Below are 41,829 nucleotides of genomic sequence, written 5' to 3'. Positions count from 1 at the left end.
CAGTAGTGAAATTTTAAAATTAATTTTATAGCTCTGATAATGTAAGTTTTATATGACGAAAAATTCAAAACATAAAACAAATAATCACTTAAAGACTTGAAAGAATTTAACGGGCCATTGTGAATATTAAGATAGAAAAAATAAGAATGAAAATCAAATCCAGCCAAAGAGCACGGAGCAAATAGTATGAAGATGAGAGCTCTTAACCCGGTTCTGGGAAACATTATCCGCTGGTCGGGGCTCCTCGAAGTGATAAAAGAACAAATGGCAAAAGGCGGGATATCAGGATATGCCAAATACCTGCACCCCGCGCACCATCCATTCTCACACAGCATCGAAGCGGGAAACATTAAACACTCCTTTAATATTCCTGATTTTTTTCATTAGTGTGTTAAGCGATTGTTTATTATCAACAAACACCGAGAGTGTTCCTTCAAATACACCATCATGAGAATCAACATTGATTGAACGAATTTTCAACCCCATATCCTTTGAAACCACCTGTGAAATGTTAGTAACAATTCCTATATCGTCTTCACCCGTTACTTTAAGCGATGCCAGGTAGGAACCTCCGGCCTCACCCGTCCAGCGGGCAGGAACAATCCGATACCCGTATTTCTTACGCAAGTCGGGTGCATTCGGGCAATTGGTGCGATGAATTTTAATACCTCCGTTTACAGAGACGAAACCAAAAATATCATCGCCAAATATGGGGTTACAACATTTGGCCAAATGAAAATTAACATTGCTCAGATTTTTATCTATCAATAAAACATCATGTCCATAATGTTCCTCAGTTTCGACCGGTGTGACAAAATTTTCCGCACTGCGACCAGCTTGCTGACTTTCCAACAGCTCTTTCTCTTTTTCCCGTTCTTTCAGAATAAATTCCTTTATTTCAACAGCATCAAGCTTGTCTTCAGCTATGTCACAGAAAAAATCGTGTACAGATTTATACTTAAAATGTTTAACCAGCTGGCCTATGCGTTGATCGGTTAATTCGAGTTTCCAGTTCTTAAGCCTGCGAACCAGCATCTCACGACCTATCTCAGCTTCCTTGTATTCAATATCGCGTAAAGCCTGTTTTAGTTTGGTACGTGCTCTTGAAGTAGATACAATATTCAGCCAGTCCTGCTTTGGTTCCTGGTTCGACGAGGTCTGGATTTCCACCTGGTCACCATTACGCAGTTCGTATCTGATAGAAACATTCTTTTGGTTAACCCTCGCTCCCACGCATTTTTTCCCAATCTCGGAATGGATATCAAAAGCAAAATCGAGGATAGTAGCTCCTTTGGGAAGACGTCGAAGATCACCTTTAGGCGTAAAAACAAAGACCTCCTCATCATACAGGTTCAACTTAAAGTCATCGATAAAATCGGCTGCATTAACCTCAGGATTTTCAAGAATTTCACGAACATTGGTCAACCATTGATCCAATCCTTTTTCACTCTTAATCCCTTTATATCGCCAATGGGCTGCCAGTCCCTTCTCGGCAATTTCATCCATACGGCGAGTGCGAATTTGTACTTCCACCCATTTATGATTGGGGCCCAGAACTGTGGTATGTAACGACTCATAACCATTGCTTTTGGGCACCGACAGCCAGTCACGCAACCTGCTGGGGTTTGGTTGATACTTATCGGTTACTATGGAATAGACTTTCCAACATTCGGCCTTTTCCTTCTTCAGCTCGGTATCGATAATAATTCGAATGGCGAATAGATCGTAGACCTGCTCAAAATCCACGTTTTGTTTTCGCATTTTATTGTAGATGGAATTGATGGTTTTGGTACGTCCTTTTATGTCGAATTTTAGTCCCTGCTCGGAGAGTCTTTTTTTAAGGGCGCAATAAATTCCCGGATATACTTATCCCTGGCGCGCTTGGTTTCATTGAGTTTTTTGGCAATGAATTTATACATCTCCCGATTTGTGTACTTCATTACCAGGTCTTCCATCTCCGATTTAATGTTGTATAGTCCGAGGCGATGTGCCATTGGAGCATAAAGATAAGATACCTCTGAGGAGATATTAATCTGGCTTTCCCTGTCATACCTGTCGAGTGTCCGCATTGTGCGCAACCTGTCGGCAATAATAATAAGAATCACTCTCACATCCTGCGCAAATGTCAAAAGCAGTTTCCGGAAGTTTTCTGAACGGATGGAAGGATTTCGATTGTAGAGATCGGCTACCTTGGCAAGACCTTCCATTATCATAACAACATGATCGTCAAACTGCTGCCTGATTTCTTCGAGGGTAATCTCTCCATTGCGAAGTACATCGTAGAGCAAAGAGCAGATTAATGAGGTTCGTCCCAATCCAATTTCCTCCACAACAATTCTGGCAATCTCCAAAGAGTGTAGAAGAGCTGGTGTACCGGATATCCTGCGCAGGTTTTTACCCTGTCGCAACGAAACCGCAATGGCTTCACGTATCATCGGAACATCACCTGGTTTAATTATTCCATCAGATGCCTCAAGTAAAGACCTGTAACTCTTTAATATATCTTTTCTCTCCTGTGTAGAAATGGGTTTATTCAAATCAGGCATGATACATTTAATCTTTATAATGGTAAATATGAGTTCATTCCTGAAAGGCTCTTTAGCCAATCACAATGGTTAATTGATTGTTTATTATTCACTAACAACATCTATACTTAGTATCTGTCCAGAAAGTACCAGTTACAATGCCTGCCCCGGTATCATCGGGGGCTTGCGAAGCTGCCAGAAACGGAGTCCCGGATGTGCTTTTTGTTGGTTTTTTCATTAAGAAAAACCTTACAAAAGCTTGTTTGGGGTGAATAATTTTATGGCGAGCGTAACACAGTAAACGGTAATTTATAGACAGCCCCTTAGCTTTTAAAAATTTCTGAATCCTGTCCATTACAAAGGTAACGTAAATGATTGCAGACTCAAATATAAAACAATCCGGCGATGCAATAGATACGAGATTTTCAGATGAAATATTTAACCTGCTTTATAGACAGGCACTAATTAATTGTTTATGCAATTAACCGCACAAGCCACAACTCTCTCTTAATAAAAACTTTGTGTCATTGAGTCTCTGCATTTAGCCTTTTTATTAACTGACTATTGTGATGAAGACGCTCAATAATGTTAACGCACTCTGTTCTGGCCCTTTTCACTACACAAAAACGAACGAACAACAAGTTGTCCGTTCGTTTATAAAGTTTACTAAGAAAAACCAAAATATTCAAAAAACCAGGGGCGAAAGATGAGGCTGGTTTGACATTCCGAAAAATTTTATTTATATTTAAATAATTGAATGTTAAATTGTAAAACTCAATAGTATATGAAAAATACAGGATTATTTTTAGGTGGATTAATTTTAGGAGCTGCCGCCGGTGCAGCACTTGCTTTGTTGTATGCACCTCAAACAGGGGAAGACACCCGGCGTCAGATAAAGGTCAAGATTGATGAACTGGAAGAAGAACTGGACCAGATGAGAGCAAAACTTAAAGAAAAGGGTGCCGAAATGAAAGATGAAGCCCGGAAAAGAGTTCAGGAACTGGAAGCTCGCATCGAAAAACTAATGGATGAGTATAGAAAAGCTCCGGAAAGAGCGAAATAGTGTCTGTCCATTCAGGCCCATTTGGGTGGGTTAAGTGACTTAGTTTATTCATGGGGACACTTCTAAGAGTCGCTTTAATGTGATATACTCATATATCAAGTAAAAAAGTTGTTCTTTGCGGAACAACTTTTTTATTTTGAGAAAAAATTTGCACATTGCACTAAAACACTAAATCACGACAGATTTAACGAGCATGGAGCTTTGATTTCTCCCTCGGCTCTGCCGCTTTGTTTACAAAGAAATCCACAACAAAGGGACATGTATAAAAGTCGCGAGATCCATTAGGCCAATAATTTAAGTAAATTATATACTAATGAAACGAGCATGACAAGGTTTGTCACAAGAGAACATGTATTAACCCAATCATGCGAGTTTCATCAGACCAATAACTTAGAGTAATTTTATACTGATGAAAGAAAATATTACCAGTGAACTGGAAGAACTCAGGAAAGAATTTGAAGAATACGTAAAGGTGCGTGTTGACCTCACCAAATTGCATATTGCAGGAGAACTGTCAAGGTTTTTTTCAAATTTGATGACCAAGACTGTTTTGCTGTATCTGTTCTTTTTTGTATTCATGTTTTTTTCATTGGCTGCAGCATTTCTCCTCGGTAAATGGATGGGGTCTTATGCCCTTGGTTTTGCCTTAATGGGGGGCCTTTTTCTTTTGGCAGCATTGGTCTTTTGGCTTTTGCGCAAGAGAATTATTGAGCGGCCTGTTGTTCAACATTTCATTGAATTAATGTTCCCAAAATTCGACCATGATGAAGAAGAATAAGAAAAAAAGAAAAACGATTACCGCCATATAAAAAGTTACAGAGATTTGCGCTCGGAAAAAATGCACCTGGCATATCGTGCCCGTTACAACGAGAAGCAGCTCGAAATAAGACTTCTCGAACTGGGTTATTATCTTCATCCCGTCAGGTTGGTACCCTCACTGGTAACCGAATGGGCACAACCTATGCTTATTGAACTGAAAAACAGAATTAAGGAGTACTTTTTTGGAAGAAACAGAAGAAGCCGGAGAAAAGAAGCTTAACAGTTTTTGTAGCCCATAAGAAAACGGGACAGCAATAACAGACATACCGATGATCAAAATAAAACAGATATACTTCATAGTAATATAATTTTAGGGCTTATTCAAGTTCATTTAATACCTCGTCGACCTCTTCAACTTTTTCATCAATTTCAGCACTGGTTTTTTCAATCCGTACCGAAACCGAATCGACTACTTCTTCTGTTATCTCCTGAACATCTGATTGAGAATTATCATTATCACTGTTTTTAGATCCGGAAGTTCCACAACCGGTAACAAAAACAAAAATTAACACCAGAATAAATAAAGTTTGTGATTTCATAATAATGTGAATTAGTTTGTTTCCAGGTACAAGTTAATAAAACCAACAAGAAATACACTTTTTTGAAGTAAATAAATTACTATATTCGAGCTGTTTTCCACTTATAGAAAAAATAAATTTATTGCCTGGTTTCATCCGTATAAAATTTATTTATTAAGGTCGGATGGAACTCGTCCCGAATAATCGCGGCTCGTTTCATACATTGAACAGTAACTGAACCTTCAACACTCATTATGATAAAAATTCAATGATTATTGCTAAGACGTTGAAATAGAAGAAAAGTTGTAACATAACAGGATCCATGACAAAAAATAATAAATATGCCCTGGTAACAGGTAGTAGTAAGGGGTTCGGAAAATTATTGGCACTTGAGCTCAGCCGAAGAAAAATAAATGTTATACTGGTTGCATTACCCGGCGAAAACATTGAAGAAACCGCTGCGGAATGCAAACAATATGGTGTAGACACTCAAACGTATGAGGCCGATCTTACCAATCGCGATGAACTCCTTAAAATGACGACCTGGGTTAATGATAATTTCAACATAAACATTCTAATCAATAACGCTGGCACCGGCGGCACTCAAACCTTTCATAAAAGCGACCTTCAGTACATTGAAAACCTCATTCAGATCAATGTTACGGCCACCTCCATCATCACCCACCAATTATTGCCAAATCTTCTTAAGCAGGAACAGTCATACATCCTGAATGTTTCCAGCATGGCATCGTTCAGTCCCATTGGCTATAAAACGGTTTACTCGGCAACCAAACGTTACATTCAACACTTTTCGAGGGCACTGTGTCATGAGCTGAAAGATACTTCGGTTTTTGTCAGCGTAGTACTTCCCGGCCCCATGAAAACCAATTCGGAGATTACCAAAAGAATCAACAAACAGGGAATTCTGGGAAAATTAGGACTGATAACTCCTGAAAGGGCTGCAAGAGTCAGTATCAGGCGATTATTCAAAAAAAGACCATACATTTTGGTCGGACGCCGCAATTATATCAACAAATTTTTATTGGCCCTGTTGCCTCCGAAAATCCGAATGCATTTGATGACAAAGGCTGCTAAAAGGGAAGTCAGCTGAGAGAGAAGGGAAACAGGCAGAAGGGAGAAAACTCAAAACGGAAACGCTTTTTTATAAAGTCGCAAAAAGAATAAGTTTAACATTACAATATTCCGTTAAACTTTTGCAGATGTCTGGTAAGGTAAAGACGCCCAATTTGTGCATCTCTACCTCTCATAATAAAAACTTTGCGTCATTGCGTCTCTGCCGTTCAGGCTTTTTTTAACTGACTATTGACATTACTGACCGACTAAAATGAAATGGATTTAATGAAATCCAGTATTTATGTGCGTTCTGAATACTTTTACACAGTTCAGAGGTACGGTCGCCTCAAAGAAATTCCGTTAAGAAAAACAATCTGATTTTTAGAATTTCTTTGCGCGACGGCATTTTTTAGCATAGCTGAATTTTGCTGCGTTCGGCATTGACACAAACAAGTTTGGTCACTGCTCTCATTTAACGCAAAATCTTTTTACTTTTTTTGTCTGTAGAAACGAGTCCCGATTGCTCGGGACGAGTTCCATCAGGCCTTAAAAATAAATTTTATACTAATGAAAATCAAATACTTTTGACAATATGCCTAAAGTATTAGTAACAGGAGCAAACGGACTTTTAGCGACTAATGTCATACTCGCCCTGCTGGAAAAGGGATACAAAGTTCGTGGATTATTGAGGAATTCGCGGAAATTTAATGCCCCCATTCCAGACGAACTTGAATTAACCGAAGGTGATATTACTTCTAACGATGCTTTAGATAAGGCGGTAACAGGGTGTGATTACGTTATTCATGCGGCAGCCTTAACAGCACAAAATTTTTTAAGCTACCAACCCTATAAACTTGTCAACGTTGATGCATCCGAAAAACTGGTTAAAATATGCATCGACCGGGGTGTAAAAAAGTTTGTATACATTTCTACTGCAAATGCATTTGGCTTTGGTTCAGCAACAACCCCGGGACACGAAGGTCTCAGTATAAGTCCGCCATTTACAAAATCCTTTTATGCACGAAGCAAACTTGAAGGACAACAAAAGGTACTGCAATACAAAGACAAAATTGAAGTTACAGTGGTTAACCCTACTTTTATGATCGGCCCCTATGATGGTAAACCAAGCTCGGGACGAATCATCATGATGGGCTATAACAAAAAAATCATCTTTTGCCCGCCCGGTGGCAAAAACTTCGTCAACGTTATCGACGCAGCCAAAGGTGTTGTGGCCGCTCTTGAAAAAGGGAAAAACGGGCAGGCATATTTGCTGGCAGGCGAAAATCTATCGTATAAAGAATTCTTCACGAAATTATCTGAATTCTCTTCGAAAAGCCCGTTAATCATAACTATTCCACGATTTTTGCTTTATTTAGCCGGTTATCTCGGCACAGTTTTCCGGCTGACCGGTATTAAAACACAACTTTCATTAACCAACATGAAAATATTGTGTGTTAGCAATTTTTATACAAATCGGAAGGTATCGGACAAGCTTGGTGTCCACTTTGATGCAACTAAAAAGGGAATTGAACAGGCTGTTCAGTGGTTTAAAGAAAACGGAATGATCAGTTAACATCACTTTATGACGAATGAGCGGGGCAAGTTATCACAATCTTTGTCATGCTCGTTTCCATCAAAAAAGCTAAATTTGCTAACCGGCAATCCAGTGTAATTTAAATTAAAACCAGTCATAAATGACCAAAGCGGCTGTCCGACAACGAATTGACGAACTCAGAGAGGAACTCAATCGCCACAATTTCAAATATTATGTTGAGAATCAACCCGAAATATCGGACCAGGAGTTTGACCGTAAAATGCGTGAACTGGCCGATTTAGAGGCAAAATATCCCGAATTTGCCGATCCTGACAGTCCGACCATGCGTGTAGGTAGTGACCTGACAGAGGAATTCGAGCAGGTACAGCACAAGTATCCGATGCTCTCGCTCAGTAATACCTATTCCGAACAGGAACTCAGAGATTTCCACAACAGAATTGTCAGGCAAGTGGGTGAAAATTTCCGGTATGTTTGTGAGCTAAAGTATGACGGGACTTCCATTAGTCTTACCTATGTAAACGGTAAGCTACAACGTGCTGTTACCCGCGGCGACGGGGCTGTAGGTGATGATGTAACGCGCAATGTGAGAACCATTCGTTCTGTTCCCCTGAAATTAAGGGGCCATTTCCTTCGTGAATTTGAAATGCGGGGCGAAATATTTCTGCCCATCGAAGGTTTTAAATGGCTCAACCGGGAAAAAGAAAAGGCTGGAGAACCACCATTTGCCAATCCTCGCAATGCAGCTGCCGGCTCACTAAAACTGCAAAACAGTTCTCTCGTGGCTAAAAGGCCTCTCGACTGTTTTCTTTATTATCTGCTGGCTGAAGAGTTACCAACGGACAGTCACTACGAAAATCTGATGTTGGCAAAATCATGGGGTCTTAAAATTTCACCTCACATGGAAATCTGCCACTCCATTGAGGATGTATTAAAGTTTGTCCGCAAATGGGATACAGACCGAAAAGATTTACCATTCGAGATCGACGGCGCCGTTATCAAGGTGGACAGTATTTCATTACAGCGTCAGCTTGGCTTTACCGCCAAATCGCCACGATGGGCCATTGCCTATAAATTTAAAGCCGAAGAAGCCCGCACCAGACTTTTATCGGTCGATTTTCAGGTCGGCCGGACCGGCGCGGTGACACCGGTGGCCAATCTTGAGCCCGTCCGGCTGGCAGGAACAACTGTAAAACGGGCATCCCTGCACAATGCAGACATCATCTCGGAATTAGGGCTGCACATCAACGATCTTGTTACTGTTGAAAAAGGCGGAGAGATTATTCCCAAAATTACCGGTGTAGTATTGGAAGAACGCCCATCCAATAGTCGTCCGATAGAATTCATAAAAAATTGTCCGGAATGCGGAGCCCCACTTATGCGTCTCGAAGGAGAAGCCGCCCATTATTGTCCCAACTCAGCAAGTTGTCCGCCGCAAATCAAAGGTAAATTAGAGCATTTCATTTCGCGCCGCGCTATGAACATAGACGGACTGGGAAGCGAAACCATCAACCTGCTTTTCAACCAGGGTCTGGTAAAAGCCATTCCCGATCTTTATCGTCTGAAAGCTTCTCAGCTTGTCAACCTGGAGCGCCTGGGAGAAAAATCAGCCCGTAACATTATCAATAGTATTAGAAAATCGCTGGAAGTCCCCTGGCCCCGCGTTCTTTACGCTCTTGGCATCCGTTTTGTCGGCGAAACGGTGGCCAAAAAGCTGGCCGTTGCTTTTCCTTCGATAGATAAGCTGGCTAAAGCCTCCAAAGAAGAGTTAACAGCCGTTGATGAAATAGGTGAAAAAATTGCCCAAAGCATTATCGCTTTCTTTAAGTCGGAAGCCAACCGCAAAATGATTGAAGAACTAAAACAGTTTGGCCTTAAACTTGAAGGAAAAGAAGAAAACAACCTTGAATCACGCAGACTGGAAGGAAAATCCATTGTCATCAGCGGTACTTTTACGAAATTTTCGCGCGACGAACTAAAACAAATAATAGAAAACCACGGCGGGAAAAATACGGGATCGGTCACAGGCAAAACTGATTACCTTGTAGCCGGTGAAAACATGGGCCCTGCCAAACTTGAGAAAGCTAAAAAACAAGGTGTTACAATATTAAGCGAGGACCAGTTTTTAAGCCTGATTAGTTCCTGATGCTGCTTATTGGGATTGTTAGATTGTTAGGGGTGTTAATTTGTTGAGTTGTTGAGTTGTTGAGTTGTTGAGTTGTTGAGTTGTTAGATTGTTGGAGTTGCTATTTCGGAATTTCTTGTTTCTTGAGTACTGCGAACCACGAACCGGGTTTCTCCTTTCAGAGAATCTCGGGGACGGAGTGAAGATGCTGTATTTAGGGATGCTGGTTACCAATTGCTCAACCTTTTTAGAGCCTAAGCGCAGACGCCATAATGCGACGCAAAATTTTTATTATGAGAGGCAGAGCCGCCCAAATTGAGTGACTCCACCTTGCCAGACAACTGAAAAAGTTTTACAGAGGTTTACATTGAATCAAATAATTTTTGACAGTAAATTTATTCATGAATGTGGTATAATAAGACATATTTTTGTCAAAATCCAGGCGTTTTAATTTTTTGTACCAGAGTTAACTCGTTGTTAATGAATATGCAAAAATTTAAAACAACACAGAGTTTGGCAATAAAGATGCTTTTTAGACTGCACTCATTCATAGAAAAAATTAACACTCGTGATACCATTCAGAAAACAAAGAGAAACAATCGGGAATTTGTTGTTGCGACGTCAACTAAAAAAGCAGCATCGCCATGTGCAGATGAAGAAGATTAGTGATTTAAAGAATGTCGGCATATTTTTTGATGCCGGTTCAGAACGGTGTCGAAAAACTGTAAAGGCCTTTATTAAAAAGTTGCAGGCACAAGGTACAGAGGTGCGGGCACTGGGTTACTTCAATACAATAAAACCGGAAGAAAATTTCATCAGCGACAAAACAGTCTATTTTTCGACGTTGAAAGATTTTTCATATTTCTTTTTGCCAAAGAGCGAAGAAGTTATTGAATTTACATCGGCTAACCCGGATGCGCTGTTTGTGTTTTCAACCTGCAAAGATTTTGCACCGGCTGCAGTTCTCAAACTTTCTAAGGCCGGGTTGAAAATTGGTTTTGCCGGGGTTCATGACGATGCATTGGATTTGACATTTGAATTGCCCGGTTATGAACCGGAAAAACTTATTGAACAAATAGAGCGATACCTGGAGAATTAACAGTTTTTAGTTAATAGTTTTTAGTTGGTAGTTAGTAGTTGTTTGGATATTAGATATTTTCTTTTCAACAGGCGAATGTCTAAAATATTTGACCATTCATTTTTCAGAACTTAAACAAAATAAATATGAAAACGCCAATTTATTTTCTCTCTTTGCTTGCCCTGGTGGCTATATTGCAAAGTTGTGCAACCAGAAAGGTTGAACGTATCGGTACCGAAGAAGTAATAGACCTCAGCGGACGATGGAATGATACTGATTCCCGAATGGTGGCGGAGGCCATGGTTGAGCAGATTTTAGACGCACAATGGCTCCTGAATTTCCAGGAAAAGCATGACGGTAAAAGACCGGTTGTAATCGTCGGCCTGGTTTACAACAAATCACATGAACACATTGAAGCTGAGACTTTCATCAAAGATGTGGAGAGAGCCTTTATCAACTCCGGGAAAGTTCGCCTGGTTCAGGCCGGTGACAAGCGTGAAGAGCTTCGTCGCGAACGAGCAGCCCAACAGGAATTTGCTTCGCCCGAAACCGTTAAAGCCTGGGGCAAAGAACTGGGGGCAGACTTTATCCTCAACGGAGACATCTCTTCCATTGTTGATACTTATAAAAATGAAAGGGTCAACTACTATCAGGTCAATCTGGAGCTTACCGATATAGAAACCAGCGAAATTGTCTGGATCGGGGAAAAGAAAATCAGAAAGTATATAAAGAATTAAGTGCCGGACGCTTTTCCGGGCATAGGTCGGTAGATCGGTAGGCAATTGGAAAGATTCTGGTTGCTGGTTGCTGGTTACTGGTTGCTGGTTGCTGGTTGCTGGTTGCTGGTTTTGGGTTTCGGGTTTTGTCCAGCTATGCCGTTTGGTCTGCAAAAATTGGTTAATTGGTAATTGATAATTGGTAATTGATAATCGTCCTCTATGAATCGGTATCTGAAGGTTTTGTTCACAATAGCGCTGGTAGCAGCAATTGCCGCCTGCGCTACTTTTTATCAAAAAACCTATCAGGTACAGTCGAGCATAGCAAAAGGTCAGTTCGTAAAAGCTGACCGGATGCTGGCCAACGACACAAAATGGTCGCAAAACAATAACAGGGTTCTCTATTATATGAATCGTGGAGTTGTTGCCTACATGATGGGGGATTACCGAAAAAGTATTGATTTTCTGAATCAGGCCGATTATTATATTGAAGATTATTCGAAACAATTTGGATGGGAGGCGTTGTCGCTGATCTCCAATCCCATGGTAAAACCTTACCGTCCTGAAGATTTTGAAGCCATTATGGTTCATTTTTATAAAGCGCTTGACTTTATTGCTTTGAACGACCTGGAAGGTGCGCTGGTGGAAGCCCGACGAATCAACATACGCCTGCAACAGATCAACGACAAGTACAAGGATCATAAAAACAAGTACCAGCGCGATGCTTTTGCCCATAACCTGATTGGGATGATTTACGATGCCGCCAAAGATTACAACAACGCATTTATTGCCTACCGCAATGCTTTGGAAGTATATGAAGATGATTATTCAGAATTGTTCGGCATGGGCGCCCCGGAGCAGCTAAAAAAAGACCTCCTTCGTACGGCAAAACTTACAGGTTTCGATGACGAAGTGATTCGATACGAGAATCAATTTAATATGAAAGCCCCGGAATTACCGGAAAAGAACCATGGTGAACTTTTACTTTTCTGGCTTAACGGCATGGGACCGGTAAAATCGGAATGGAACATTACCATTACCAACTACGGTTTCAGCAACGGGTTTGTCACACTGGGAAATCCGGAACTCGGGCTTAATTATTCTTATCATTCCTCTCATCTTTCCTCAAGAGAAAGAGCTGCTTTTAAAGACCTTTCTTTTTTCAGTGTTGCATTTCCCAGATATATTGAACGTAAGCCTTTGTTTTCCACAGGAATGGTCTCTTACAATGACACGACCATCACTTTTGAAAAAGCTGAAGACATCAATAAAATAGCCTTTCAGTGTCTGCACGATCGCATGGTGCGCGAACTGGGAAATGCCTTATTGCGTGTTGCCACCAAAAAAGCAATGGAAGAATTAGCCAATAACGAAAACGAAAATCTTGGTACCATTGTCAGCATTGTTAACACACTCACCGAAAGAGCCGATACACGCAACTGGCAATCTTTGCCACATTCGGTATCTTATGCCCGGATATCGCTGCCAGAGGGGGAGCATTTTGTCGATCTGCAATTTACAGGCAAGAATTCCGACAGCTCCAGTATTCGAGTGGAAATTGAACCTGAACAAACCACGTTTTACACTTTCCATACGATGAACAGTACGGAAATGTACTGAGGGAATCTGTTTTCTCAAAAAAACAATCCCCTGCAATCAGTAAAATGCAGGGGATTTTATGTCCTCATATTTAATCTCTATGGCTATGAAAAAAAGAGGACCTAAACTATACTTTTCACAAATCGAAAGTGCAAAATTAATACAATATTTATAACAACCTTAGGACACAAAGGTTTAAACTGCATTATTCATAAATAATCTATTACAATGCCCAATTATCGGCATGGACGAAAATTTATGAATAATGCAGGTTAAATTGTTCTTACTTCACAAAAAACTTTCCGACCCGCACATTACCTTGTTTATTATAAAGTTTCAAAAAGTACAATCCGCTACTTAATCCGGAAAGGCGGATTCTTTCCTGAAAATTATTTAATATTCCCGCGGAAACAATTTTCCCGGTCAGATTGTATATTTGCCACCGGTCAAACCATTCATTGTTTTGATCGAAAAAGACATATTCCTTCACAGGATTGGGCCAGAGGCGAATACTTTCGTAATGCAATTCGTTGAATATTCCGCTTCCAAAATCGAGTTCGCTAAAGTAGATATCTGAAATGCTGAAATCAACGATACCCGAATTACCCTCATCGCTATCCATCCAGATTCTTATTTCCGATATTCTGCACGGCAGAAACTCGCCTCCGTCATCAACTTTTCCATAGCCATAAGTGAGAATATTTTCATTCTGATCAACAAAAGAAAAGTCGGACACAACAAACAAGTCATTTTTGTTCAAAATTCCATTTTCATCTATTAGTCCTATTTTCATCCTTCCCGGGAAATCACCCCCTGGAACAAATTCCATATTAATCTGTCCAAAAGCATGTAAATCAATCGGATTAGAAAAATTGATTTTTATATAATTATTATCCGATGCTTCAATCCCTGAATAGGCAATGTGCAAACTCTCACCACCTGACAAAGCGATTTGTTCCGATAAAGGTTCTGATACCTGCCAGCCATCGTTCCCTGTATTTAGGTTAAGCACAAATTGTTCAGAATCCGGAATTACGGGTTCTACAAAAACCCATCGGGGGCCATTTGGATATCACCCAGTACAAATGTCCCCTCACCACTCCTGCCGGTAATTCCATAATTTACATAAAGACGAACTTCCGTTATCTCATGCATATTCCACGATGAAGAACTACCAATAAACCGATGCTCATAAATATGAAAGTGGTTATTCTTGACAGGATCGCTTATCTTGAACAAATCGGCAGTATTCACCCTGCCGTCGCTGTCGATAAAATCGAAACGCATTACTCCCGGAGCATCTCCATCCAAAACCTTCAAAGCGACGCGTACATTTCTGAACTCTTCAAAGTCAGCAGTAAAACCTATAGGCAAGTTGATTTTCGGATTTGCAGCCGGGTCGGAGATCGAAAAATCCACCCTTACACCGTTTCCATCCGGCTGTAACGAAAAATTGTTTTCAATGGATTGTTCGGGAATCTGCCATGCAGAACTTCCGTCATCCTTAAGGGCGGACAAAACAAAAGGAGCTGCATCGGGAATAACTTTCAAATCGACAAATAAAGGCGCTCCCGACTTTTCTTCGCATTCAGAAATCATTTTGCACTCTACATTTCCAGGTCTGTTTCCCCATTGCACCGTAATTTCACTAGTTGTATTGCCAGCAATAATATCTACTCCTTCAGGAAAAGACCATTCATAAGAAACACCTTCAATGGAAGACACAGAAAAGGTGACTTCCTCGCCATTCTGAACCAGTGATGGTCCATTAATAGTAAAATCGGGCAACGAAGTTTTATAGACCCTTACATAATCAATTTCCATGATGGCTTCTTCCAAATCGGGATCAATGCCCTGAGCACCACCCCAATCTCCACCGATAGCAATATTCAGGATCAGGAAGAAAGGCTGATCAAAAGGCCACTCTTTATAAGAAATCTGAAGATTTGAAAAAGAATAGTATTCCTCGCCATCCACGAACCATTTTATTTCATCAGGAGTCCATTCAATACCATAAACATGAAACTGAACCTGAGCATCCGGAACCTCAACAGAACCGGATTTCTGTGTTCCATCTTTATGATTAAAGGCTTCTGTATGAACAGAGCCATGAACAATTCCGGGATCGTATCCCACATGCTCCATAATATCAATTTCTCCGCTTTTGGGCCAGGTACCGTAAACAGAATTTTGAGGCATCATCCAGATGGCCGGCCAGGTACCCACGCCATAAGGCAGTTTGGCTCTTATTTCGAACTTACCGTATTTCCATGAAGCTTTGCCTGATGTTACCATACGAGCAGAAGTCCAGACTCCGGTTGAAGACTTCCTGGCATGAATTTTTAAAGTACCATTGCTCACATAAGAATTATCCCGGCTGTCGGTATAAGTCTGCAATTCGTTATTGCCCCAGCCACCACCGCCTGTCTCGTAATTCCAATGTTCGGTATTGGGTTCACCCTGATAATCAAACTCATCTGAAAAAACAAGATAGGTACACTCCTGGGCCATAATTCCGGAAATTCCCGCAACCAGGAAAAAAATTATCAGTGTCAATCCAGGAGGCATTCCCCATGGTGGCATTTTCAGATTTTTATTAAATGAATTTCTCTTCATAGTCTTCGGTTTACCAAATCGACAGAGGTTTGGTGTTAGATGGTTAGAATTGTTAGGTCGTTAGGTCGTTAGGTCGTTAGGTCGTTAGGTCATTAGGTCATTAGGTCATTAGGTCATTAGGTCATTAGGTCGTTAGGTCATTAGGTCGTTAGGTTGTTAGGTTGTTAGATATTTAGATAACAGATGACATCTGCTGCCTTTTAGCAAGAAGGGACAGCAAGGTATCTAAAGATTGCACCATCTGGTGTCAGAAAAACACCCGTGAAAACAACAGGGCCGATAACCGGAACAGATTTACTCACCGGTTCGACCCTGTTCTTCAATAATTTATCGACTCATTGATAGACTCGCACATAATCAATTTTCATCTCCGCCGGAAAAATGGAGTCATCAACACCGTGTAAACCACCCCAGTTGCCTCCCACAGCAACATTTAATATCAAATGGAATCTTTTATCAAAAGGCCATTCGTCGTGTCCCTTTTTTGAATTATTGAAAGTGAAGACCTTTTTTTCATCAATAAAAAAATCGATCTTTTCCTCGTTCCATTCAATGGCGTAAACGTGAAATTCATCCTCACAATCGGGCACATAAGTAGCATCGCCGACCTGCGTTCCCTGCGTATGGTTAAAAGCACCGGTATGAACGGTTGTATATATAGAATCAGGCTCATATCCGACATGCTCCATAATATCGATTTCTCCGCTTTCGGGCCATCCGCCATATTCCCAGTCGGTGGGAAGCATCCAGATTGCAGGCCAGATGCCTCTTCCTCCGGGAACTTTAGCCCTGATTTCCATTCTTCCGTACAACCAGTCTCCTTTTTCTTTAGAGGTTAGCCGTGCCGAAGTAAAATTAAAATCGTTCCATGATTCCCGGATTGCAGTAATGGTCAGGAATTCACCATCGACCCATGCATTCTCTTTCCTTTCAACGGTATAGTATTGGAGTTCATTATTTCCCCATCCATAGGAATTTCCGACCGTATCGTAATTCCATTTGGTATCATCTGGCAAACCTTCGTAATCGAATTCATCGCTCCAAACCAGTTCACGACCATTGTTTTCATTCACTGCACATCCAGTGGCCAATAAACTCAGTGAAAATAAAAAAACCGGGAGAGCATTTTTCAATAACTTCATATCGAAAATAATTTAAATTACACCTACTATTCAAAGTTATTCCAGAACAAATCCTGCTTTTAGTCCTTCTGCAGCATTTGGAGCAATCCATACATTAAATTCTCCGGGTTCTGTAACAAATTCTCCACTGGGATGGTAAAACCCAAGTTGTTCGGTAGTTAAAGTAAAACTCACCTTCTTACTTTCTCCCGGCTGGATTGTTACACGCTTAAAGTCCTTCAGTTCTCTTACCGGACGGGTATAGGAGCCAACCAGATCGCGGGTATACAACTGAACAATTTCAGTTGCGGCAACATCTCCTGTATTGGAGACAACTGCAGAAACTTCCAATGCATCACCTTCCTGAATTTTTTGGGATGAGAGCGATATACCGGAATATTCAAATGTAGTATATGACAAACCATAGCCAAAAGGATACAAAGGAGTAAAACCGTAATCCAAAGTATGGGAGGTATTCCCCAGAGAAAGCTGCTCTGCTTTCACTTTGATATCGTCGATGTGCGTCCAGGCTGAAGAATCGGCCGGACGCCCGGTCATCCTGTGTGCATAATAGATTGGGATTTGTCCTTCACCTTTGGGGAAAGTAACAGGCAATTTACCGGAAGGAACACTTTCTCCAAAAATAAGGTTGGTTAACGCCGGCCCGGCCATAGTTCCGGGATGCCAGGCATACATGATGGCATCAGCCAAATGCTGTGTTTTGTATAAACCGGCAGGACGACCGGACATAACAACCATTACCACAGGTTTTCCTTTTGATGCAGCCAGCTCAAGCAACTCCTTTTGTGCGCCAACCATCTCAAGCTCTGCCAGACATCTGGCTTCGCCCGAAAGAATAGACTCCTCACCTACCACCGCCACAACAACATCCGATTTTGCAATAGCGCGCTCTACCTCATCAAAACCATCGGCCGATTTATCGCGTGTATATTCCAAACCTTCAGCAAAAAATGTATTTGATGAACCGTTATATTCTACAAATGCTTCCAGAACAGATTTTGAATCCTCCTCATTGCTGTCAAAATCCCACGTTCCAAGCTGTTCGTAAGGTTGGTCGGCCATCGGTCCAATCAGGGCTACTTTAGTCCCTTTCTTTAACGGAAGCAACCGATTTTCATTTTTCAGCAGTACTACGCTCTCCTCGGCAATTTTTCGGGCCACTTCGAGATGCGCAGGATGAACCAGCAAAGAATCGGCCAACGATTCATCCACATAAGGATGATCGAACAAACCAAGACGGAATTTCACACGCAGGATACGGGCTACCGCATCATCAATCCATTCCATTTTTATTTTCCTTCATCCAGTAATTCTTTCGCATAATTGGCATAATGGCGGGTAGCCATTTCCATATCAACGCCCGCTTTGATCGCCAATTCGGCTGCATGTTTCCCGTCTTTTGCAAAGCCGTGAAAAATCATCTCCTCAACAGAAGCCCAGTCGCTAACGACAAATCCGTCAAAGCCAATGTCTTGTTTTAAAATCTCGCGTATGTTTCGTTTATGTCCCGTTCCGGGAATTCCGTTAATATCATTAAAAGAGCTCATTACGGTAGCAACTCCGGCTTTAACAGCTTCACGAAACGAGGGCAGATAAACATTGTAAAGATAAATATCAGGAATCAGCGTAGTGTTGTAATCCCTGCCTCCCTCAGCTGCACCATATCCAATATAATGTTTGGCACATGCCGCAATAGTCATCGGGTCGGAAAGATTATCGCCCTGATATCCTTTTACCATGGCACGGGCCAACATGGCATTGAGCAAAGGATCCTCTCCTCCACTCTCCGCAATTCGTCCCCACCGGGGGTCGCGGCTAACATCTATCATGGGTGAAAAAGTCCAGTTAATACCCATTGATGCGGCCTCTTTAGCAGCTATGGAAGCAGATTCACGAATCAGATCTTCATCCCATGAAGCAGCCATTCCCAGGGGTATAGGAAATATGGTTCGGAACCCGTGAATAACATCGCGCCCGATGATAAGCGGAATACCCAAACGGCTTTCCTCTATGGCCACCCGTTGTATTTCGTTCACTTCCCTGGCTCCTACCAGGTTCAAAACAGAGCCGATCTGACCGTTTCGGACAGCTTCTTTCACATTCTCAATGCCCCCGAAAGCGCCTGGATCAACCTGAGACATTTGTCCTATTTTTTCCTCCAAAGTCATTTCAGACAAAAGCGCTTGCACTTTCTGCTCAATATCTCCAGAATGTTGATTTTGAGCAGCCTCACCTTTGCACCCAAATAAAACAGGCGTTATCAAAAACGCCAATAACATCCATTTTTTTATATCCATATCCCTTAAAAATCAGAAAATTTAGAAGGGAGGCGGAGATTTTTCCCCCGCGCTCCCGTATTACAGGTTCTATAGTTGTGCAGATTTTATTCCTTCAACATGCGGACCGGAAAGCTCATCTAAGTAGAACTCATGAGTTCCCTCTCCTACACCTGGATTGCACATGATACGAATGACATTATAATAGTCGTGATTAAAGTTTTCATCAGTTGTTACATCATCCGTAAACTGCTTTCCGGTCCAATCCCATCCTGCACCGATACCGGTAAAGTCAAATTCGGCAACCTCCCATTTATTATCTTCTTTAATTTCATAAATAAAATCGTGTGTTCCGGTTTGCCATGCATCACCACCAAGGTCAGTATTCTCCAATTTAAGTAAAATCTGTTGACCGGCTTTACCATAAACCATTACCTTGAAGGTACTACGCTGGCGCAGATCGAAACGGTACCCGGGAGGTAATTGCATATAGGCATTGGCCCATTGCTGATCGGTCTTCGAATATTTGGCAACCATTGACGATTTGTTCGGATAAATCCTGTCGGGGTTGCTAACAGCAGTAACGCTGCAATCCTGACCTTCAACCGGGAACGTCATAATTTCACTGAAATCGTTGTAAACAATCATTGCATCGAGCAGGAACGGCTCATAATCGGGGTGATTTTGCTCTACATTAATAGTTGTAGTTGATGTCAACGTTTCGTTCGATGCTACAACAGATATAGTAACAGTGTAAGGCGCAGCACGCATGTAAGTTTCTGTAAGGACTTCGGTATAGTCGGTTGTTTCAAGTACTGTCCCGTTTCCGAAATCTACAATAACTTTATTGACACTAAGTCCTTCAGGGATAGTGACATTGGTTATGCCAACAGAATATTCGTTGGTATTACCGGTTTCAGTGACTTCTACCTCATATTCTACCTGGGGTTTTACGTAACCTTCGGGAATAAATTGGTAATGCCAGGCATTTCCATCGCCACCTTCGGCCACCAATTCAAGCTTGTTTTCCTGAAGTGCAAGAACTTTATATTTATTCCCGACAGCTCCCACGTCAAAAATAGGAAATATGGGACCAGAGGTCGGAACTAAAGTTAAGTACCAGGTTCCGTCAATCTCTTCCAGATTCCATGCCGCCGGTTGAGGATCAAAATCAACCTTATAATCAGTATCCCTTTGTTCAGGATTGGAATATGCGGGATCATCGGACCTGAAATCCTTCACATAACTCTCACCATGGTTTTCGTAAATAAACTCAAAACCAATCAGTTTAAATGTCATGCGATCATCATACAGAACTCCTGTTCCCTGCTTTGCAAGTGGTGCGGCAGCCCACCATGCCAATCCCTCAGAACCGGCAGGGCCAACACCAAGGTGTCCGGCGGCAAGGCTGTCAAGAACCCATGTTTTACCTTCGAGTGCATCAGCACCTCCCGAAAGAAATGTCATTTCCTCACTTGAGAGGAATTCATAGTCTGTCTCTTCAGTAGTCAGAACTTTGGTAACCGGCGTAGAGCCTCCCTGGGTTGCAAGGTTGAGTGTAATTTCATGGTCACCCGGAAGCGGAAATCTCTGTGTTACTTTGTTTCCGACTTTTCTGGTACCGGCAATATCCCAGGATGCAACTCCCGTTACTGAAGATGTATTTTCAAAGATATATTTAAACTCATCTTGAGAATCCTGCGTTATGGTAAAATCCACCTGGCTTTCGTCAGGAGCTTTACCAATATCAAGGGCATCGTCTTCCTGCGGTTCGCAGGCAACAAACAGCATCGATGCCATTGCTATCATAAATCCTGTTTTCAATATATTTTTCATTTTGATTGTCTTTTAGAAATAATAAAACTTAAACCAGAAACATCATTCGTTTAATATCCGGGATTTTGCTGCAGTTTAAAATCACCCTCGGTCCGGTCTATTTCAGATTGCGGAATGGGCAGATATTTTTTATACGGTTCCCAGGTTCTTTGGCTTGAAAATTCAGGAATATCTTCAGTTAATACATCAGCATCGCCCCAACGAACAAGGTCCCAGAAGCGCATTCCTTCGCCGATAAATTCACGACGACGTTCAAGTTTTATATTCTCCTCGTTTGCAGGTACAGAAACAAAATCATCATTCAGGGCGCGCTTTCTGACTTCATCCAGACACCATTGTGCCGTAATACCCTCAACCGGAGTTACACCATGCATAGCCATCAATTCGGCAGCATTGAGCAATGTCTCAGCATAACGGAAAATCCGAAGATTATTTTCATAGTTTAGATCAACGGTATAAGGTGCTTCGTTGTACCCGTCACGGGCAGCATATTTGGCCAGAAACAATCCTGTATTTTGAAAACGCTCGGTATAGGTTCCCTCTTCGAATTGGTTAACCGATGCAGCCAGACGCTCATCGCCGGCTTCGAAAATGCCCGGAATTTCAGGACGAACCGGTCCGAATCCCCATCCGCCTTTGTAAATATCCTGTCCACTCAGAAGGTCTACACCATCCAATTCATTAGGCGAGATAAAGGCCGGAAGGTTTGTTCCATAGCCCTGCCAGGCAGCGCCCCAGTCTTTTCCTTCGGGTAGATGGTTAACTTCGAAGATCGACTCGTCGCAAAACTCACCTTCGCGCGGCCAAAGAGAAGCATAATTATCCATCAGATCATAAGCCCCGCTGGTAATGATTTCTGCCATATCGGCCAAAACCTCATCGTATCGGTCTTGATCCTGTTGATACATCACAACACGTGCTTTCAACATCATAGCTGCAGCCCGGGTAGCCCGGCCTTCTTCGGCAGCATCAACACTCATTGGCAGTTTCTCTCCTTCAATAGCATAATCGAGGTCCTCAATCAGCTCTGCATAGATTTGGTCTGCAGTATATTGGGGAGCCATATATGGCGCTTCCAGGTCTTCCTCAAAATAGGGAATATTGCCCCAGAATTTCCACAGCCAGTGAACGTAGTATGCACGGAGAAAATGTGCCTCGGCACTCAAACGGGCCAAATCTTCTTCATTTACACCTACAGCATTTTCACAGGCAATAATGGCATTATTAGCCCGGCTCAAACCACTGTAATAAATGTTCCACAATCCGCCGGGTAATTCCCTGGGAGTAGCATCCAGCAAAGAAAGTCGATACAACTGCGCCTGGTCACCGGCGTCACCTCCTCCTTTAAATATGTCGTCGGATCGTAAATCAGACATCAATACGATACTGTTATACTGATAATCGGCATAACTATCGAAAAGAAGTATCTGGTAGGCCGATGCCAGGTTAGCCTCGATGGCACCTTTGGTGGCCTCTCCCCCTGCTTCTTGCGACGCAGTAGGATATGCAGTCAGAAAATCTTCGCCACATGATGTAAGTCCTATCAGTGCGGCAAAAGCTACTGTTTTGATATATTTTATCATAACTGTATTCTTTTAAATGTTAGAATGTAATGTTTGCTCCTACCGAGATGGTCCGTGCCTGCGGATAGATACCGCGGTCGATACCAATAGTGGTATAATCGCCTGATGCAATTTCAGGATCAAATCCATCATAGTCTGTGAGAGTAAGAAGATTCTCAGCAGAAACATACAATCTCAAACGCTCTATGGCAGCACCTCTCAAAATATTCTGAGGTAAAGAATAGCCAAGTTGAATGTTTTTCAAACGAACATAAGAGCCGTCTTTGATATAAAGTTCGGAAGACCGCCAGTTGCCGTTCGGGTTCTCCCGGGTTACACGCGGAATCCAGTTGGAAGTTCCTTCCCCAACCCAGCGTTCAAGTACCCAGGACGGACGGTTCATGGCAGGAATATCGCCACGTTGCGAATAATCGAAAATATCGTTGCCATAGCTGCCCTGGAAGAACATAGAGAGATCAAAGTTTCTCCACTCGGCATTTACATTAAGACCAAAGGTCCAGTCGGGCATTCCCTTTCCAATCTTGGTGCGGTCTGCATCATTAATCTGGTCATCATTATTTATGTCAATGAATCTGACGTCTCCGGGTTCTGCATTCTGCCCGTAAGTCTCATTATACTCATTGGCCTCAGCCTCATTCTGCAAAATACCTCCCACTTTGTATCCGTAAAAGTATGGGAAAACTTCACCGTTTTCACCTTTTACAAAGTCTCCAACGCCTGTAGCGCCAGCACTCTGATAGATTTGCTCTCCGGACTCATTACCCATATCGATGAGTTCGTTTTGCAGATACGAAGCGTTTCCGCTCACTGTATATTTAAAATCGCCAACACTTCCGTTGTATGTCAATTCGAATTCCAGACCACTGTTCTCCATTTCGCCGGCATTAGCAATCGGGGCACCTTTACCAACATAAGCAGGAATAGGCTGTTCCATCAACATTCCGCTGGTAGTCTTTTTGAAATAATCGAACCCGAAAATCAGTGCGCTATCGAAAAAACGCGAATCAAATCCGATGTCAATTTGCTCGGACTCTTCCCACTTAAGATCCGGATTGGCAATACGGGCAGGACTGGCGCCATATTGCATGGCAGAATAATCACCTGAACCAAAATAGTAATTTTGGTTTCCGTTCATCAAAGAGGTGTAGGCAAAGTTCCCAATCCGCTCGTTTCCGTTTTTACCCCAGCTACCACGTAATTTCAGGTAGGTAAACCAATCGGGACGACCATCCATGAACGACTCGTTGGTAACATTCCAGCCAACAGAAAATGAAGGGAATATAGCCCATTTATTGTTTGGGCCGAAATGAGAGGAACCATCACGACGAACCGTTGCCTGGAACATATATTTCTCATTGAAGTTATAATCGACACGACCAAAATAGGATGCCAGTGTTTCGGATGAAAAACCGCCAGTTCCGCCTGCTACACGCTCGTCATCGCGATCGGCTATGGCGTAATCGATAACGGCCTTATCAGGGTTGTCCTCCAACAGGTCATAATCGTCACCGTACAATTCCCTGAGCTTATATTCCTGAGCCGATTGGCCAAGCAATACGGTAAGGTTATGAATTCCGTTAAAGCTCTTCGAATAGGTAAGTGTGTTTTCTAACTGCCATTTGAAGCCACGGTGCATATTTGAATATACATGGCTTCGGGTGATGTCTTTTCCCTGGGTAGCCAGAAAATGTTCAAAAGTGTAACCGTCATTGCCCCAGAAAGCAAGATCAACACCATAACTTGATTTAAACTTCAGGCCTTCAACAACGTCGAGTTCGCCCCAGAAGGTGGAAACAAACTTATCGGAGTTGCCCTGATTCCCCAAGGGTGCGTCAAGCATGGCCACCGGGTTGGCAATCTCCTGAAACCCTGACGGAGGAATGGAATATACCCTTCCCTGATCATCTGTAACGGCTGTCGGATGGTCAGCCAATACCTGTTCCGGGTCGGTTGCATAAACAGGAATTGTCGGGTTAAATGCAAGTGCACTCCCCAACACAGAACCATATTCCGAGTTGGTTTCAATGCCTGATGACTTTATTCTGGAGTATCCGGCATTTATACCTACCTTCAGATTATTCAGGAACCAGCGGTCGGCATCAAATACGTTATACGTATTATTGGCGCGTATACTATAACGCTCATAATTAGAGCGATCGTAGTTACCACCAACGATACCTTCCTGATCAAAATACCCGAAAGAAACAAAATAAGTAGCCCTGTCGTTGCCACCACTCACGCTAATTTGGTGGTTCTGAACAGGTGCATCGTAATTAAAGGTTTCATCCTGCCAGTCTGTTCCTTCTCCGGCATTGGCAATTTCCTCCTGTGTATAACGAGGTGCATTGCCATCATTCAGCAACGACTCGTTCATTATCACCATATATTCACGGGCATTCAGGACAGAACGCTTTTTCCATGGATTCTGCCAGCCATAAGAAAAGTCATAATTAATACGAGCGTCTCCGGTCTTCCCCGACTTTGTAGTAACCAGGATAACACCATTGGCAGCACGTGCTCCGTATACTGCAGCTGAAGCAGCATCTTTCAGAACTTCTACCGATTCAATATCGGTCGGATTCAGAAAATCGATACCTCCATCAACGGCCATCCCGTCAACAATATAAAGAGGATCGCTGTTGTTAATGGTACCCACACCTCTGATGCGCACTTTGGAATCGGAACCGGGTTGTCCCGAACTCTGAGTGATCTGAACTCCCGAGACTTTTCCTTTCAGGACATCTTCAATCCGTGATGGAGTTGTCTTCTCAAGGTCTTCAGAAGAAACACTACTAATAGCAGCTGTTACAACACTCTTCTTCTGAACACCGTAACCTACTACCACAACTTCATCCAGACCGGTTACTTCTTCTTCCATCTCCACATTGATGGTCGATTGGTCTGCAACAACTTCAACGGACCTCATACCAATAAAAGAGAAAACCATCGTTGCTCCTTCCGGAAGCGTCAACGAATAGTTCCCCTCTACAGTGGTAATCGTACCGTTGGTTGTACCTTTCTCTACGACGCTCACTCCCGGAATGGGGGAGCCGTCTGATGCGGAGGTTACTTTACCTGTAACGGTAATCTCCTGTGCGAACAATACTGTTGTCCACATCAATAAAAACAAAATTCCTAATGTTTTTCTCATAACAAAACTGATTTGGAAATTTTTAGTAAAACATGTTGCAAACGTATGCCCGAATGTTAACTATTCCTAAATTTTTACCCCATAAAAAACTCATCGTTATACATTTTTTAACTCATAAAAAACTCACACAAATTTTATTTATTAATTGAATATCAACTTTTTAAATTTAACACTTACTATTCACTTGTTTTGTGAGTAAAACTCACTTTTATTTTTTCAAAAGTGATTTACCAAATAATATTTGTTAACATTTAAATCGGCAGAGAGCAGGGAGCATGGGACAGTAGACAATTCAGGTTAAGATTGAGGATTAGGTTGAGAATTCACCACAGAGAATCAGGCAGAAGTTTGAAAGGCAGAAGGCAGAAGTGATAAATTTTTGAATGACAGGAAGACCTCTTTTGTCATTCTGAAGAGGTACGACGAAGAGTCTTTTTCAATGATCAATGATCAATGATCAATTACCAATTACCAATTAACCAATCAACCAATTATTGCAAAGATGAGGCATGGTCACAGACCGAGCGAACAAAACCAGCAACCAGCAACCAGCAACCAGCAACCAGCAACCAGTAACCAGTAACCAGTAACCAGTAACCAGCAACCAGTAACCAGCAACCAGTAACCAGCAACCAGCAACCAGCAACCAGCAACCAGAATGACATTCTTCACTCCCCTCCGAACGAAAGAAAGGTCATTGCTTCAATAGCATTAGCGAAAAAATAAGTTTACGTTAATTTTTTCAACGAAATATTACACTTGATTTAACCATACAGAATTGCTACTTTACATTAAAAAAGAATATGGCTCTAAGATTAATGCAGGTTGTTATTCCGACGCCAAGAAAAAATGAACTTTACAGTTTGATCAGAGGAGAATCGCTGATTGAAAGCTGGGATCAGATAATAGATGAAAAGCGATATAAGTTATCAATGTTATTACCGGTTGAAGAGAGCGAACAGCTAATTTCCAGACTTGAGCGACATTTCTCGGATACCGGAACATTCAGAATTGTTCTTTACCCTGTCGAAGCAACCATCCCACGGCCAGATGAACCGGAACCGGAAGAAGCCCCCGGCTCAACAACGGCTAATGCAGAAAAGGCAAAACAGGGCCGGATCAGCAGAGAAGAGCTGTATCACGACCTGGTAGATTCTACCAGACTTACATGGGTATTTGTTGTTTTGATGCTCGCGTCAACAATTGTAGCCGCAACCGGGATACTTCGTAACAGCGAAGCCATCATAATAGGCTCCATGGTAATTGCACCACTTCTGGGACCCAATGTAGCTTTATCGCTGGCCACTACCCTGGCCGATTTTCGATTGGCACAAAACGCTTTGCGCGTAACAGTCACCGGAATTGGTATCTCTCTGGTATTTTCAGTAATTCTGGGCATGATCATTGAGATAGACCCCGACATTCAGCAAATTGCCTCCAGAACCCAACCCAACCCTGGAGATATAGTTCTTTCTCTGGCCTCGGGCATTGCAGGAGCGCTGGCTTTTACTACAGGCGTTGCTTCTGCTTTGGTAGGTGTAATGGTTGCAGTAGCGCTATTGCCTCCCCTCGTAGTATTTGGAATGCTAACCGGAGCCGGACTTTGGGAGCCTGCAACAGGAGCTCTACTGCTTCTCTTTATCAATATTATTTGTATTAATCTGGCGGGAGTTATAACATTTGTTGTACAGGGTATTAAGCCTGCACACTGGCATGAAGAGGGAAAAGCCAGAAACGCTTCAAAAATTGCCATAACAATATGGGCTGTTTTGCTGCTGGTTCTTACCTTCTTTTTATATTACAGTCACATAAATTTCGACTTTTTGTAAATTATGAGTGCGGTATAAAAAGCATATTTTTGTCAAAATCAAGGCGTTTTAGATTTTTGTACCGGAGTTAACTCATTGTTAATGAGGATGCAAAATTTTAAAACAACAAAGAGTTTGGCAACAAAGATGCTTTTTAGACCGGGCTCATATTTTTATTTACTATTAAAAATTCAAAGAAATGGAAAACGTTAAGAACTGGTTTAGCAATCCTGAACTGATTATGGCATTTGTCATTAAATATGGCGGACAGCTTTTGCTTGCCATCATAACCCTTATTATTGGTCTGTGGATAATAGGCCTGCTAATAAAAGGAATGAAAAAACTGTTTAGTGCCAGAGAGGTTGATCCCGGTCTTCAATCATTCCTTTTAAGTGTCAGTGGCATCGCACTTAAAATAATGCTGGTCATCAGTGTTATATCCATGCTGGGCGTCCAGATGACTTCTTTTATCGCCGTGTTAGGTGCTGCCGGTCTGGCCATTGGCATGGCTCTGAGTGGTTCACTTCAAAACTTTGCCGGCGGTGTTATGATTCTTATTTTCAAGCCCTTCAAAGTGGGAGATTACATCACGGCACAGGGAGAGTCAGGAACTGTCAAAGAAATTCAGATTTTTCACACCATTTTAAATACTCCTGACAAAAAGACCATTATTTTGCCCAACGGAGCGCTCTCAACCGGTTCTCTTACCAATTATTCCACTGAGCCTCAACGACGGGTCGATTTTACTTTCGGTATTGGTTACGGAGATGAAATCGATAAAGCTAAAGAGGTAATAATGGGAATTATTAACCGGGATGAACGTATACTTAAAGAACCTGAACCATTTATCGGCGTAATAAATCTTGGCAACAGCTCGGTTGACCTTGTCGTAAGGGTGTGGGCCAATGCTGCCGATTACTGGGGAATATTTTTCGATATGCAGGAGACTGTGAAAAAAGAATTTGACAAACAAGGCATATCAATTCCATTCCCCCAGCAGGATGTACATCTGTATCAGACCAGGCAGTAAAAGAATAAAAGTTTGACAGGCAGAAGGTGAAAAGATGGAAAGGTAAAATTTTGATGTAAAAAGTCATAGCTTATTTACGAAATAATTTGCATGATCCGAACGGAGGGACGTAAATCTTTAAACCAACGCCTATTCTATAAACAGTTGACCGTATCCGCGATTATATATCCTGCCTGAAGGAAACGGAGCCTGAAAGGCTCCTGTGTTAATAGTAAATGTTATCAAAATAAAATGCGACACCGAAGGTGTCGTACATCAATCATGCGAATTCTATTCGACATTAGTAAATAAATTTTATACGGATGAAAAAACAGCTAATTATATCCGCTTTATTGTTAACGGGCCTTTTTCCGGCCATTTCCCAGACTGAACCAGACACCGTTAAACACTGGAAAGCAGGTGGAAACACGGCATTTAATTTTTCACAGGTGTCGCTAACCAACTGGTCGGCAGGTGGAAAAAATTCCGTATCGGGAACTTTTCTTTTTAATGCCTTTCTGAATTACACCAAAGGGAAATCAGCCTGGGAAAATACTCTCGATGCCGGGTATGGCCTGACCAAACAAGGTTCCGAAAATGCTGTCAAAACCGAAGACCGCATCCAGGTTGTTTCCAAATATGGCTATCAGGCTTCCAAACGCTGGTATTATACTGCATTGGCCGATTTTAAGACACAGATGGACCTGGGCTACAAAGATCCCCCCGAAAATACCATTATGACCTCCAAATTCATGTCACCGGCCTATCTGCTTCTCTCCCTGGGTATGGACTACAAACCAAACGATAATTTCTCGATGTACATGTCCCCCCTGACCGCAAAGATGACCTTTGTACACGATGAAGAACTTTCGCAACAAGGAGCTTTTGGTGTTGAACCCGGCAAAAACATTCGTTCGGAATTTGGTGCATCGGTGAAAAGCATTTATAAAAAAGAGAACATCTTAGAAAATGTGGATTTCAAAACCCGGCTCGACCTTTTCTCGAACTTAACAGACCATCCCGAAAGAATTGATGTGGAATGGGAAACCAAATTCGACTTTAAAGTCAACAGTTTTCTGTCGGCAAACCTCGGCACCACACTCCTCTACGACCATGATATTAACTATGTGGACAACGATGGTGTGGAACACGGCCCTCGCATTCAGTTTAAACAATTATTCGGTTTTGGAATTAATTTCAAATTCTGATATCATGAGTCTGCTCCTAAAAGATATATTTTTGTCAAGGTCGATGCGTAGGAAATTTTGAACCGGAGTTAACTGATTGTTAATGACGATTCAAAAATTGCCTGCAACAATGAGATTGGCAAAAAGAGACTTTTCGGAGTGGACTCATATCATAAAATTTTGCCATTTTTGAATCCAGGATTGAGGGTGGTATAAAAAGACATATTTTTGTCAAAATCAAGGCGTTTTAAATTTTTGTACCGGAGTTAACTCGTTGTTAATGAGAATGCAAAAATTTAAAACAACAAAGAGTTTGGCAACAAAGATGCTTTTGAGACCCCACTCAGGATTTATAAAGCCCGGACTTTTTTATGGACAGACAAAACCCGAGAAACAGAATTTTCCCCGCTGAATGGGAATCGCAGGATGCCGTATTACTGGCCTGGCCGCATAAGGGAACCGACTGGGAACCCATGCTGCAGGAAACCCGAGATTGCTTCCGGCAAATCATTGATGCCATAACCCGGTATGAGGATATTGTTTTATTAGTTGATGATAACGACCAGGATCCATCATCTCTGTTCAGATTCCCGGAGAAGGTGCAAACTGTCAAAGTTCCGGTAAATGATACCTGGGCAAGAGATTTCGGCCCCATTTTTGTTAAGGAAAGCGGAAAATACATCGCCCTTGATTTTAAATTCAACGGCTGGGGGCTAAAATTTGCAGCCGATAAGGACAACCTTATCACACAGCGTCTTTTTGAGAATCGCATCTTTTCGCAAAATGTTGTCAGAGAGAACCGGTTGAATTTTGTGCTGGAAGGCGGCAGTATAGAGTCAGACGGGCAAGGAACGATCCTTACAACCAACCGGTGCCTGTTGTCACCCAACCGCAACGGAGGATACGCAAAAAATGAAATTGAAGACAGGCTCAAACAATTCCTTGGCGCAAGCAACATTCTCTGGATTGACAACGGATATCTGGCGGGCGACGATACCGACAGCCACATAGATACCCTTGCCCGCTTTTGCGATCCCGGGACAATTGTTTATATTAAAACAGACAATCCGGAGGATGAACATTTCGAAGCACTGAACAAAATGGAGAAGCACCTCCGAAAGTTCAAAACACCCGAAGGAAAATCTTACAACCTTATCCCATTGCCAATGGCCGACCCGGTTTATGATAACAACCAGCGTCTGCCCGCTACCTATGCCAATTTCCTCATCGTTAACAATGCTGTTCTGGTTCCATTTTACAACAGTCATAAAGACATGGAGGCAAAAAAGATATTTGAAAAAATTTTTCCCGATCGTGAAATAATCGGAATTGATTGTCTTCCGTTAATAAAACAGAACGGATCATTGCACTGCGTAACCATGCAATTGCCACAGGGGAGTTTAGGAGAATTGGTGAGTAGGTCATTAGGTCATTAGGTTATTAGGTTAATAGGTTGATTGATCATTGTAAAGATTCTGGTTGCTGGTTGCTGGTTGCTGGTTGCTGGTTCGCTCGGTTCTGCCGCTTGCTTTGCAAGAATTGGTAGTTGTTCATTGAATAATCTGTGATGAATTCTTAGTCTCTCAACCTTAACCTTAGCCTCAACCTGTTTTGTTGCTGGTTGCTGGTTTTGTTCAATTAATCAATTACTCATTCGGTCATTGATAATTGATAATTGATAATTGGTAATTGGTAATTGATAATTGATAATTGGAACAGGTGAATAGAAAAAATATCATTCATGCTTAGAACAGGAATCATACAACAAAGTAATACAGGCAATATTCAGGACAACATAGAACGTCTGGAAAAGAGCATCCGGCAGCTTGCAAAAAAGGGTGCTCAGATAGTTGTGTTGCAGGAGTTACACAACAGCCTCTATTTTTGCCAGACTGAAGAGACCGGTTTGTTTGATTTGGCTGAGCCTGTTCCCGGCCCTTCAACCGAACGTTTCGGACAGCTGGCCAATGAATTGAATATAGTCATTGTCACTTCTCTTTTCGAAAAACGAGCACCCGGTCTTTTTCATAACACAGCCGTTGTACTGGAAAAAGACGGAAGCATAGCCGGCAAATACAGAAAAATGCACATTCCTGATGACCCGGCCTATTACGAAAAGTTTTATTTTACTCCCGGCGACACAGGGTTCGAGCCGGTGAATACAAGTGTCGGGCGGCTGGGCGTGCTGGTCTGCTGGGACCAGTGGTATCCCGAAGCAGCCAGACTGATGGCCCTGAGAGGTGCTGAATTACTAATCTATCCCACTGCTATCGGTTGGGAATCGTCAGACAGCATTGAAGAAAAAACACGACAAAAAGATGCCTGGATAATTTCACAACGCGGGCATGCTGTTGCCAACGGACTACCCGTTGTTTCGGTAAATCGTGTAGGATATGAACCTGATCCGTCCAATGTAACCGGAGGAATACAGTTCTGGGGCAACAGTTTTGTTGCAGGGCCACAGGGAGAAATACTGATTGAAGCCCCGACAGATGCAGAAAGTAATCTCATTGTTGACATCGATTTAAATCGCCCGGAAGAAGTGCGAAGAATCTGGCCGTTCTTCCGCGACCGCCGCATCGATGCTTATCAGGGAATAACGAAACGTTTTCTGGATGAAGATTGAATGCATGCGGCATGGAGCAAAGAGCAATTAGCCCGACAGAGCCTAAATCCAAACGGTAACCTTTGCCCGGAAAGGGGAATTATTCTGTTGGTGCAATCTTTGACATGCTCGTCTCATCAGTATAAAATTTATTGGTCTGATGGAGCTCGTCCCTGCCTGCCCCTATTTAGTGCGTGTCTTTAAATTCGCAAAATTTTTCACAATATGTGTATCTGTTCAGAAAGTGCCAGTTGCAAGGCTTGCGAAGCCGCCAAAAACGCAGTTTACTTTTCGTAAATGAGTATTTTTGTGGCAAGCTTAACACAGCAAATGGTACTTTATGGACAGACACTATTTAGTGCCTTTCTATAAAGTAGGAAAAGTTTCCTACTTATCATGTGTCTGTTCAGAAAGTGTCATTTACAAGGCTTGCGAAGTCCGAAAATACGGAGTTTACTCATCGTAAATGAGTAATTTTCGGACGAGCGTAACACAGTAAATGGCACTTTATGGACAGACACTATTTAACGAGGAGTAATCAGGACTCAATTCATATTAACAAAAATAAAATTACAACTATGGCTATGAAACAAAACTTATTACAACTTATCACAAGGAGTCATCATGCTTTGACTCGTTCATTCCCGGCTTTAATAATCTGGAGTGTTCTCTTTTCTTTTATCAACTACGGGTGTAAGACAGCCGATGCCGGAACATCAGAAAAATGGGTAGGTACCTGGAGCACGGCACCACAACTTGTAGAACCGCACAACATGCCCCCCGAGCCCGGCCTGACAAATAACACGATAAGACAGATAGTTCGCGTGTCGATCGGGGGCGACAGTCTGAGGCTCAGATTCTCGAATGAGTTCAGCAACAGTCCTGTTACCATGAAAAAAGTTCAAATCGCTGTCGCAAAGGACAGCAGTGCCATCGATATCAATACCATAAAGAATTTAACATTTGATGGTGCCTCCGAAATAACCATGCAACCGGGTTCAGCCGTCAAATCTGATGCCCTTGCCTTTAACTTAAAACCCAGGATGGACCTTGCCATCACCATCTTTTTTGGACAAACTTCCCCCGATGTCACAGGACACCCGGGCTCACGGACTACCTCCTACCTCATGGAAGGAGATCACGTTTCGGATGCCGTATTTACCGGCACACAAACCGACCATTGGTATGTCATCAACGAGATAGATGTAAAAGCTCCGGAATCAGCTGCTGCAGTTGTGACACTGGGTAATTCAATAACAGACGGCCGCGGCTCCGGTACAAACAAGCAAAACAGATGGCCGGATGTTCTCTCTGAACGATTACTGGAAAACCCGAAAACTCAAAACATTGGTGTCCTGAACCAGGGAATCGGAGGAAACTGTGTATTAAGAACATGTTTAGGCCCATCGGCACTCGATCGCTTCGAACGCGATGTTCTTGATCAGGACGGCGTCAAATGGCTGATTATTCTTGAAGGCGTCAACGATATTGGTCAGACCCCTGACAGTGCTGCAGCAGCTCAAGTTGCCGATGACTTGATTGCTGCTTACAAAGAGATGATTGAAAAGGCTCATAAAAATAATATCCTGGTTTACGGCGGCACTATGACACCCATTAAAGAATCCTTCTACTATGCCGACTTTCGTGAAGACGCAAGAAAGAATGTAAACAACTGGATACGTAACAGTGGAGAGTTTGATGCGGTGATAGATTTTGATAAAGCTATGCGTAATCCTGACAACACTGATGTTATGAACGAAACTGTACATGATGGGGATTACTTACATCCCAATGAAAAAGGACATCGTGTAATGGGTGAAGCTGTTGACCTCAAATTGTTTTATTAACCTGCCTGAGCAGGACGAATGACTTTCTCCTAATTTCAAAAAACCAAACTCTTCCAGTGTTTTCTGATACCGGAAGGGTTTGGTTCTGATTAAGTTACCCCGACTCCTTTAATCTCAAAAGGCAAAAAACATGAAATGCAGAACCGGTTGTGGAGCTTGTTGTATTGCACCATCCATATCATCTCCCATTCCAGGAATGCCTCATGGTAAGCCGGCAGGAGTGCCCTGCATTCATCTCACGGATGATTACAGATGTGCCATCTTTAATTCGCCTGATCGTCCGGCTGTATGTGCCGGTTTTAAACCTGAAAAAATGGTATGCGGAAACACCCGGCATGAGGCACTGAAAATTCTGACAGAATTGGAAGAAACCACTCTATAAATAGTGAGTGTCTGTCCACAAGAGACCATTTGCTGTGTTACGTTTGCATTGCAACTGGTACTTTATGGACAAAAAACGAAACAGGTTGTTTTCAACTTATATTTTAACAACCGACCCTCCAAATGATTCTTTTACCTCAATTTTTTCCGGTTCATTTAAATATTCGACCGTTCCTCCGGTAGACGCCTTTGCATCCAGTAATTCCGAAACATTGACCGTCACAATTCCGCCGGTATTAGCACTAACATAGGCTTTTTTACACTCCAGACTTTGTCCCTGAAACTTACCTCCGGTTGAGGCTTTGACCTCCACCGTTTCGGCATATCCCTCAAGTGTAATCCGGGCAGCGGATACAGAGGCTTCCAGTGCATCCACGTCCAATTTTAGCTGGATTACCCCGTCAAGACCGGCATCCAGTTGCAATACCTTTCCCGTCAGTACATCATTGCCATCAATGTTCCCGCCGGAACCAACTGAAATAGCGCGAAGATCGGTATAAGTGAGGTAAACCTGCACGGATACGTCCTGATAGACCCGTGTTCGCATTTTAACGGTCAACTCATTCTGATCGTTTTCAATGATCACATCCGACGTGGGTGCATTCACGATATTAATTTCCGCCTGTGGTTTTTCACCTTTTATGAGTGTAACATTAATGCCCCTGGCAACTTTTAGCTTATTGAATTCTTTTAGATTCCTGATCTCTTTGTTCATGTTCTCCTGCTCTTCCTGTGCTGCAAGAGAAAAACCGAATGAAATGGCCAATAAAAAAACAAGTACTCTTTTCATGTTCAAAAATATTTAGTTTAAACTTTTACTAAAGCATTAAAATCAATTATATATTCCCCGGTTTTAATTATTTCTCCTTTTCTCCTTCCCCACCATTCAACCATATTACCCTTCTACCTTTCAACCATTCTTCCTCCGTAAGGATTCAACTCCATGCTTTGATGAGCTGATGAGCTGATGAGCTGATGAGCTGATGAGGGAATGATCAGGAACCATTTTTTCTGCTCTCTGCTCCATACCCTTTGCTCCCTGCTCTAACTTCTGCCTTCTGCCTGTCAAACTTCTGCCTGTAGATTACTTATACCTAAAAATCTAACGAGCTATATTAGAAATGTGATTGGTATCAAAAATAATACCCAAACCACATTTTAACTGAACAATTCTCTGATCTCATCGGCATTCATCCGGCTCAACGGGTTGGTTGTGTTAACGAAAGCGTCGGCCAGTTTATTTTTCTTCTCCTGCAAACGTGCAATTTTTTCTTCAATGGTTTCGGCTGAAATAAAACGATACACAAAAACATTTCGTGTCTGCCCTATACGGTGTGCCCTGTTTATGGCCTGAGCCTCAGCCTTGGGATTCCACCACGGATTGAGCATGAAAACATAATCGGCCTTGGTCAGATTGAGCCCCACACCCCCGGCTTTCAGCGATATCAGGAAAATTTTTATTTTATCATTGTTATTGAATTTTTCAATCACTTTTTGCCGGTTAGTAGTAGCACCAATCAGCTTGGCATAATCGATTTTCCGTTGATTAAGGGCTGCCTCTAACAATTCCAGGTCTTTTACAAAAGAGCTGAAAACCAATACATGATGATTTTCCGAGATAATGCTTTCAAGAGATTCCATCATCTGATCGAATTTACCGGAGCTTCCGCGATAACCGTTATAAAGCATAGCCGGATGATTGGCTAACTGCCGCAGTCGTGTCAACGCCTGAAGTGCAATAATGGACTGCTCACCATGCGAACGGTTTTGCATCGATTCCAGTATTTGATTGCGAACACCCGATTTCTCCCGTTCGTATATATCTTTTTGTTCGGGCGACATATCACAAAACACCATCTGCTCCATAATGGGCGGAAGATCTTTGGCAACCATTTCTTTGGTCCTGCGCAAAAGAAAGGGATTGATCATCTTTTGAAGATGCTCTGATTTGGCCTCATCTTCATTTTTGGAAATGGGCGTTTCGTAATATCGTTTGAAAAAGTTCAGCGATTTCAGCAACCCCTCATTCACAATATTCATCTGAGCCCAAAGATCGATCAACGAATTTTCGATGGGTGTCCCTGTCAGGGCAAGATGATGACGGGCATTGATACTACTAACCGCATGATACCCTTTTGATGAAGGATTTTTAATATTCTGACTCTCATCAAGTATCAGATATTCCCAACTTGTATTCCGGAGAATGTCCACATCGTTACGCAATATGCCGTAAGTAGTGATTACTACATGATAGTGCCGCAGTATTTTCCATAATTCTTTCGACCGTATCCTGTTTGAGCCGGTGAAAATATAAGTTTTCAATCCAGGTGCAAACCGCTTAATCTCATAGTCCCAGTTGTGCACTAAAGAGGTTGGCATCACTATCAGCGAGGGGGCAAGTCCTGACTTATTGAACCCTTCCAGATGCGATGAAAACAAAGACAACTGACCTTCGTTATTTTCAGGTTCAAGTCCTCCGTTTGGCGAATATATTTTCAATAATAAAGCGATGGCCTGTAAAGTTTTTCCCAGTCCCATGTCGTCGGCCAGAATACCGCCAAACTTGTTTTGCCGCAAAAAAAGTAACCATTGATATCCCTCAACCTGATACGGCCGAAGAGTTGCATTCAGACCCTCGGGCAGAGCAGCTGTTGAAAAATCCTTGAGTTTCGGCAACTCAGGCGTTGCAATACCTTCGGAATCATTGTCCTCTTCCTTCTGAAGTTCATCCAGCAGATGGTAATAGTTCTTTGGTAAAAGAATACTTTCATCTTCAATTTTCCCGAAATTAAACAGGTCATAAAATCTGGTAAACCACACCCGGGGAATGATAAAAATGCTTCCATCGGGCAATATAAAACGCCGGTCGCCATTCAAAATATTCCGGCGAAACCGGATAAAGGGGATCTTATGTGGTGGAATTTCTACAACGCATTTTATATCAAACCAATCTATAGAACCAATCGCTGTTTCGAAGTGCGTTACAACAGGCACGAAGCTATACTCTTCGCCATTAAACTCCAGTTGCGGTTCAATGTTATGATTATCGAGCAACTCTTTATGCTCCCGCACCCAGTCAACAAGGTTAGCGGGCCCGGGAGAAAACTGAGCCCTGTCATCTGCAGGAGACAAGTCATCGGGGTGAACAAAAGAAACCTCATCAATCAGTCGAAGGCCGTTGTCGCGAAGCAAAGAGAAGGCTCGCTTCTCGGCTTCATAATCACGGGGAAAACGTCGAAAAAGATATCTCCCGTTGTTTTTGGAAAAATCGACAAAGACATCTGTTTTCCTGTTTGGTGAGATCAGACGATTCCCATACCGGAATTTGAATCTGAGAACCGGCCTGAGTGAAAGGTCTTTCTCCAGAACCAGCTTGGTTTCCGGAGATTCGTCAACATCAATAATATCAAACCCTGATCCCTTAACATCATAACTTTCAACAATATTGACAATGAATTTTGCCATATATGTGTCGATCACTTTCTCCCCCTTCAGGTGGACATAATCTTTATCTTTAAAGGGTTTCAGCTTGCCGCTGTCAAATTTGTCGAAATAATAAAGCGTCTGTTCCCACTTCAGAACTGCGGGATCAGAGCAAATCACTTCCGTATCTTTTTGAGAAAAGGAAAAGGTGGTTTCGTCCTGCCGGAATTTTAACGAATAGGTCATCCGGTCTTCCTCTAAATCTACACGAAACACCGGCTGACATGGAGTTTCGGGAATCCTTAACCGGTCGGTTTGGTATAGATTACTGTATCCACTCTGCCGGTAATAGGCCGGAACGTTGGAGCCTGCAAGCATCCTTACCAGACTGTACATCTTCTTTTCTATGTCGGGTCGAATTCTCTCTTCAAGAATATCGGGGGGTATATTGTTTTTAAAGTCACGTAAATTGCTTTCGCGACTGAATTTCTTGAAAAGTTCCTTGTCGGAAATGGTATGCAGCAATAGCACCATTTGCTTTTCTTCGTCGGTATAATCGTCATGCCGCTCTTTAATATGGGCAGGCGTAACATGCTCCAACAATTCTATGGGGCTGTTAGGATGAAGAACAGCATGATACGGAATAGCTGTCAAACCTATATTTAAACGATGTGTAAAAACAATTATGAATGAATCCATTTTCAACAGGATGTTTCGCAATTCCCAAAATCAACAAAAATAGAAAAAGAAGTAACAGGATGATGGATTAATCAGGAATTTTCGGAGACATTAAAACACAATTGTCAGTTAAAAAAATCCTAAATGCAGACGCAATGACGCAAAGCAGAGACACACAAATTGAGCGTCTCTACTTTTCAAAACAATCAAATTAAACCAAATTTGAGAAACTTTATTATTTAGTGCGTGTCTATAAACTCGCAAAAAATTTTTACAATATATGTGTCTGTTCAGAAAGTGCCAGTTGCAAGGCTTGCGAAGCCGCCAAAAACGGAGTTTACTTTTCGTAAATGAGTATTTTGGCGGCGAGCGTAACACAGCAAATGGTACTTTATGGACAGACACTATTTATAATTATTCTAATTAAAAACAAACATTTATTTTCGTGGGGTGTTTAGATAATAAAAAAAGGAGGATATATTCATGCAACATTTGATAATAAGCGCCCACCCCAACGAAAACAGTTTCAGCAACGCCCTGGCAGAGGCACTCACCAACGAAAGCCGCCACAATGATATAGATGTGGTCGTCCGTAACCTTTATGAAGTTGACTTTAATCCGGTGCTCACAAAAAAGGACCTTTCAAAAATAAAAGATGGCACCGTCCCGGAAGATATCGCCAGAGAACAGGAAATACTCTATAATTCCGAAATTATTTCACTCATCTACCCCTTGTGGTGGGGAAGCTTTCCTGCCATACTTAAAGGTTATTTCGACAGGGTTTTGACCAATGGTTTTGCATTTAAGATTACCGCGGAGGGACCCGAAGGTTTACTTAAGGGGAAAAAAGCTTTTCTGCATACCTCCATGGGTAATTCGATCGAAGAGTATGAAAACAAAGGAATTCTGAAAGCTTTTCGTCAGATACACGGGCAGGAAGTGTTTGGTTTCTGTGGCATCGAGGTAGCCGGGCATTTGTTCTATCCCCGCATTTCCGATTCATCGACCGGGATGAAAAATAAATATATTGAAGAAGCACTGGGGTTTTACAAAACGATTTTGCCCGATGAAGAAGTGGTAAATACAGTAATGCGATAAAAATCGGGTATCCTTTGCCGGGCAGAACAGCAGAGCTGAGTGCTGATCCGCCGGAAAAACGGCAAAACGGTTACAGCTACGCTGTTTTGGCCACAAAGAAAAAACCGCACCTCTCTTTTTTCTTTATTTTTTTGCTATTTTTGAAAGCAATAAGTTCGTTAAAAAAGCCTAACCCCGGAGACGCAATGACGCAAAGTTTTAATATAGGTGAGTTGTTGTTTGTTTTTGGTTTCAAAAACAATTAATTACAATACTCCGTTAAACTCTTGCAATACACTGTAAGCCTATTGTTTGTACATAGAGAGGTTTGTTTGTTAAAATGCAGTATATCAAAATTGTAAAAATCATCTTACATCTAATATTTAAAAATCTAACGAGCTATTGTTACCAGACTTCTGTGAAAAATTAACGGAATGTTGACTTCAAAAAAATATGCAAAAAGACTTCTATACAACCATCAAACATCAGGTAGAAGGTATCTATAAAGAAAAAGGCAGCAAATTTCTGGCATTCGCGTTTCCCGTTCAGTCGGAGAACGAAATCAAGGGGTATATCGATGACTTAAAAAAGAAATATCACGATGCCCGTCATCATTGCTATGCATGGGAGCTTGGTCCGGATGGTAACAACTTCAGGATGAACGACGACGGTGAACCTTCCGGCACTGCTGGGAAACCCATTCTTGGTCAAATCCATTCATTCGGACTCACTAATATTCTGGTCGTGGTAGTTCGCTATTTTGGCGGGGTAAAACTTGGTACCGGTGGATTGATACAGGCCTACAAAGCTGCCACGGCCGATGCCCTTGAAAAGGCCGAACAAACAGAATGCACCATTGATAAATCTTTCTCCATCCGCTTTTCCTACGATCTGATGAACCCTGTAATGCGGGTTATCGACGAAGAAGGGCTTACCATTAATGCACAGGAATTTAAAGCCGAATGCAAAATGACGCTTGCAGTCAGGGAATCAAAATTCGAATCAATCATTGATCGCTTCAGGAAAAGTTACGGCATCGAGGTAATTGACAATAGTTTTGACAATAGTTAGTGTGTGTCTATAAACTCCCAAAAATTTTCACAATATGTGTGTCTGTTCAGAAAGTGCCAGTTGCAAGGCTTGCGAAACAAATGGTACTTTATGGACAGACACTGGTTAGTTAAAAAAAGCCTAAACGCAGAGACGCAATAACGCAAAGTTTTTCTTATGAGAGGTAGAGACCCCCAAATTGGGCGTCTCTACCTTACCAGATATCTGTAAAATTTTAACGGAGTTTGAATTTAGAAATTAGTAAAAACAATAATCAGACATGACAAAGTTAACTTCATTACTGGCAACCTTTATCTTTTCAGCTGTTTATACAGGAACCATGGCGCAGGCATACCTGTACGAAAGCTTTGATGTAACCCCCGATTCAGTTTTTATGGAATGGGCTGAAGGGCCTGCTGTATCGGCCAACGGCACGTTATATGCCGTGAATTATGGTCACAAAGGTACCATCGGTTATGTCAGACCAGACGGCTCACACGGATTATTTGTTGATTTACCCGAAGGCAGCACAGGTAACGGAATTCGATTATGGAACAATGAAAAGCTTCTCGTTGCCGATTATACGGGACACAACATATTGGAAATTGACATTAATTCCAAAGCAATTTCAGTACTGGCTCACAACGAACAAATGAGCCAACCCAATGATATAGCAATCAGTTCTCAAGGTACCGTATATGCCAGCGACCCCGACTGGGAGAATAATTCCGGAAGAATATGGATGACCGACCAAAAAGGTAATATGAAACTTTTAAAAGAAGGCATGGGAACTGTAAACGGCATTGAATTATCACCCGACGAAAAATTGCTTTACGTCAACGAATCAAATCAGAGAAATATTTGGGTTTTCGATGTCCTCGAAGACGGGACTCCTGACAACAAGCGACTCCTGATCAAATTTGAAGACTACGGGTTAGATGGCATGCGATGCGACGAAGAAGGAAATCTGTATGTCACCCGCATACAGAAAGGAACCGTTGCTATAGTAGCTCCCGAAGGGAAGATAATAAGAGAAATTGTGCTGAAAGGAGACCTGCCAACCAACGTTGCTTTTGGCGGAGAAGATGGAC

Annotated in this window: 36 protein-coding genes; 20 read left to right on the top strand and 16 right to left on the bottom strand. The window is 42.2% G+C overall.

Annotated features, from left to right (window positions below; translation table 11 throughout):
• Window positions 1–192 precede the first annotated feature (192 nt).
• Window positions 193–387, top strand: coding sequence for a hypothetical protein (locus OQ5_RS23240; RefSeq protein ID WP_141638883.1), 195 nt, complete (start codon window positions 193–195; stop codon window positions 385–387).
• Here the strand turns inward: OQ5_RS23240 and OQ5_RS24710 are convergent.
• From OQ5_RS24710 to OQ5_RS24700, 3 genes are all read right to left on the bottom strand, one after another.
• Window positions 325–1,761, bottom strand: coding sequence for a RelA/SpoT family protein (locus tag OQ5_RS24710; RefSeq protein ID WP_016777833.1), 1,437 nt, complete (start codon window positions 1,759–1,761; stop codon window positions 325–327). The genes OQ5_RS23240 and OQ5_RS24710 overlap by 63 nt on opposite strands.
• Window positions 1,762–1,811: 50 nt before the next feature.
• Window positions 1,812–2,546 carry an HD domain-containing protein gene (locus OQ5_RS24705; protein ID WP_255297524.1) on the bottom strand — a complete coding sequence of 245 codons (735 nt, stop codon included), beginning with the start codon at window positions 2,544–2,546 and terminating at the stop codon, window positions 1,812–1,814.
• Between the two features lie 91 nt (window positions 2,547–2,637).
• A complete protein-coding gene (locus tag OQ5_RS24700) occupies window positions 2,638–2,763 on the bottom strand; it encodes a hypothetical protein (protein WP_255297523.1) in 126 nt (41 codons plus the stop codon).
• A 546-nt stretch (window positions 2,764–3,309) separates the two neighbouring features.
• Between OQ5_RS24700 and OQ5_RS0112600 the strand changes: the two genes are divergently transcribed.
• The 3 genes from OQ5_RS0112600 (at window position 3,310) to OQ5_RS0112590 (ending at window position 4,627) form a co-directional block, all read left to right on the top strand.
• Entirely contained in the window at window positions 3,310–3,588 is a 279-nt protein-coding gene (locus OQ5_RS0112600; RefSeq protein ID WP_016777831.1) for a YtxH domain-containing protein, read from the top strand.
• Window positions 3,589–3,997: 409 nt separating this feature from the next.
• Window positions 3,998–4,366 (top strand): phage holin family protein, encoded by a 369-nt coding sequence (locus OQ5_RS0112595; protein ID WP_016777830.1) that lies wholly within the window; start codon window positions 3,998–4,000, stop codon window positions 4,364–4,366.
• A 45-nt stretch (window positions 4,367–4,411) separates the two neighbouring features.
• On the top strand, window positions 4,412–4,627 hold the full coding sequence (locus OQ5_RS0112590; RefSeq protein ID WP_255297522.1) for a hypothetical protein: 216 nt from the start codon (window positions 4,412–4,414) through the stop codon (window positions 4,625–4,627).
• Window positions 4,628–4,724: 97 nt separating this feature from the next.
• Here the strand turns inward: OQ5_RS0112590 and OQ5_RS0112585 are convergent, their stop codons facing one another.
• On the bottom strand, window positions 4,725–4,946 hold the full coding sequence (locus tag OQ5_RS0112585) for a hypothetical protein (RefSeq protein ID WP_016777828.1): 222 nt from the start codon (window positions 4,944–4,946) through the stop codon (window positions 4,725–4,727).
• 301 nt (window positions 4,947–5,247) lie between these two features.
• Between OQ5_RS0112585 and OQ5_RS0112580 the strand changes: the two genes are divergently transcribed.
• The 6 genes from OQ5_RS0112580 to OQ5_RS0112550 all read left to right on the top strand — a co-directional run bounded on the left by OQ5_RS0112580 (window position 5,248) and on the right by OQ5_RS0112550 (window position 13,090).
• Complete coding sequence (locus OQ5_RS0112580; protein ID WP_016777827.1) at window positions 5,248–6,036, top strand: SDR family NAD(P)-dependent oxidoreductase; 789 nt, start codon at window positions 5,248–5,250, stop codon at window positions 6,034–6,036.
• A 555-nt stretch (window positions 6,037–6,591) separates the two neighbouring features.
• Window positions 6,592–7,572 (top strand): NAD-dependent epimerase/dehydratase family protein, encoded by a 981-nt coding sequence (locus tag OQ5_RS0112575; protein WP_016777826.1) that lies wholly within the window; start codon window positions 6,592–6,594, stop codon window positions 7,570–7,572.
• Window positions 7,573–7,693: 121 nt separating this feature from the next.
• Window positions 7,694–9,697 carry an NAD-dependent DNA ligase LigA gene (ligA, locus tag OQ5_RS0112570; RefSeq protein WP_016777825.1) on the top strand — a complete coding sequence of 668 codons (2,004 nt, stop codon included), beginning with the start codon at window positions 7,694–7,696 and terminating at the stop codon, window positions 9,695–9,697.
• Between the two features lie 547 nt (window positions 9,698–10,244).
• Window positions 10,245–10,775, top strand: coding sequence for a DUF6913 domain-containing protein (locus tag OQ5_RS0112560; protein ID WP_255297521.1), 531 nt, complete (start codon window positions 10,245–10,247; stop codon window positions 10,773–10,775).
• Window positions 10,776–10,900: 125 nt separating this feature from the next.
• Window positions 10,901–11,491 carry a penicillin-binding protein activator LpoB gene (locus tag OQ5_RS0112555; protein ID WP_016777822.1) on the top strand — a complete coding sequence of 197 codons (591 nt, stop codon included), beginning with the start codon at window positions 10,901–10,903 and terminating at the stop codon, window positions 11,489–11,491.
• A gap of 201 nt (window positions 11,492–11,692) precedes the next feature.
• On the top strand, window positions 11,693–13,090 hold the full coding sequence (locus OQ5_RS0112550; protein ID WP_016777821.1) for a COG3014 family protein: 1,398 nt from the start codon (window positions 11,693–11,695) through the stop codon (window positions 13,088–13,090).
• Window positions 13,091–13,352: 262 nt separating this feature from the next.
• Here the strand turns inward: OQ5_RS0112550 and OQ5_RS24695 are convergent, their stop codons facing one another.
• The 9 genes from OQ5_RS24695 to OQ5_RS23550 all read right to left on the bottom strand — a co-directional run bounded on the left by OQ5_RS24695 (window position 13,353) and on the right by OQ5_RS23550 (window position 26,345).
• The gene (locus OQ5_RS24695; RefSeq protein ID WP_016777820.1) at window positions 13,353–14,081 is read right to left on the bottom strand and encodes a T9SS type A sorting domain-containing protein; all 729 of its coding nucleotides are present in this window, start codon (window positions 14,079–14,081) and stop codon (window positions 13,353–13,355) included.
• Window positions 14,082–14,110: 29 nt separating this feature from the next.
• Entirely contained in the window at window positions 14,111–15,685 is a 1,575-nt protein-coding gene (locus OQ5_RS22580; protein WP_016777819.1) for a family 16 glycosylhydrolase, read from the bottom strand.
• Between the two features lie 335 nt (window positions 15,686–16,020).
• Window positions 16,021–16,827, bottom strand: coding sequence for a glycoside hydrolase family 16 protein (locus tag OQ5_RS0112535; protein ID WP_016777818.1), 807 nt, complete (start codon window positions 16,825–16,827; stop codon window positions 16,021–16,023).
• Between the two features lie 36 nt (window positions 16,828–16,863).
• On the bottom strand, window positions 16,864–18,114 hold the full coding sequence (locus OQ5_RS24690) for a glycoside hydrolase family 3 C-terminal domain-containing protein (RefSeq protein ID WP_255297520.1): 1,251 nt from the start codon (window positions 18,112–18,114) through the stop codon (window positions 16,864–16,866).
• Window positions 18,115–18,116: 2 nt separating this feature from the next.
• Window positions 18,117–19,100, bottom strand: coding sequence for a glycoside hydrolase family 3 protein (locus OQ5_RS24685; RefSeq protein ID WP_255297519.1), 984 nt, complete (start codon window positions 19,098–19,100; stop codon window positions 18,117–18,119).
• A 93-nt stretch (window positions 19,101–19,193) separates the two neighbouring features.
• Window positions 19,194–20,939, bottom strand: coding sequence for a hypothetical protein (locus OQ5_RS0112525; RefSeq protein WP_016777817.1), 1,746 nt, complete (start codon window positions 20,937–20,939; stop codon window positions 19,194–19,196).
• Window positions 20,940–20,989: 50 nt separating this feature from the next.
• Entirely contained in the window at window positions 20,990–22,522 is a 1,533-nt protein-coding gene (locus OQ5_RS0112520) for a RagB/SusD family nutrient uptake outer membrane protein (RefSeq protein WP_016777816.1), read from the bottom strand.
• A 19-nt stretch (window positions 22,523–22,541) separates the two neighbouring features.
• On the bottom strand, window positions 22,542–25,673 hold the full coding sequence (locus OQ5_RS0112515; RefSeq protein WP_016777815.1) for a SusC/RagA family TonB-linked outer membrane protein: 3,132 nt from the start codon (window positions 25,671–25,673) through the stop codon (window positions 22,542–22,544).
• A 513-nt stretch (window positions 25,674–26,186) separates the two neighbouring features.
• The gene (locus tag OQ5_RS23550; protein ID WP_176694086.1) at window positions 26,187–26,345 is read right to left on the bottom strand and encodes a hypothetical protein; all 159 of its coding nucleotides are present in this window, start codon (window positions 26,343–26,345) and stop codon (window positions 26,187–26,189) included.
• A 131-nt stretch (window positions 26,346–26,476) separates the two neighbouring features.
• Here OQ5_RS23550 and OQ5_RS0112505 point away from each other — a divergent pair, with 131 nt between their 5' ends.
• From OQ5_RS0112505 to OQ5_RS0112475, 7 genes are all read left to right on the top strand, one after another.
• Window positions 26,477–27,502 carry a TIGR00341 family protein gene (locus tag OQ5_RS0112505; protein WP_044107845.1) on the top strand — a complete coding sequence of 342 codons (1,026 nt, stop codon included), beginning with the start codon at window positions 26,477–26,479 and terminating at the stop codon, window positions 27,500–27,502.
• 178 nt (window positions 27,503–27,680) lie between these two features.
• Complete coding sequence (locus OQ5_RS0112500; RefSeq protein ID WP_016777812.1) at window positions 27,681–28,511, top strand: mechanosensitive ion channel family protein; 831 nt, start codon at window positions 27,681–27,683, stop codon at window positions 28,509–28,511.
• Window positions 28,512–28,813: 302 nt separating this feature from the next.
• The gene (locus OQ5_RS0112495) at window positions 28,814–29,698 is read left to right on the top strand and encodes a DUF3078 domain-containing protein (RefSeq protein WP_016777811.1); all 885 of its coding nucleotides are present in this window, start codon (window positions 28,814–28,816) and stop codon (window positions 29,696–29,698) included.
• Window positions 29,699–30,048: 350 nt separating this feature from the next.
• Window positions 30,049–31,113: an agmatine deiminase family protein gene (locus OQ5_RS0112490; protein WP_016777810.1), complete on the top strand. Its 1,065-nt coding sequence runs from the start codon at window positions 30,049–30,051 to the stop codon at window positions 31,111–31,113.
• 305 nt (window positions 31,114–31,418) lie between these two features.
• The gene (locus OQ5_RS0112485) at window positions 31,419–32,303 is read left to right on the top strand and encodes a carbon-nitrogen hydrolase (protein ID WP_016777809.1); all 885 of its coding nucleotides are present in this window, start codon (window positions 31,419–31,421) and stop codon (window positions 32,301–32,303) included.
• A 563-nt stretch (window positions 32,304–32,866) separates the two neighbouring features.
• Complete coding sequence (locus OQ5_RS0112480; RefSeq protein WP_255297518.1) at window positions 32,867–34,129, top strand: SGNH/GDSL hydrolase family protein; 1,263 nt, start codon at window positions 32,867–32,869, stop codon at window positions 34,127–34,129.
• Between the two features lie 130 nt (window positions 34,130–34,259).
• A complete protein-coding gene (locus tag OQ5_RS0112475) occupies window positions 34,260–34,511 on the top strand; it encodes a YkgJ family cysteine cluster protein (protein WP_016777807.1) in 252 nt (83 codons plus the stop codon).
• A gap of 96 nt (window positions 34,512–34,607) precedes the next feature.
• Here the strand turns inward: OQ5_RS0112475 and OQ5_RS0112470 are convergent, their stop codons facing one another.
• From OQ5_RS0112470 to OQ5_RS0112460, 3 genes are all read right to left on the bottom strand, one after another.
• Window positions 34,608–35,300 (bottom strand): head GIN domain-containing protein, encoded by a 693-nt coding sequence (locus tag OQ5_RS0112470; protein WP_016777806.1) that lies wholly within the window; start codon window positions 35,298–35,300, stop codon window positions 34,608–34,610.
• A 120-nt stretch (window positions 35,301–35,420) separates the two neighbouring features.
• Window positions 35,421–35,579: a hypothetical protein gene (locus OQ5_RS23885; RefSeq protein WP_218054540.1), complete on the bottom strand. Its 159-nt coding sequence runs from the start codon at window positions 35,577–35,579 to the stop codon at window positions 35,421–35,423.
• An 89-nt stretch (window positions 35,580–35,668) separates the two neighbouring features.
• Complete coding sequence (locus OQ5_RS0112460) at window positions 35,669–38,632, bottom strand: DEAD/DEAH box helicase (protein ID WP_016777805.1); 2,964 nt, start codon at window positions 38,630–38,632, stop codon at window positions 35,669–35,671.
• A 462-nt stretch (window positions 38,633–39,094) separates the two neighbouring features.
• Between OQ5_RS0112460 and OQ5_RS0112450 the strand changes: the two genes are divergently transcribed.
• The 3 genes from OQ5_RS0112450 to OQ5_RS0112435 form a co-directional block, all read left to right on the top strand.
• On the top strand, window positions 39,095–39,709 hold the full coding sequence (locus OQ5_RS0112450; RefSeq protein WP_016777803.1) for an NAD(P)H-dependent oxidoreductase: 615 nt from the start codon (window positions 39,095–39,097) through the stop codon (window positions 39,707–39,709).
• Between the two features lie 432 nt (window positions 39,710–40,141).
• The gene (locus OQ5_RS0112440; RefSeq protein ID WP_016777801.1) at window positions 40,142–40,759 is read left to right on the top strand and encodes an IMPACT family protein; all 618 of its coding nucleotides are present in this window, start codon (window positions 40,142–40,144) and stop codon (window positions 40,757–40,759) included.
• Window positions 40,760–41,018: 259 nt separating this feature from the next.
• On the top strand, window positions 41,019–41,829 hold an 811-nt coding region (locus OQ5_RS0112435; protein ID WP_016777800.1), incomplete at its 3' end, for an SMP-30/gluconolactonase/LRE family protein.

The sequence above is a fragment of the Anaerophaga thermohalophila str. Valhall genome (assembly GCF_000250735.1).
Lineage (GTDB): Bacteria > Bacteroidota > Bacteroidia > Bacteroidales > Marinilabiliaceae > Anaerophaga > Anaerophaga thermohalophila_A.
Note: the sequence above shows the minus strand (reverse complement) of the source record. Positions and strands in the feature narration are given on the sequence as shown.

Coding starts and splice junctions, on each gene's coding strand:
- OQ5_RS23240 (WP_141638883.1), top strand. CDS start 193: ATGAGAGCTCTTAACCCGGTTCTGGGAAACATTATCCGCTGGTCGGGG.
- OQ5_RS24710 (WP_016777833.1), bottom strand. CDS start 1,761: ATGCGAAAACAAAACGTGGATTTTGAGCAGGTCTACGATCTATTCGCC.
- OQ5_RS24705 (WP_255297524.1), bottom strand. CDS start 2,546: ATGCCTGATTTGAATAAACCCATTTCTACACAGGAGAGAAAAGATATA.
- OQ5_RS24700 (WP_255297523.1), bottom strand. CDS start 2,763: ATGAAAAAACCAACAAAAAGCACATCCGGGACTCCGTTTCTGGCAGCT.
- OQ5_RS0112600 (WP_016777831.1), top strand. CDS start 3,310: ATGAAAAATACAGGATTATTTTTAGGTGGATTAATTTTAGGAGCTGCC.
- OQ5_RS0112595 (WP_016777830.1), top strand. CDS start 3,998: ATGAAAGAAAATATTACCAGTGAACTGGAAGAACTCAGGAAAGAATTT.
- OQ5_RS0112585 (WP_016777828.1), bottom strand. CDS start 4,946: ATGAAATCACAAACTTTATTTATTCTGGTGTTAATTTTTGTTTTTGTT.
- OQ5_RS0112580 (WP_016777827.1), top strand. CDS start 5,248: ATGACAAAAAATAATAAATATGCCCTGGTAACAGGTAGTAGTAAGGGG.
- OQ5_RS0112575 (WP_016777826.1), top strand. CDS start 6,592: ATGCCTAAAGTATTAGTAACAGGAGCAAACGGACTTTTAGCGACTAAT.
- ligA (WP_016777825.1), top strand. CDS start 7,694: ATGACCAAAGCGGCTGTCCGACAACGAATTGACGAACTCAGAGAGGAA.
- OQ5_RS0112555 (WP_016777822.1), top strand. CDS start 10,901: ATGAAAACGCCAATTTATTTTCTCTCTTTGCTTGCCCTGGTGGCTATA.
- OQ5_RS0112550 (WP_016777821.1), top strand. CDS start 11,693: ATGAATCGGTATCTGAAGGTTTTGTTCACAATAGCGCTGGTAGCAGCA.
- OQ5_RS22580 (WP_016777819.1), bottom strand. CDS start 15,685: ATGAAGAGAAATTCATTTAATAAAAATCTGAAAATGCCACCATGGGGA.
- OQ5_RS0112535 (WP_016777818.1), bottom strand. CDS start 16,827: ATGAAGTTATTGAAAAATGCTCTCCCGGTTTTTTTATTTTCACTGAGT.
- OQ5_RS24690 (WP_255297520.1), bottom strand. CDS start 18,114: ATGGAATGGATTGATGATGCGGTAGCCCGTATCCTGCGTGTGAAATTC.
- OQ5_RS0112525 (WP_016777817.1), bottom strand. CDS start 20,939: ATGAAAAATATATTGAAAACAGGATTTATGATAGCAATGGCATCGATG.
- OQ5_RS0112520 (WP_016777816.1), bottom strand. CDS start 22,522: ATGATAAAATATATCAAAACAGTAGCTTTTGCCGCACTGATAGGACTT.
- OQ5_RS0112515 (WP_016777815.1), bottom strand. CDS start 25,673: ATGAGAAAAACATTAGGAATTTTGTTTTTATTGATGTGGACAACAGTA.
- OQ5_RS0112505 (WP_044107845.1), top strand. CDS start 26,477: ATGGCTCTAAGATTAATGCAGGTTGTTATTCCGACGCCAAGAAAAAAT.
- OQ5_RS0112500 (WP_016777812.1), top strand. CDS start 27,681: ATGGAAAACGTTAAGAACTGGTTTAGCAATCCTGAACTGATTATGGCA.
- OQ5_RS0112495 (WP_016777811.1), top strand. CDS start 28,814: ATGAAAAAACAGCTAATTATATCCGCTTTATTGTTAACGGGCCTTTTT.
- OQ5_RS0112490 (WP_016777810.1), top strand. CDS start 30,049: ATGGACAGACAAAACCCGAGAAACAGAATTTTCCCCGCTGAATGGGAA.
- OQ5_RS0112485 (WP_016777809.1), top strand. CDS start 31,419: ATGCTTAGAACAGGAATCATACAACAAAGTAATACAGGCAATATTCAG.
- OQ5_RS0112480 (WP_255297518.1), top strand. CDS start 32,867: ATGAAACAAAACTTATTACAACTTATCACAAGGAGTCATCATGCTTTG.
- OQ5_RS0112475 (WP_016777807.1), top strand. CDS start 34,260: ATGAAATGCAGAACCGGTTGTGGAGCTTGTTGTATTGCACCATCCATA.
- OQ5_RS0112470 (WP_016777806.1), bottom strand. CDS start 35,300: ATGAAAAGAGTACTTGTTTTTTTATTGGCCATTTCATTCGGTTTTTCT.
- OQ5_RS0112460 (WP_016777805.1), bottom strand. CDS start 38,632: ATGGATTCATTCATAATTGTTTTTACACATCGTTTAAATATAGGTTTG.
- OQ5_RS0112450 (WP_016777803.1), top strand. CDS start 39,095: ATGCAACATTTGATAATAAGCGCCCACCCCAACGAAAACAGTTTCAGC.
- OQ5_RS0112440 (WP_016777801.1), top strand. CDS start 40,142: ATGCAAAAAGACTTCTATACAACCATCAAACATCAGGTAGAAGGTATC.